This window comes from Streptomyces sp. NPDC033165 (assembly GCF_055577965.1).
Window position 1 is genome coordinate 338,382 of record NZ_JBVIPK010000003.1, and the last position, 56,928, is coordinate 395,309.

The following is a 56,928-nucleotide window of genomic DNA, read 5'->3' on the forward strand; positions in this document are numbered from 1 at the left end:
CGACGACCGGGGTCTTTTCCTTGCCCTCCAGCGGTACCGGCCCTGAGCCTCACCCCGCCGTGGACATCCGGAGAGCGACCGCCCCCTGTCCACATCCGGAGCGTGTGGTCGCGGTCGTCAAGGCTGGGCCAATGGCCCGAGCCAGCGCATGCATACTTCGATATGCTTACCGTATGCCCTCAACGACTCGCATCACCGTCACCCTGCCAAGCGACCAGGTGGCGGAGCTCCGCAAGCTCACGGACAACGTCTCCGGCTACGTGGCGGAAGCCGTAGCCCGCCAGATCCGGCACCAGCTCCTGGGCGACCACCTCCGCCGTCACGAGGAGGAGCACGGCTCCTTCAGTGATGAGGAGCTCGCCGAGGCCCGCGCCAGGATTTTCGGCTCGGCCGGCACCTCGAAAGGCGCGGACGCCGCGTGAGCGAACGCATCGAAACCGTCGTCCTGGACTCGGAAGGGCTCTCCGCCTGGATCGCGCAGGACCGCAAGCTCCTCGCGATGCTGCAGGTCTTCCACGACATGGGCGCCGACCTGGTCATCGGGGCCAACACCATCGTGGAAGTCGCCCACTCCCGCACCAACATGCCGCGCCTGAACTGGGCACTCTCCCGCGTCAAGGTGGAGCCGGTCACCGAACAAGCGGCGAAAGCAGCAGCGGAGCTGCTCAAAGGTGCCGGACTGCACGGACACAAGTACGCCATCGACGCCACAGTCGCCGAGGTCGCCCTTCGCCAGCCGAAACCCGTCGCCCTCCTGACCTCCGACAGCGACGACATGACCAGACTCTGCGGAGACCAGGTCCGCACCATCCCTCTCTGACGCGCCGGCCCACCCCCTAACGGGGGCCGCGGCACCGCTACTGAGGGCTCGGGCCGGGTCGAATCGGAGTGCCCGGTGAGTCACCGAGCCGTATGCCCGGTGCCGTCGGCTGGCGGCTGGCGGCTGCCGGCTGCCGGCTGCCGGCTGCCGGCTGGCAAGCGTGAACTGGGGTTGTTTCTCCTGGGGCGAGGAGGGCGGTTTCATGGCTCCGGGGTGTCCGTGCGACGGGCCGGTCCGTCCGCTGTCTGCCGTATCGTTCCGATTGCGGCGTGGTCCCCCGCACGTCGGGTCGTGCAGCCGGTCCGTCCGCCCGACCAACGTCTGAACAGGAGTCCCCTTGTCCTCGCCCGACTCCCCCGCGCGTGTACTCCTCGTCGAGGACGACGACCTGATGCGACGGGCGTTCGCCGTCGCCCTGGAGCGTTACGGCTACGACGTGCGGGCCGTCACCGACGGCCTCACCGGGCTCGAAGCCTTTCGTGAGCATGACTTCGACCTCCTGATCCTCGACGTGATGCTGCCCGGTCTCGACGGGATCGGGCTGTGCCGCAGGGTCCGGGAGACCAGTCTGGTGCCGGTCCTGATGATGTCCGCCCGCGGCGACGGGCTCGACGTGGTCGCCGGGCTGGAGGCCGGAGCGGACGACTACGTCGTCAAACCGGTGGAGACGTACGTCCTGGTGGCCCGCATGCGCTCGCTGCTGCGGCGCGCCACCTACGCGCCCGTGCCCGTGGAGGAGCCGGCCCAGGCCGGGAGCCCGGCGACCGAGGGGCACGTGCTGGAGTTCGGGGACCTGCGGATCGACACCGCCGGCATGGAGGTCTTCCTCTCCGGCGAGCCGGTGGCGCTCACCCCGACGGAGCTCAAGCTCCTGCTGGAGTTCGCCGCGCACCCCGGCATCGTGCTGGAGCGGCACACGCTCCTGCGGAACGTGTGGGAGTACGGCTGGGACGGGGACAGCCGCGTCGTTGACCTGTGCGTGCAGCGGCTGCGCCGGAAGGTGGGCCGCGACCGGATCGACACGGTCCGGGGCTTCGGATACAAGTTCCGGCGGTGACCGTGCGTCCCCTCCGCGGGCCGTGGGCGGGCCGCACCCCACTGCGCCGGAAGATCGCCGCCCTCGCCGCGGCCACGGCCCTGCTCGTAGTGGCGGCGGTCGGCGTCCTCGTGCACCTGTGGACCGCCCAGGACATCCGCAGCCGGGGCGAGGCACGGGCACTGAACACCCTGTACGCCGCCATGGACGTATACCGCCGCACCGGCGTCCTCACCGACGGCGCCGAGCTCGACCCCGCCAGCCTGCCCCCCGTACTGCGGGACTCGGCCGACGGCACACGTCGCCACGTGTACGACGGGCGGGTCGAGGGCAACGTCGGGCCGAGCGCCTGGGCGGCTCAGCGGACCGGCGGCTCGGGCAGCCCGGTCCTCGCCGTCCAGATCAACCTGGGCCCGGACCGGGCCAACCTGTCGCGCCTCGACGCGGCCATGGCGGCCGCCTCCGTGGTCGCGCTCGCGGGCGCCGTCCCCCTGGCCGTCTACGGCGCGGGGCTCCTGTCCCGGAGACTGAGCCGGGTCGCCGAGACCGCGGCACGGATCTCCGCCGGAGACCTGGACGCCCGCACGGGACCCACGAAGGGCCGTGACGAGGTCGCGGACATCGCCGCGACCGTCGACCGGATGGCCGACAGCCTCGCGCTGCGGCTGCGCACCGAGCGCCGGTTCACCGCGGACGTGGCCCACGAGCTGCGCACCCCCGTCGGAGGACTGCTCGCCGCCGTCGACCTCCTGGCCCCCGGCGAGACCGAGGACCTGCTGCGGGCCAGGGTTCGCGACCTGCGCGACCTCGTCGAGGACCTCCTGGAGATCTCCCGCCTGGACGCGGGCGCCGAGGAGGCGGTCCGCGTCCGGGTGCCGCTCGGCGCCGTGGTCGCCGAGGCCGTCTCCCGTACCGGCCTCGACGCGGAGATCACCGACGACGGCAGCGCGCGGACGGTGGAGACCGACCCGCGCCGCCTGGAGCGGATCGTCGCCAACCTCGTCGTCAACGCTCACCGCCACGGAGCAGACCCGGTCTAGGTCGCCGTCGACGGACCGACGGTCGTCGTCCGTGACCACGGCCCCGGCTTCCCGGACGACCTGCTGCTCCACGGCCCGCGCCGCTTCCACACCGGCGCCCGGGAACGCGGCTCGGGCCACGGACTGGGGCTCACCATCGCCCTCGGCCAGGCCCGGGTCCTCGGCGCCGAACTGCTGCTGGCCAACGCCCCGGACGGCGGGGCCGTCGCCACCCTGCGGCTACCCGCGTGACGGAACGGCCGTTGGTGGTCGATACGCGGTGGAGCGGCCACTGATACACGGCGGCCCACAGGCCGACATGTTGCTCCGTGACCCTTCGGAGGACACCACGTCCCGCACCGAGCGTCGTGCGGGAACCGCTTCTAGGAGGCACCGTGAACCCGTCCTTCCGCACCACCGCCCTGTCCCGCGGCGCCCTGGCCGCCGGCGCCCTCACCGCCGCCCTGTCCCTGCTGCTCGTCATCGGAGGACTCACCGCGAACACCGCGGCGGGCGAGACGGGACAGCCAGCCGAAGTGCTCGGCGTGATCGGGCTGTTCCTCGGCGGGACACTCCTGGCCGTCGGCGCGCTCGCCCGCAAGGTCGTCGCCCTGGGCGAACACCGGTAGAGACGCGCCCCTTCAGGGCCTCCCCGCCGCCCGCGCTCTCGACGCGCGGACACCGCGGGGAGGCCCCTTCGCATATCCGGCCCGCTACGCCTTTGCCGCACGCCTGAGCGGACACCGATACACGGCGGCCCAGGCTCCGATACGTTCCCCGGACACCCTTCACGTGCGCTTTCCGCACGAGAAGAGGAGCCCCATGACCGCCGACCTCCTGCCGCCGCACCCGATGACCGGCATCGCGGCCGCCACCACCGACCTGTCGAAGGTCTACGGCAGCGGCGACACCCGCGTGGTCGCCCTGGACCGGGTCAGCATCGCCTTCCGGGAGGGCGAGTTCACCGCGATCATGGGCCCGTCGGGCTGCGGAAAGTCCACCCTGATGCACTGCGCCGCCGGACTCGACTCGCCCACATCCGGGTCGGTACGCGTCGGCACCACCGAACTCGCCCGGCTCGGGGACCGGCAGCTCACTCAACTGCGCCGGGACCGCCTCGGGTTCGTCTTCCAGGCGTTCAACCTGCTGCCGACGCTGACCGCTCTGGAGAACATCATCCTGCCGATGGACATCGCCGGCCGCCGCCCCGACCGCGCGTGGCTGGACCGGGTCGTCTCCATGGTCGGTCTCGCCGACCGCCTGGGACACCGGCCCGCCCAGCTGTCCGGCGGCCAGCAGCAGCGCGTCGCCGTCGCCCGCGCCCTCGCCTCCCGGCCCGCGATCGTCTTCGGCGACGAGCCCACCGGCAACCTCGACTCACGCTCCGGGGCCGAAGTCCTCGGCTTCCTGCGGGACTCGGTGCGCGAGCTGGGCCAGACCGTGGTCATGGTCACCCACGATCCCGTGGCCGCCGGATACGCCGACCGCGTCGTGTTCCTCTCCGACGGACGCCTCGTCGAGGAGATGGCCCGGCCCACCCCGGACCGCGTCCTCGACCTGATGAAGAACCTGGGCTCCCGCTCCCACGACGGCTGAGCCGCGCCCCCGCCGCCTCCCTCTCCGTACCGACCCGACCGGGCCGCCCCGGCTTCCCTGTCCTCCCTCGGAAAGTCTTCACGACCCATGCTGAGAACAACCCTGCGCAACCTCCTGGCCCATAAGACCCGGCTGGCCATGACCGTCCTCGCCGTCTGCCTGGGCGTCGCGTTCGTCAGCGGCACCCTCGTCTTCGCGGACTCCATCGCCGCCGCCCACCGCGCCGCCGCGTCGAAGACCTTTGCCGGCGTCGACGTCACCGTGACCGAGAAGGCCCCCGAACCCGGTACGGACTCCGGACCGCGGGCCGGTGTGCTCGACGACGCGCTCGTCGCCCGGCTGGCCCGGGTGCCCGGCGTCGCCGCCGTACGACCGTCGGCCGACGGCTCGGCGATCCTGAACGCGGCGGACGGCAGCCCCCTGCGGGCCGACCGGGCCTGGTCGAACCTGGCCGGCGCATACGTACCGGACAAGGGCGGCGAGGACAGCCGCCATCCGCTGGCCGAGGGCCGCGCGCCCGCGCACAGCGGCGAGGTCGTCGTGGACGGCGGCACCGCCGGCGCGGGCGGCCTCCGGCTCGGCGACACGGTCACCCTGGCCACGGACGGCCCGGTCATGACCGCGCGCCTCGTCGGCATCGTGACCACGGACGACACCCGGGTCACCGCCGGCGGCACCCTCGTCCTCTTCGACAAGGCGACCGCTCAGAAGCTGTTCGCCACCCCCGGTCACTACACAGGCATCGACCTGAGCGCCACGCCCGGCACCACCGCGTACGAACTCGCCGACCAGGTCACAGCCGTGCTGCCCGCCGACCGTGCCGAGGCCACCACGGGCCAGGCACAGGCTGCCCAGCAAGCCGTCCTCGTCGACACCCTGACCCGCGGCTACGAGAAGGTCCCCATGGTCTTCGCCGGGATCTCGCTCTTCATCGGCTCGTTCCTCATCGTCAACACCTTCACCATGCTCGTGAAGCGGCGCACCCGCGAGACCGCGCTGCTCCGGGCGATCGGCGCTTCGCGGCGCCAGGTGTCGCGCTCCGTCCTCCTGGAGGCCCTGGTGGTCGGGCTGGCCGCCTCGGTGGCCGGCTTCCTGCTCGGGCTCGGCATCGCGGCGGTTCTGCCCCACGCCCTCGGCGGTGACAGCGCCCTGCCCAGCGGCCCCCTGGTGATCGGCCCGCGCTCGGTCGTGGCGGCGCTCGGCGTGGGCGTCGGCGTCACCGTGCTCGCCGCATGGCTGCCCTCCCGCGTCGCCGCCAGGACCTCGCCCATGGAGGCGCTGCGCACGGCCGAACAGCCACCTCCGGCACAGCGGTTCCGACTGCGCGGCGCGGTGGGCCTCGTCCTCCTCACACTCGGCGCCGGCTGGCTGATCTCCCTCAGCGGGGCGAAGGACGCCTCGGAGGAGAACCTGCGCGACGCCATGGCGGGCTGCGGGCTGTTCGCCGCCGGTCTGATCGTGCTCGCGCCGGTGATCGCCGCCCCGGTGATCCGGCTGACAGGGCGGCTGACCGGGCGCTTCGGCGTCACCGGCCGCCTCGCCCGGGAGAACGCCCTGCGCGATCCGCGCCGCACGGCGGCCACCGCCGCCACCCTGCTGATCAGCACCGGCCTCGTCACCGGCCTCGCCGTCACCGGACACTCCACCGGCCAGGCCCTCGACCGCCAGGCCGCGGCCGGGCTCGGCGCCGACTACGTCGTCAGCACCCGCTCCACCATGGCGGGCATCGACCCGGCCGCCGTACGGCGGCTGGCCGAGACCCCCGGTGTGCGCGCCGCGCACCCGGTCACCGACTCCACCCTGTTCACCGGCAGCGGCGTCCGGCAGATCTCCGGCGTCGACCCCGCCACCGTCCGCGACACCATGAAGCTCGACTTCGTCTCCGGCTCCGCCGACGATCTGGCACCGGGCCGGATCGCCGTCTCCGCCAGCCTCGCCCGGGAGAGCGGAGTGACCACCGGCGGCCTGTTGAACGTCGAGATGGGCCGCGCGGGGAAGCCCACCTCGTACCAGGTCGTGGGCATCTACAAGGACAACCCCGTCGCCCACGACGCACTCGGCAGCCGCGGCGAGGTCGCGGCCGACAGCTTCCTGCCCGACTCCGTCCAGCGCGTACTCCTGCGCACCGACGGCCCGGCGACGGCCGCACTGGAGAACCGGCTGCGCACCGCCGTCGGCAACAACCCCCTCCTCACCGTGCAGGACCGCGACCAGTTGGTCAGCGAGGCCGCCGACACCATGGGCGACCTGCTGAACGTGATGTACGGCATGCTCGGCATCGGGGTCGTCATCAGCGCGCTCGGCATCGTGAACACGCTGGCCATGTCGGTCGCCGAACGCACTCGCGAGATCGGCGCTCTGCGCGCGCTCGGCATGGACCGCGCCGGGATCCGCCGCATGATCCGCCTGGAGGCCCTGACGGTCGCCGGTTTCGGCGCCCTCCTGGGTCTGGCGGGCGGCCTGTTCGGCGCCTGGGGCGTCGGTTCCCTCGCCAACGGCGCCATCGACCAGTACACCTTGGCCCTGCCCTGGGGCACCCTGCTCCTGGTGTGCCTGCTCTCGCTCGCGGTCGGCGTCCTCGCGGCCGCCGTCCCGGCCCGCCGTGCAGCAGCCCTGAGCCCTTTGGAGGCCGCCGCTCACACCTGACGTCCGGCACGGGCTCGCGGCAGCCGGTGCCAGGGGCGGCCCGGGTCGCGCCGGCCCCGGCGTGCCCCAGCCGTGCCCTCCGGAGCGGTGAACTACGGTCACCAGCGGTGTCGAGCAGGCCGCCGCACACCCGCATCAGCGAGAGAAATACCAGCTCAGAGGCGGTTCAGCGGTCCGAGCGACGGTGATTGCCAAGCTCAGAGCGCGAGTTCGATTCTCGTCACCCGCTCCACAAGGAAGCCCCAAGCCGACGGTTCGGGGCTTCCTTGTTGCCAATGACACGAATCACGCCTGCGCTGCCACCCTGGGGATGAGCAGGTCGCATGCTTCCTCCCAGTGAAATCGGTCTGCCCCGCCTCCCACCCTCGGGCGGTGGGGTTCGTAGGAGCCGATCAAGATGCCCATGTGCGCAGTTTCCGCAGGCTCTCGGCGTACGCGGGGTGGGCGGCCTGGGCGGAGTTCACGTAGGGCAGGGCGGCGGTCGGGATACCGAGGCCGCAGGACTCGCAGAGGAGCCCGAGCGCGAGGGTGTCGGAGATGCTGGCCGCCCCACTTGTAGATCGTGCTGAACGTCGCCGGGACTAGCGCGGTCACGTCCGGGGCCGGAAGGGGCTGCAGAGCGCTACGAGAGCGCCACGCGGAACGAATTGGGTAGCCGGTCAGTGCCTCGACGACCTCCGCGTCGATGAAACTCACGCCCTGCGGGTCGCGACGACGCCCACACCCCGGCCTGCATCCGGTGCCGCACGGATCAGCCGACATCACCGGCAATGCCCGACCCGCACACGGCAACGTAGAGAAAGGCTTCATGACCTGCTGGCCGGGCGGCGAACGTCCTGCGCCACGCAACTCTCCGCAATGCGGAGCGCCCGGCACCCCTGGTCGAGCCGACCTTGCTGGCTGTAAGCGCGGGCCGTCTCGACCCAGAGAGCAGCCCGTCGCTCGGAGAGGGGGGAATGTGCCGTCGCATGAGGGGCGCGCGGCCTCCGGGGCAAGCCCGGTCACCGAAGGCCACCGCGGCGCCCACCCCGTGCGGACTGACTTTCGTCGGGCGGAAGTTGGCCCAGAGGTCTGACCAGTCGAGCGTGACGAAACGCGAGACTTCCCATTCCTTCGCGACCGCAGGCGACACCAGACCATGCGGCACGTACCGCCAGGCGCGCCCCCGCCCATATGCGTACACCACCGGGTCGAAGACAAGCACGGCGCAAGAACCGCAGCGGCTGGGCCACTCGGCGCGGATCTCGGCACGGATGCAGCGGCTCGACCACCTGCCACGGAGCGACCGTAGACGGATCCTCAGGTACAGGCCCGCAGAGACAGACGCACTCCGTGCTCCTGCAAGGCAAGGCGCCCCAGTGCAGGATCCACGTTTCCAAGCTCGAAGCACGCTTATGGTGCCCCACCATTGCCCCTCCGACGAAGGCCCAGGTCGGCGTCCAGGGCGCCCGTGTCCTCCTCCGTGCGCCGTCCCGCCGGTTCTCCCCCCAGCAACGTCCGGCGTCCGAGGCGCTAGTGCCGATCCGCAGTCAAGTCCGGCGCGGAAGGAGCGCGCCGCTCAGGTCCGGCAGCAGCGAAGCCGGACCTCTATCCGTGATGACATCAGCCACCAACGAAGTGCTCGGCAAAACCGACCTGAAGATCGAACATTCAATCGATATTCAATAATAATTTTACATCAAATCACCCGTTCCTTGTCCCCCCAGCCACGGGCTCATCGACTCGCTTGACCCACCGCGCTGAAAAGAGCGAATATCTGCCTTGCGAACCCCTAAGGAAGGACACAATGACCTCCCCACAAAGCAGTGCAAACGAAGAACCCGTCGCACCCCTGTACAGCATGGCCAGATTCGTGGAAACCGTCTGCTCGTGTCCGGGATTCTCAATGAGCCGACACGGAGACGAGTGGGAAATCCAAGCGGAAAGCTCAAAGGCGCCCTTCTTCGTGCCCGAGGCGATGACCGGCACTCAGTATTTAGAATTCACACGCAAGCTCTACAAAATGAATTGGCGCCCCGCGCCCCGTCTCTGGTCCGGCGCCCCCTCCTTGTCGTTCGAGGACGTCTCTCCGATGGATGCGTGCGAGCTGCTGCTCCGAATCCCGTGGTACCAACGCACCATGGACGAACGCAAGATCGAGGAATGGGCGGGCGCCATGCGCCGCAAAGAGTGGAGAACCACCCATCAGGGGCTGGCGATCGACCAGCAGGGGATGCTGTACGACGGACAGCACAGGCTGGCCGCTCAGGTGATTGTGGGGATCACGCTGCGCTACAGCGTGGCGCGTGGCATCGAGGGCGACACTTTCAATGTGGTCGACCGTGGGAAGATGCGCAGCAGTTCATACACGTTCGCAGCCGCCGGCGAGAAGGACGCCTTCAATCTGTCCGCCGCTCTGCGCCTGCTCTGGATGTGGGAAAACCATCCGCTCGAGAAGTGGAAGAACCGGTATCCGGTGTCGGATGACCAGCTCAAGGCGGTGCTGGACCGTCACCCGGGAATCCGACACTCGGTGAAGCGGGGAAAGCCGATCCCGCGCGCGTCGGCACGTGCGACCACTCTCGTTCACTATCTTGCGACTCAGGCGTGCGGATCTTCCGAGGTCCCGGACCAGTGGTACGCGCAGCTGGGCACCGGGGAGAATTTCCAGCGACGCGACCCGGGACTGGTACTGCGCAACTACTTCCTCGGCGGAGAAATGACCGAAAAGGGAAATCGGTCGCCGGTGAGGGGTATGCAATCGGCTATCCAGGTCATGCACCTTTTCGCGACGGCATGGAACAACACATGCACAGGCCAGCAGCGCGTTATTGCAAAAGCCTTTGGCAACTACGGTGTACCGACACTCAAGAGACCGGGCCCGAACCACCTCTTTCGCTTCCCTATGAAAGATTCGGGAGAAGCAGACATGCTGCCCTAGACGGACGCACGTAAGGTATTTCACGCAGAAGCCTCAGGCCGATGGCCCGGGGCTTCTGCTGTTGCCCGGGCTGTCTCCGGACCCCGTAGTGACGACACACGAGCACTGCGACTGGGCTTTCTGCCGGGTTGATAGCCGTGCCGGTCATCAACATTCTTCGGCGCTCGGCTCGACGCGAAGCAGTGGGAGCCTCCTTTTGTGTCCAGCCCGTGGTGGCGTCATGTGCCGCCGGTCGAGGGGTTTCCGTGTACGCGGCCAGCCCTTTGCGGGGCTTCTTCGTCGGGCGACCCGCGCGGGTGCCAAGGCCCCGGAAGCCCACGCTGCCGGTGCCCGCTCGGTCCTGCACGAGCGGGCGTTTCGCGCCGATTATGCAGCTCAGCGTCTCCTGGTCGGAGCAGACCTGAGTGATCCTGGGCCGGATACCGGCGTCCGACAGCATCCGGTTCGCGTCCCGGCGCCGGCTCGACGTGACCATGTGATCGGACTCCTCTGCACGAGCGGTGCGCCCGCCGCGGCGAAAGTGGTCCTTGGAATGGGCGGGCTGGGCTACGTTGACGACCAAGTCCAGGTCATCGATGTGGATGCGCCGGCGGCGACGTCGGTGGCCCCGTTCGCTCGCAGCCGTCCAGCCCTCGAAGCCCAGATCAGCACCCTGCTGAAGGCCCACCCTCTTCACTCAGTCCTGACCTCGATGCCGGGTGTCAGAGTCAGGACCGCCGCAGTCCTGCTGGTCACCGTCGGCGACGCCACCGGCTTCCCCAGCGCCGCCCACCTCGCCTCCTACGCCGGCCTCGCCCCCACGACCAGGTCGTCGGGGACCTCCATCCACGGCGAACACGCGCCCCAAGGCGGAAACCGGCAGCTCAAACGCGCCATGTTCCTCTCCGCCTCCGCTTGCATGAACGCCGACCCGGCCTCCCGCACCTACTACGACAAGCACCGCGCCCGCGTTATAACGCACACCCAGGCACTCCTGCGGCTCGCCCGCCAACGCACCAGCGTCCTGTTCGCCATGCTCCGCGACGGAACCTTCTACGAGCCCCTCACCCCCACCGCCACCCTCGCCGCATAACCACCCCAAGCACCCGCACACCACGTCCTTGACGAACGACATAGAGATGACTCCCGACGAACCTGGCCGCTTAACTGATGCCCTGCAACGACGACATGACCTAGCTCTGCGGCACGCAGGTACGCGTCATCCCCCCGGACCCGTCGGCCCCGGACAGGCTCCTCTGCGGTGCCAGCCTCGTGCCCCACCCATGCCCAGCAGAGCGGACAACAGCGGTCAGATACGGATCCCTGGCGATCGGGGCCATGCACCCACTCCAGGCAAAACCGCAGTTCAGAGGCCCTCTACCAGTCCAAGAACCGCTGATTCCCAAGCTCAGAGCGCGAGTTCGATTCTCGTCACCCGCTCCACGAAAGAGCCCCGGGCCAGCCGCCTGGGGTTTCCTTGTTGGCCCGGAGCGGAATGCGGATGTCGCCGACCGGCTTCCCCACACAGGCCGTCCGCCGTCCGCTACCTTCTCACCGCTGTGGCGCAGCAGTGACAAAGTCCAGGACGAGTGGGCTTGCGACGGTGCGAAACTCTTCGAACTATTGCTCCGCCCTTCTCATCTGCCGTGGGCTTGTCGTAGAAGCAGAAGAGAAGCTCGCACTCAGTTGCTGTCCGGCGTGCGCTCACCAAGCTGTCGGGTCCGGGCAGCAGGGAGCTCCACCGGCCGAGTAGGCCGTCGTGTCGCAGCAGTGACGTCACCAAGGGCTTGGGGGGGGGTGGCCGGCAGATGACGCGTTCGGTCGCGGCGATGTGCGCCGAATCCGCGGGTGGCGCCAGCGCTGCGCAGGTTGCCGGCGCGTGCTCGGCCAGCCAGTTCTCGATGCGTGTCCACGACTCGCTGATCGGTGTGTGAGGCGGTGCCGAGGCTTGCCGCCGGGCGCGGTCTTCGTCCAGGAAGCCCGATACGGCCGAAGGGTCTGAACCTGTGCCGGAGTCAGGCGGCGATGAGGTCCTGCTCACGGTCCGGCGTTCCGGCCTTGGGCTGCCTGTTCGGCAGTGCGAGCCGGAAGACCTTGTGCCACGCGGAGAACACCTGCTTGGGCAGCGGGCCGGTGACGTACTCCAACTCGTACTTCTCGAACAGCGCGCGCACCTTCACCGCGACCTCGGCGTACCGGTTGCTCGGCAGGTCCGGGAACAGGTGGTGCTCGATCTGGTGCGACAGGTTGCCGGTCATGAAGTGCATGGCCCTGCCGCCGCTGATGTTCGCCGAGCCCATCATCTGGCGCAGGTACCACTGGCCGCGCGTCTCGCCCCTGATCGACCGGCGCTCGAAGACCTGTACGCCCTCGGGGAAGTGCCCGCACATGATCACCGAGTGGGTCCAGAGGTTGCGGACCAGGTTCGCGGTGAACGTGGCGGCGAGTGTGGGGAGGAATGAGGGGCCCGACAGCAGCGGGTGGATCACGTAGTCCTTGAGCACCTGCTTGCGGATCTTGCGGCCCACGGCCTTGGCCCGCGCGCGGAACTCCGGGTTCTTGCGGCGTCGCTTGGTGAGGTTCTTGCCGAGCTCCAGGTCGTACGCCGCGATGCCGTACTCGAAGAAGCAGGCGTTGAGGAAGTTCCACAGCGGCTGGCCGAGGTGGAAGGGGTGCCACTTCTGGTCTTCGTCTACACGCATGATGCCGTAGCCGAGGTCGTTGTCCTTGCCGATCACGTTGGTGTACGTGTGGTGCAGCTCGTTGTGCGAGTGCTTCCACTGATCGGACGGTGAGACGTGATCCCACTCCCAGGTGGTGGAGTGGATCTTCGGGTCTCGCATCCAGTCCCACTGGCCGTGCAGGACGTTGTGGCCGATCTCCATGTTGTCCATGATCTTCGCCACGGACAGCCCGGCGGTGCCGATCAGCCACGCGGGCGGGAAGATCGAGAACAGCAGCACACCCCTGCTGACCAGCTCCAGCTTGCGCTGCGCCGAGATGACCTTACGGATGTAGGCGGCGTCCTTCTCGCCGCGGTCGGCGATCACCTCGTCACGGATCGCGTCCAGCTCGCGGCCCAGTTCCTCGATCTGCTCCGCGGTCAGGTGGGCGGTGGGGTCGATGGCGGTCAAGGTGCTCCTACCGTTCGATGTCGCAGGGGCCCGCCGCGGCGGACACACAGGTCTGGATGAGGACGCCCGGCTCGGCCTCGGTGATCTCGCCGGTACGCAGATCGCGGACAGCGCCGGCCTTGAGCGGCGTGACGCAGCCGAAGCAGATGCCCATGCGGCACCCGGAGGGCATGAGCACGCCGGCCTCCTCGCCGATGTCGAGCAACGGCGTGGCGCCGTCCGCGTCGACGGCCTTGCCGGTGGCGCTGAACGTGACCTCGCCGCCGTCTCCGGCGACGACGATGCCGGGGCGGAACCGTTCGGTGTGCAGGCGTTCCAGGACGCCGTGTGCGGTCCAGTGCTCTTCGGCGGCGTCGAGCATGCCCGCGGGCCCGCAGGCCCAGGTATCGCGCTCGGCCCAGTCAGGCACGAGTTCGTCGAGTCGGGCGATGTCGAGCTTGCCGTCTGTGTCGGTGTGGACCTCGGTGAGCCGAAGCTTCTTGTCCGCGACCAGTCCGTGCAGTTCCTTGCGGAAGATCACGTCCTGAGGCCGTGGCGCGCAGTGGACCATGACGACATCGTCGAACTCGGTGGAGCGCAGCATGCCCATCATGGGCGTGATGCCGCTGCCGGCCGTCAGGTAGAGCACCTTGGCGGGCTGGGCCCGCGGCAGGACGAAGTCACCGGTCGGCTGGTCGAGCTGGATCAGCGTGCCCGGTTTCGCCCTGCGGACCAGGTGGTTGCTGACCTTGCCGTCCGGGATCGCCTTCACGGTGATCGTGACACGGCCGTCCCGCCGGTTGGCCGGCGAGGTGATGGAGTAGGCACGCCACAGGCGCACTCCGTCGACGTCGACCCCGATCCTCACGTACTGGCCCGCTGTGTGGCCGCGCCAGCCCCGCCCCGGCCTGATCACGACAGTCGCGGCGTCATCCGTCTCGGAGTGCACGGCCTCGATGCGCCCACACAGGTCAGCGCCCGCACGCAGCGGGCTGACCAGGTCGAGGTAGTCCGACGGCAGCAGCGGCGTCGTGACCATCTCCAGCAGTTTCCACGCCCTACTGCGGAGGGCTCCACTCGTCATGACCCCAGCTTGCTGCGCCCCCAGGCGTAAAGTCCTGACCACAGGACGTAAATCTGGTCGACTGAATTGTTCGCAGGGAACAAAGAATGAGCTATGCAATCCGGAGGGCCAGCGAACTGACCCTGGATGAGACGACGGTCACCGCCCTTCGGGCCGCACTGAAGACCACCGCCGACGAAGTCGTCCAGGCGATCATCGACGAGGTTCCTCCCTACGCCCATGCCTTGTCGGGCCGCATGGGCGCCACCATCCGCAGAGCCGTCCGCACCGCCCTGGGGCACTACCTGGACCTTGCGAGCGGGAACGCCACGGGCGGCGACGCCGGGGACGCCGCCTACGAGCTGGGCCGCGGCGAGGTGCGCGACGGCCGTTCGATGGACGCTTTGCTCAGCGCCTACCGCGTCGGCGCCCGGGTCGCCTGGCGATGTCTGGCAGCGGGTGCCGTACCCGCGGGTCTGCCCGCCGCCGAGGTCGCGAAGTTCGCCGAGCTGACCTTCGCCTACATCGACGAGCTCTCCGCCGCGAGCGCCGCGGGCCACGCCGACGAACTGGCCGCCCGGGGCAGAGCCCACGAGCGCCACCTGGAACACCTGGCCCGCGACCTCCTCGCCGGCGCGAGCCCGGACGTGCTGCTGGCCTCCGGCCAACGGGCCAGGTGGCAGCCTCCGGTTTCGCTGACCGCCGTCCTGCTGCCCGCCGCCCAGGCCCGGCCTGCCTACCGGACACTCGACCCGAGCACCCTCGTCCTCGACGATCTGCCGGATGCCACCGGTGTGCTCCTCGTCCCCGATGCCGACCGGCCACGTCTCCTGCGGCAGCTGACCGACCGCGCCGCCGTGGTCGGCCCGGCCCGGCCGTGGACTCACGCGTCCGCCTCGTACGCACGAGCCGTACGCGCGCGCTCCCTTTCCCCTGACATTCGCGACACCGAGGACCACCTGCCCGAGCTGGTACTCAGCGCCGACGTGGACGCGTTCGCAGACCTGCGCGCCCGCGCCCTCGCACCGTTGCAGGCCTTGCCCGCCGCCACCGCACGACGGCTGGAGGAGACGTTGCGGGCGTGGCTGCTGCACCAGGGCAGGCGGGACGAGGTCGCGGCGGCATTGTTCGTCCATCCTCAGACGGTTCGATACCGGATGTCGCAGTTGCGGGAGCTGTTTCCCGATCTCGCATCACCACACCGGGTCCTTGAACTGACGCTGGCGGTCGGTCTCCGGGTCAGCTGACGCGTCACCCGCCTGCCGCCGCGTCCGCGAGCGTCCAGAAGTCGTGCTCGTTCCCGATGGCGGGGCGGCAAGGCCAGGGGCCCGAGAGACGGGGGGGGCGGGCCGCTCGCCCCAGGGACCACCGCCGTCCTGCGACAGCCTGTACCTCCCTCCCGTCCGGCCGGACGCCCGGCCGGCCGGCCGGGCCAGCCTGGCACACCGCGCGAGGGATGATGGGACGGAGTACGAAACGTGAGGTCAGGAGCTCCCATGACAAAGCTGGTTCACCGACCTCGTGAGGACGCGGAGTTCGATTTCATCCTCGGGAGAAGCAAGGTTCCGGTCCTCGCATACTTCACCGGGGCATGGCCCAAGGCAATCGAGCCCTGTCGGGTGATGGATTTCGTCGTGGGCGACATCGCCGTCGCCTACACGGGCCGCCTCACGGTCGTCCGCACCGACATCACGCGCTGCCCGGCGGCAACCAAGCGATACGGGATCACCGGAGCCCCGTCCTGCCTCCTGCTGAAGGAGGGAGCGGCGGTGGCGCACGGCACGGGGGCTATGACCATCGACGAGGTACGGGAGTTCCTGGACGGTCACCTCTGAGCGGCCGCTGCGGCGCCCGGACCGCCGCTTCTCGTCGCGTTCGAAGCGGACGCGGGCGGTTGGGAGCCCATCTCCCGCCTCACCACCGCAGGGCGGTTCGAGGTCGTGCGCGAGACCGTGCTCAGGGGCCCCTGCGGCAGGTGTGACGGAACCTCGCATCAGACAGCGACTCGACCTTGCGGCAGACAACAAGTTCGACTTGGCCAGAAGCGGGCCTTGGGTGCGTCTTCGCGTACGTCTTCAGCCTGCGGCGATGCGCGATCATGGCGCGATCTTGAGGTTCACCCGAGGAGCGGCGCAGCGGGGCTGCCAGGGTGCGTAAGCCCTCGCCGCCGGGGCGGAACCGTTCACCTTGCCGAGTGGGCGAGGTGGAGCAGGCCGGTACGCATCCGCTGTTCACCGAGTTCCGGCAGGAGCGCGGCTACGTGGTCGGCTGCCAGCGCGGCGAGCAGGGCGTGGGCAGCCTGGTCGGGGTCGGGGTCGGGATCGGGTGCGGTGGCGAGCAGGATCGCCACATGGCGGTGCCAGAACCGGTAGGACCCGATCCGGTACCGGGCGCCGGGGGTCGCGGTCTCGGACATCCGGACCAGCGCCAGATGCTCCAGCAGGTAGTCGAAGTAGGCGTTGAGGAACGCGGCCAGGCGCTCGTCGGCGGGAGCCCCGGGGCCCAACGGGGGCGGCCCGTGCAGGATCGCTTCCTGGAGAACACGCTCGCGGGCGTCCAGTAGCGCGACGGCCAGCCCCGACTTGTCGCCGAAGCGGCGGAACAAGGTGCCTTTGCCGACACCGGCGGCCGCCGCCACCTGATCCATGGAAACCGCCTCCACGCCCTTCTCGGCGAACAGTCTGGCGGCCGCCTCCAGCACCGCGACCCGGTTACGGGCCGCGTCCGCGCGCTCCTTGGGCGGCGGCGTCCGCAGCAGTTCCAGGGGCATTGCCGAAACGGACCGCAGTCCGTTACTGTCGTGAGCCATAACAGGACTGTAGTCCGATTTTCTTGGAGGCAGCAGCGTGACCGCACTCATCACCCGCGACGAGCTGGCAGCAGCGATCAAGGCCGAATCCGTGACCGTCGTCGACGCGCTCGGTGGGGCGTACTACGCCCAGCAACACCTGCCCGGCGCGGTGGCGCTGCCCCCGGCCGACGTCGACGCCCAGGCACCCGCCCTGCTCCCCGACCGCGACGCCGCGATTGTCACGTACTGCTCCAACCCGGCGTGCCCCAACAGCGGGCAGGTCGCCGACCGGCTTACCGCCCTCGGCTACACCAACGTCCGTAAATACCGCGAGGGCATCCAGGACTGGGTCGAGGCCGGCCTCCCGACCGAATCCGCCTGACCTCGGACCGCCCCGTCCTCGGGACCGCCCTGACCTCGGGACCGGGGGTCGTGGCGACCGCGATGGCCGGCCGCCGGTCGGGCAGATACGCCTGCACCGCGGCGTAACCGAAGAACGAGGGGTTCTGCACGATCCAGCCCGTTCTGGACGATCAGACCCAGTCCGTGGTGAACGGCCTCCGCATTGGCCTGGCAGACGGTGGCGGGGCAGGTCCCCGTGGGACCGGCCTCCGCCGACGCCCCGGGCTGGGTCACCCGCTTCGAATGGAACGCCGACGGCCTGCTCTCCCGCCGTACCGCGCCTGACGGCGCCGCCGAGTCGTGGCCCCGGGGCGGCGAGGGCCAACTGCCGTACCCACACCGCCCCCCCCCTGAGCCGCACCACCCGTTACTGGTACGGCCATCACGACGCCACAGCGAGGCACAGCCCGCGCTCCCCAGCGTGCCCGGGCTAGTCGAGGGTGGTGTGGGGCAGCGAGGTCGAATACACGCGGGTGTCCGCGTCCGTGTCGATCAGGCTGATCAGGATGGGGTTCGGCCCGGCCGGTGCGCCGGTGAGGGCGCGGACGCGGTAGCGGTGGGTGGACACCGCGTCCTTCGCCAGCGGGGTGCCACCCGTGTAGAGCGTGTACGGGAAGACGTCGTTGGCGATGCGCAGCGTGGCCGCGCGCCAGGACCCGGCCGCGGCGTCCCAGCGCTCCAGGGTGTACGCCGGGTCAGCAGTCGCTCCCGGCATGCCCTCCAGCTGGAAGGCGAGCACCAGGTGCCGGTAGGCCCGGGTGTTGCCGTTGCGGAGGGTGACGGTGAACTCCCTTGGGTTCCCACCGGGTTCCAGCGCGATCCTGCCCCCTGGCGCGGCCGCATGCATCGCCAGGTACGTGGGCACGGGCGGCCGGGTCGGCGACTTCGACGGCGGCGTCGGGGTACGCGGCGCGGGGCGGGTGGTGGTAGTGGCTGTGGGCGTGGGAGTCGGGCTCCCTGAGGGCGGCCGGGTCGCTGACGTGGCGGACGCGGAGGCGGAGGCCGTGCTGGTGGCCGTGGCCGTAGCGGTGGCGGCGGCGGTGGCCGTCGGTGATGCGGCCGAGGTCGTGGAGGCCGCCGCCTTGCCCTGCGTACCGGTTTCGGGACCGCAGGCCGTACCGGACGCCGCCAGTATGGCGACACCCACCGTGCCGACGATGAGCGCACGGGTACGGCGCATGAGGTGCCCCCTGGTGACGGTTGACTCTGTTGCTGAGGAACGTAGCCGAGCGAGGACACGGGAAAGCCGAGGGTGCATAACACTTTGCCTCCGGCGAACCGTGAGCTGACCTGCGAACACTTCCCAGCACTGTTGCCCAGCCCCCCCTGGAGGCCACCGCCCTCGGCGTGCGCTCCCCAGGGGTTGAGCGGGCTGGACGTGGCCGACGCGCTCGGGCCCGTCACCGAGGCGGGGGCGGCGATCAGGCGCGCTGGGCAGCCTTCTTGAAGACCTAGCGCCCCGGGGGTTGAAGGTATTCGTCGACCGTGCCAGGCTCCTGATAGTCCACAGGGCGGGGAGCCCTGGGTATTCACCTATTGGGGGCAGCTGATGATCCATATCACTCTCGGTGAGAGGCGTTACGTCAACCCGCAGGAGGACCAGCTCGGCCGCAACATCGTCGGCTTCGACCCCCTCATGGACGACGAGGCCCTCTTCCATGCCAACCGCGGCTGCTGGGTTCTCGGTGAGCGCGCCGAGAAGGAGCGCTACGCCCTGCTCTCCCACGAGGGCAAGGTCCGCATGGCCATCGAGATCGACAAGCTCGTCCCGGTGGTCGGAGGGCGCAAGGCGATGGAGGGCAGGTACCTCACGCCGGGCGACGAGGTCTACGACACCTATGTCGGCAAGCCCACTCCCGTCGAGACGGCCCGCAACCCGATCACGTACTTCGACTCCCCGCACGGCGCCCGCACCTGCTACTGCGGCTGCGGCGAGCCGGTGGCCAGCGGCTGGTTCGTGATCGGCCACGACCAGAAGGCCCTGCACGCCCGAATCTCGAAGATCGGCACGGTGCGCGAGTTCATCGACTGGTTCGACAGCACCTACGCCGAACCCAAGGGCGAGTGACAGCGGCCTCACGCAGACGAGGCGCGGCTCCGTAGCCCAGAAGCCCCGCCACCGCTGGGCTGGTGGCGGGGCTTCGGCTCTGCCTGCGTGCGCAAGTGTGTGATGCGGGCTGGAACCCTTGAGTGACCTTCCCCGGAGCGGGGATCGTGGGGGGATCACCGAGATCAAGTCTGAGCACGGCATGATCGCCGACGTCGTCCTGCACGGCGCCTCCACCGGCAAGGCAAGCGACCCGGCGGTCGCCAGCCTGTTCATCACTTTCGGGCACGACCCGCGCACGGGCCGACGGCCGGCCGGCGTTCCGAGCGGCCTCGGTCCCCACCCATCCTCATACCCAGAGTTCCCCGGCGAGCGCGGCTCCGACGAACGCCGCCCCCAGTCCCGCCACCAGACTGGCGACAGCGTTGGCGGTGGCGAAGAACCTCGCCCCGTCCTCGGCCAGCCGCAGCGTCTCGAACGAGAACGTCGAGTACGTCGTCAGCGCCCCGCACAGCCCCGTGCCCAGCAGCAACTGCACCTGCGACGAAGCCGCACCCGCCAGCGCGGCCCCGGTGAGCACGCCCAATATCAGGCAGCCCACCACGTTCACGGTGAAAGTACCCCAAGGGAAGACGGTGTCGTGCCGCTGCTGAACCGCCCGGTCGGTCAAGTACCGCAACGGGGCGCCGATCATGCCGCCCACGACCACCAGCAGCCAGTTCACGCGTCCGGTCCCCTGCCCACGTAACGGATGACCTCGCAGTCGTCGAGGACCACCAGCCCCTCCCGGACCAGCTCGTCCAGTTGCGGCAGGAACGCCCGCACCCGCTCCTCGGTGTCCACCATGACAATCGCCACCGGCAGGTCCTCGCTCAGGGACAACAGCCGCGAGGTGTGGATCAGCGAGGAGGCTCCGAAGCCCTCGATCCCGCGGAACACCGAAGCACCGGCCAGGCCGGCCTGGTGCGCCCGGTGCACGATCTCCGTGTAGAGCGGTCTATGCCGCCAGGTGTCGTTCTCGCCGATGAAGACCGTCACTCGCAGAGCCCTGCCCGTCAGCCTCGTCACCGCTGCCTCCATGCCAACACACGGCGCGTCGCCGTCGCCGCGAGCCATACCGCCGCCAACGCCGCGCACAGAGTCGCGGCCAGATACGCCAAGCCGGTCCCGGGATGTCCGCCGTCCACGAGCTGTTGGACATCCACGGCGTACGTCGAGAACGTCGTGAACCCGCCCAGCACCCCGGTGCCGAAGAACGGCCGCACCAGCCGGTGCGCCGCCCGCACATCGGTGATGACCACCATGAACACGCCGATCACCGCACAGCCGACCACGTTGACCCACAGCGTCGCCCACGGAAACGCCCCCGCCGCGGTCGGCCACACGAGCGCGGCCCCGTAGCGGGCCGCCGCCCCGATGCCGCCGCCCACCGCCACGGCCGCCACGACCGGCGCCTGCTCCCACCAGGAAGTACGCCTTCGGACCGCGGTGCGCAGGTCCACGTCGGGGTCGATGGGCTCGTCCCTCGCCTTGGAATGCGGGGTGCTCATGGGTACACGTCTCCTACTCGCCAGGCCCACGCCCACGCGGGCACACACGATCGCAAGTAGGGACTGTCGGCGGCATCCACGCCGCGGTTCGGGTACGGCGAGCCCCACCGCCGCGCTGCGATTCACGAATCACAGCCGATGACCAGGCTAACGCGGCATCTGCCACGAGGCGCGCCCCCAGCCGGCAAGTCTCCGGCCAGCAGGGTCCTGCTGGCTCGGAGCCAGCAGGACCCCACCAGGCGGGCTACGGACCGGGGGCGAGACGACGATGACCAGCACACTTGCCGGTCAGAGGTTGTTGCAGGGCTGACTACCGAGTGCCCGAGACGGTGGCGAGATTTCGATTTCCGTCATCCGCCCACCCCTAGCAGAGCCTCAGGTCTCCGGCACCTGGGCTTTGCTAGGGGTGGGCGGATACTCCTAGGTCATGTAGTTGTAGATCGGCCAGAACTGCGGCGTCGGGGGCGGGCCCTGCACGCCTGCGGCCTGGAGGGCGGGGGCGAGGCGCTCTGCGATGAAACGCTTTGCGTCGTCCTCCGACTCCCAGACCTCGATGACGCGCCAACCACCGTTCGGGCTCGGCCCGGCGGCGTGGAAGATGCCGCCCGCGGGCTTCTCCTGTATACCCAGCTGCTCCCGAACCTTGTCGTAGATCTCCTGCGATCCGTGTGGATTCTCCACCATCATGGCAATCGTCATCACTGCCTCCTCTTGGTCGGTCTTCCATACCCCAAGGAGTCATACGGCGCGCGACGGAAGGGACTTGCCGATCTCCAGTCGCAGTTCTTCCAGGAAGGCTTCGGGCTGCTCGAAGGCGGATCGCCCGCGGCGCGCTCGATCGCATACAGCGGCCATCCGTAACGGCCAATCGCGGTTTCTCGGCGACCTTCAGCCGCACCTGGAGGTCGTGCCGCCCGCAGATCAGGCTCGTGGGCGCGGTGATCCGTGCCGGACCGCCTCAGGGATCGGAACCATCGCCAACTCCGGCATGAGGCTCCGGAGAACGGGCCCCTGGTCGGGCGCGCGGGCTCGGTCGAGAGCGTGCGCCTCCAGCAACTCCATTCTATCTCCGAGCTCTTCGCGCAGCCTGCCCAGGTCCCTCAGTGCAGACCCCGCTGAGCTGGTCCTGCGCACCTGGCGCGGGCAGAACGAGGTAGCGGGCCATGGGGCGAGGGCGAACCTGTGCTCTCCGTGGTCGCAGGCGAACCGGGCGGCGATGGCGCCGCCGAGCAGATGACAACCCGTGGCTGACCGGGCTGCTCGTACTGCCTGCTCTTGTCGCTCTCCGGCTACCCGACCGACCTCGCGGTCACAGGCAACACGCTCAGGAGCGATTCCGGCCCTCATCATGGCTGGGGATACCGGCGCAGTGGCCCCGCTCCCGGGACGGCTGGTCACCGCTCTCCCCCATGACTGCCGCACCGCCTCGTACCGGTCGCGAAAAGGGATGCCGTCCGACCGGCCTGTCGCAAGTACGGTTCAGTCCAGGCCGATACGGATCAGGCGGGCATCTGTCATGCAAAGGTCGGGGTACACGAAGGCGGAACGAATCAACCGATACGAAGGAAAGCGTCCGGCCTCTACAACCTTTTGCGGCGGTGAATAGTCTTTGCGACGCAAAGACTATTTCCTTCAGGGGGTATTTTCCGTGAAGTTGTCCCGGATCGCCGCAGCTGTGACCACCGCTGCCCTGGCTCCGGCCGTCCTCCTCGCGTCGCCGGCGTTCGCCGACACGAACCAGGCCGCCGCGTCCACCACCAACCCGCCGGCTCCGACCGCCCCCGACCGCGAGGCCGCGGACGATTCCGACAAGGACCAGGCGGAGCAGGACCGCAAGACCATCCTCGCGATCATCGCCGACCCGATGGCCAGCGAGTACATGAAGAAGGCCGGCCACAAGGCCATCGCCGACGGCCCCGCGGCCATGCGCACGTTCATCGAGACCGACCAGCACAGCATCCGTCTCGACGACTACCGGATCGCCATCGGGAAGCTCCTGCACTCCGCGGGCCCCCACCTGGAGGAAGGAATCAAGGCCTTCCTGAAGACCGACGGGCGGACCTTGGCAGACCTCCGCCACTTCTACGAGGTCACCCAGCACGAGCTTCGCGACACCGACAACAGGATCGAGATCGCCCGCCTGGTCAACAACGCCGGTCCCGCGCTGAAGGAAGCCGCCAAGAAGGCCCTTCTGGGCACTCCGGCGGACCGCATCGCCTTCCTGGAGAAGGGCCGCCACCTCGCGCAGGCCGAGGACGACCGGGTCGAGCTCGCCCGGATCGACGAGGGCTGGGACGGCCCCATCCTCAGCGAAGCGATCAGCAAGCTCCTGAACGGCTCCCCGACCCCGGCCGAGCTTCGCCATTTCCTGGAGGTGACGCAGCACGAGCTGCGGGACCAGGACAACCGCGTAGAGATAGCCCAGATCATCGACGGGGGCGGCCCCGAGCTCGTCAAGGCCGGCCGTGCCGCTCTGGCGGGCACCCCCGCCGACCGTGCCGCGTTCCTGCTCACCGGTCAGCACGAAGCCCGGAAGAAGGACGAAAAGGCCCAGCAGGAGAAGGACGAGCACGACGACAAGAAGGACGACAAGAACGACGGTCAGAAGGACCAGGACGGTTCCGGTGCCGACACCGGGAGCGACAACAAGAAGGACACGGGAACGGGCGCCGGCAACACAGCCGTGACCCCGCAGAGCGGCAGCGGCACTCAGCTGGCCTCCACCGGCGCGGGCGTCACGCCCCTGATCGCGGGAGGCGCGGGCACCGCGCTCGTTGCCGGGGCGGGCTTGCTGCTCGCCGCCCGGATGCGCCGCCAGGCCTCCGGCAACTGACCGCCCGCAACCCCAACGCACAAGGGCCGGCCGTGTCACGGACACGGTCGGCTCGGATCGACGATGACGTATCGAGGATGGCGCGGGGAGTCTCCCTGCCCGCTGCCGCCGCCGAGCCGCGGCCGCCGACCCTCAGAGTCATCACGGGCCGGTCCGTCGAACCAACGCACGCTTCGGCCACCCAACTTGCCAACGCTGGTGTAAGGCACCGTGGTCGGCGGACCGCTCCCCTGAAGGGGCTGGGGACGCGGCTCATGGACGCGGAACACGCGGGGCTGGCCGTCGCGGACCAGGCCGGTGACGACCGGGCGCGCGACGAACTGATCGCCGCCTACCTGCCGTTGAAACGCTCACCACGCTCGACGGCCTGCACCTGACCGAATGGATCACCGAGCCGACGGCAGTCGGCCTTCCCGGCATCGGCGTCTTCGCGGCCGGACTCCCAGGCGACTTCGACGCGGATGACACCGCCGGATCCGCCACCGACTGGAAGTCCGCTCCCATCGAAGGCGCAGTTGACCGGATCACTCTTTCCGAATCAGCGGTGTCAGCCGTGTACTTGTGCATCACGTCGAGGTAGTGACGGTCTCGGTGAGGCACATGATTGTCCCGGCCCGGGAGGCTGAAGACCGCGTAGACGTCGGCGGGCCGAGTGAGGATGCTGGACTGCTGGCCGAAGGTGAGTTTGTCGTTGACGTGATGCTCACAGCCTGCGGTGTCCAGGGCGGTGAGCAGCTCCTCGCGGAGCACAGTGGCCTCGAACGACTCTGATTCGGGCAGGACGAGAGCGGGAAGGTTCGCTGTCGAACCGGGCCAGAGGTGGATCCAGATTCCGCTGACCGACCGCTTGGTGACGTCCAGCTTGAGCCCGCCCCAGGAGTACGGGTAGCCGTCGATGTCGGGCCCCTTCATGATATGGGCAGGGTGCGGCCGCCCCGGGCCGAGGATGTCCTCGGCCTTGGCCAGGGGCATTCCGCAGTGAAGCGGACCGATTCGGCCGGTTCGAGCGAAGTCGACAAGCATGTTCATCAAGGTCACGGCAGTGACTGTGTCACCCTCCCGGACCTGTGCGCACTCCGATATCAGCGCCGTGCGGAGCCCGTCCCGCCCCCCGGACGTCGACGAGCGGCAGAAGCCGGGCCGCCATCGGCACGTCCGCTTATAAGAGATCCGAGAACCCGTCCCGGCTGAACCGCATGGCCTGTTCACGTGCCTGGATCACCAGGCGGATACGTACGGCGTCCTCGGCCGCGCCGCGGTGGAGGTCCCGATAGGCCTGGGCGGCCGGGCCCCGCCAGCCCGCCTCGATCCGGTCGACGACCACGTCCATGCGCTTGACCTGTTTGTCCAAGTAGTCCTGCATACCGCCGAGGTCATCGGCGAGGTCCGTCAGCCGGTCCGTCTTCACTCGAAGGCGTGGCTGTTCGCCTGCGCCGCTCATCGCATCCCCCGGTCCGCGTCTCTCGACGTCGCTTCGTCGCAGCCTGCTTCGGCTGTCTTGCATCCTGACTTCCGGCCGGACGGTGACGGCGGCTGCCCGGAACGCGATGAGCACGCTCGCCGCCGAACCGGGCATCGGCCGACGCGGGCTCGTCGGCCGAGACAGCAACCCCGGCGACTGGCCACGGGGACGGGCACGGCCGAACTCCGGGACAGTCAGGGTTCGGGGAGGTCCGGACTGAACGACTCACAGCATCACATACGTCCAGTTCAGACAGTGCACGAGGAGACCGGGAGCCGCAGATTCCCTTTCCTGGAGCGGGAGTTCCCCAACTGATCACCCGCACCACGGCCAAGGCGGCCCAGGTCAGCGACCCGGGTTTCGCGCGCCCCGTCCCGCCGTCGCGGGACACCTCAGGGCGACGCCCTCTGTGGCTGGTCGCACAGATGTGGGTCTGGCGTGGTCGTGGCCGGTTCTGCGATGCTTCCGTCCGACAAGCGACGGCGGAACGAGGAAGCCGGTGAGATTCCGGCACGGTACCGCCACTGTGTAGGGGGAGCGAATCCGCCATGGCCACCGCCCCATCCGGGGTGGGAAGGCCGGAGGAGCATTGATCCCGAGTCAGGAGACTCACGCCGTCGCACCTCGATGTACGGGGCGGATTTCCCCAGGAGAGGCGGTGGCACCCGTGTGCCTGCGTACCCAAGGCGGCAGCTCTGTGCTGCCCGTGGCCCTGCGGGGCCGACCTGCCCGGCTTCACGCGCGGACCCGTTTCCTCAGGTTCTGACGACTCCTTCCTCAGCGGGTCCCTTCCCGTACGCCGTACCACGCGCCCCGGAGTGCCGGTGCGCGCTGCCCACACGTGCCACCAGGAGTCACCTTGTCCGTACGATCCGCCATGCCCGGCCGCCGTCAGGCCGCCGCGGCCGCCTTCCTCGCTGTCGCCCTCACGCTCACCGCGTGCGGCGGCGACACCGGCCCGCCCGCCGACGCCGAGGCCCGGTCCGGTGGTGAGGGCTGTATCAAGGACTTCGACCCGGGCAAGGACTACTTCCCGGTCAAGTCGACGGTGAAGCACGCGGAGAACTTCACGCTCCGGTACGAGAAGAGCTACCAGGTCCTCACCGTCAACGAGCCCTATCCCAAGGGCAAGCCGGAGTCGTACGTGCTGGTGAAGTGCGGTGCGCCGACACCGGAGCTGACCGGTGAGCTGGCATCCGCACAGCAGGTCACCGTTCCGGTCAAGAGCCTGTACTCCGCCTCCACCACCCACCTGCCGCTGCTCACCGAGACCGGCACCCTGGACGCCCTGACGGGCGTCGCGAGCGCCGCGAACATCTCCTCGGCCCAGGTGATCGAGCGGGTGAAGGCGGGCAAGGTCACCGAGTACGCCAAGGACCGCACCCTCAACGCCGAGACGGTCATCGGCGCGAAGCCCGACGTGCTGATGACCCAGGGCACCGACGACCCGCAGTATCCCAAGCTGCGTCAGGCCGGTATCGCCGTGGTCGCCAACGCCGAGTGGCTGGAGTCCAGTCCGCTCGGCCGCGCCGAGTGGGTCAAGGCGATGGCCGCGCTCACCGGAGCGGAGAAACGCGCCGGCGAGGTGTTCGACACCATCGAGGGCGACTACCGGAAGGTCGCCGAGAAGGGCGCGATGGCGGTCGCGGCGGGCAAGCCCGTCGAGGTGCTGCCGGGCACGATGCACCAGGGCACCTGGTACATGCCCGCCGGCGGGAGTTACGCCGCCCGGCTGATCAAGGACGCGGGCGGCACCTACCCCTGGGCCGGTGAGGCGGGAACCGGCAACGTGCAGCTGAACTTCGAGGCGGTGTACGCCAAGGGCGGCGAGGCGCCGGTCTGGATCGCCGACCAGAAGTGGAAGTCCACCGCCGACGCGGTCAAGGCCGACAGCCGTTACGGGCAGCTGAAGGCCCTCTCCGACGGTGCGGTCTGGACGAACACGAAGGCGCTGGGCCCGAGCGGTGGCAACGACTACTTCGAACGCGGTGTGCTGCGCCCGGACCTGGTCCTCGCCGACCTCTTCGCGCTGATCCACCCGGACCGGGCGAAGGACCACACCTTCACCTTCTACACGCGGGTGCCCAAGGCATGACCACATGCACGGCAACCGCTCCGGAAGCCCCGCCGGCGGTACGGCCAGGGCGGCGGCGCCTCGCCGTCGTCCTGGCCCTCGGGGCGGGTACCGCCGCGCTGTTCGTCCTCACCATCGCGACCGGCTCCCATCCGGTGCCGGTGGCGGAGGTGGTGCGGGTCCTGTTCGGCGGCACCGCCGAGGACCCGCGGTGGACGGTGATCGTCGAGCAGGTCCGGCTGCCGCGCGCGCTGACCGCCACCGCCGTCGGCGCCGCCCTCGCGGTGGCGGGCGTGCAGATGCAGACCCTGTTCCGCAACGCGCTGGCCGACCCGTTCTCCCTCGGGGTGAGTTCGGGCGCCAGCATGGGTGTCGCCGCCGTGGTCGTCGGCACCGGCGGGGTCGCCGGGAGCTTCACCGGGAACCTGGCCGGGCTGGGGCGCGTCGGTGTCGTACTGGCCGCCTCGCTCGGCGCTGCCGCCGTGCTGGCCCTCGTCCTGCTCCTCTCCCGTTGGGTGCGGTCGGCCGTCACCCTGCTCGTCATCGGCGTCATGATCGGCTCGGCGGCCACCGCGGTGGTCGGCGTGATGCTCGTCTACGCCCGGCCCGAACGCGCCCAGCAGTTCGTCATGTGGGGCCTGGGCAGCTTCAGCGCCACGACCTGGCCCGACCTCCAGGTCATGCTGCCCGTCGTCGGCGCGGGACTGCTGAGCGCACTGCTCACCGCCAAGCGGCTGAACGCCCTGCTGCTCGGCGAGGACTACGCCCGCACCATGGGGCTGAACGTACGGCGGAGCCGCGATCTGGCGCTGCTCGGCACCTCCCTGCTGGCGGGCGCGGCGACCGCGTTCTGCGGACCCGTCGCCTTCCTGGGCCTGGCCGTCCCGCATCTGACGCGGGTGGCGCTGGGGACCTCGGACCACCGGGCGCTCATCCCGGCGTCGATGCTCGCCGGAGCCTTCCTCGCCCTGGCGTGCGCCCTGCTGAGCCAGCCGCCCGGTACGGACTCCGTGCTGCCGCTCAACGCCATCACCTCACTGTTCGGCGCACCCGTCGTCATCGCGTTCCTGATCCGCAGCCGCCGCGGCGTACAAGGAGTGGCCTCGTGACCGACACCCTGACCGAACCCGTCACGGAAACGGCCGACGGACCGGACCGCCCCGGCGGCCTGGCCACCCAGGGGCTCGCCGTCGGCTACCGCACCCGGTCACCGCGTCGGCGGGGAGCGGGCCGGGCCGTACTGTCGGGGCTCGACCTTCAGGCGCGGGCCGGCGAACTGACCGTACTGCTCGGGCCCAACGGCGCGGGCAAGTCCACGCTGCTGCGGACCCTGTGCGGACTCCTGCCGCCGCTCGGCGGCCGGATACGCATCGGCGGGGCGGACCTGGCGCACCAGCCGCCGGCCTCTCTCGCGCGACGGCTGGCCGTCGTCCTGACCGACCGGGTGGACCCCGGGCTGCTGTCGTCACGCGAACTGGCCGGGCTCGGCCGCCACCCGCACACCGGGTTCACCGGCCGCCTCACGGCCGCGGACCACGCGGCCGTCGAGTGGGCGCTGAAGGCGGTGGGCGCGGAGCACCTGGCGGGCCGGGCGGCCGCCGAACTCTCCGACGGCGAACGCCAGCGCGTCCTGACCGCGCGGGCGCTGGCCCAGGAGCCCGAGGTCGTCCTCCTCGACGAGCCGACCGCCTTCCTCGACGTGCCCTCACGCGTGGCGCTCACCGTGCTGCTGCGCGACCTCGCCCGGGACAAGGGCCTCACCGTCGTGGTCAGTACGCACGACCTGGAGCTGGCGCTGCGCGTGGCCGACGCCGTATGGCTCGTCGACCGCGACTCCCGCGTCCACGCGGGAGCGCCCGAGGACCTGATCCGCAGCGGAGCCGTCGCCGCCGCCTTCGACGCCGACCACCTCGCCTTCGACCCGGTCTCCGGCAGCTTCGGACTGCGCCGCACCGCGCGGGCCGCCGTAGCGGTGGATGCGGCACCCGATGTGCTCCCGCTCCTCGAACGGGCTCTGGCCCGGGAAGGACTGGCCGTCGCGGAACCGGGCGCTCCGGACGTGCTCGCGCGGGTGAGCTGCGACGGAGGGGAACGGCTCACCCTCACCGGACCGGACGGGCAGGTCGTCCGCACCCGCGGCTTCCACGAGCTGACGCGGACGGTACGGACATGGTGACCGCGGTCATCACCCCCAGCGTCCTGGCGCGGATCTCCGGCATCGGACCGTACTTCGCCGTGGCCGCTGGGGCCCGCCCTCCGGGCGACCGTTTCCGGCCGATGACCGAGCTGTACGGCGACTCGGACAGGCTGGCGGAGTGCCTGCGGGTCGTCGCCGGCCGGCTGGGCACCGACCAGCCCAGGGTGGCCGCCTCCACCCTGCACCTGGGCACCGCCTCCCGGCTCTGGTCGATCGCCCTGGCATGCGCCGCGTTCACCGGCCGCGTCCCCGATCTGGGGCCGGACCGGCTGTGGTGGCGCCTGCCCGCGTCCGGTCCTCTCGACCTGTGGCTGCCCGACCCGCGGGAGGTGGACCAGGAGCCGTTCCCGGCCCTGCGCCACACCGTCGCCGTACAGAACCTGACCGCCTGGGCCGACGCCGTACGGCGCGTGTCCGGCGTCTCACCGCACACCCTGCGCGGCAACGCCGCCTCCGCTCTGATCGGAGCCCAGCGCGTCCTGATCGCCAGGGAGCCGCACGCCCCTCACCCCGTCGCACCCCTCGTCCGCGCGCTGCTGGACCGGCCTCCGCTGGCGGGCGCCGGCACCTGCCGCCCCACCCCCGCCGGGCCGCTCGCCTTCCGCCGCCGCAGCTGCTGCCTGTACTACCGCGTGCCGGGAGCGGGCATCTGCGGCGACTGCGTCCTCAACCCCAAGGAGACGACCTCATGACCACCACCGAGCCGACCGTCATCGAGACCCCCGGCGGCGGCACCCAGCACGTCTGGCCCCTCCCGGTAGACGAGGCCACCCTCCTCGACCTCGTCACCACCGTCTTCACCGACCACTGGCAGCACATCCATTTCGGGCCCATCATCGAAGGCGCCGCCTGGGAGGTCGGCGCCCCCTGCGCCCCCACAGCCATCACCATGAACGACGGTTACGCCACCGTCGACTTCGGCGCCTGGCACTTCCACCTGTGCATCGGCGAGCACACCGGCTCCGGGCCCGAACTCGGCCGCGTCCGGCGCTGCTCCCGCGCCGAGCTCTACCGCAGCCTCGGCTCCGACGGAGCCCCCGTCAGCTGGGGAGTCCGCCTGTTCAACGGCCGCGACGAGCAGATGATGACCGTGCTGCTGCCGAACCCCTTCCTCACCGACCGCCAGGAGATCCTCGACACCCCCGACTTCACCCGGCTCACCACCTGGGACACCCTCCGCGACCGCTTCCTCGGCCTCTCGCCCGACCCCCTCGACCGCACCGGCAGGGGCTTCCGGCACAGCGGATGAGGCAGCGGCGGCCATCACGTCCACGGGCAGGACAGGGCAGGCAGGCAGACAGGGCAGGGCAGGCAGGCAGGCACTCACTACCGGACTGCGGGTGGGGGCGTTTTTGCAGGTCAGGGACGGCCCGCAGGCTCAAGTAGCGGCTGGTTCCCCTGCATGCAGCGTGTCGCCGGGCGGCCTCCACACCCGTTGAGGCACGGCAGCGGTCACACCGGCAGGCGCACCGGCAGCCGGACCGTGAGCCGCCAGTGCTCCGGGCCTTCCGGACCGGCCTCCATTTCGCCGTGCAGCAGCCGCACGCGCTCAAGGAGGCCGGGCAGGCCGTGCCCGGACGTCGGGAAGGCGCCCCGGCTCATGCCGCTCCCGGCTCCGGTCCGGTTGACCACGTCGAGCTCCAGCGAGTCCCGTGCGGTCGCCACCTTGACCCGGATCGGACCGCCCGCTCCGTGCCGCAGCGCGTTCGTCAGGCCCTCCTGGAGGATGCGGTACGCCGCCCGGGACAGCGTCCCCTGCACCTGCGCGCAGTCGCCCGACATCTCAGGCTCCACCTCCGCGCCCGCGTGCCGCATCCGGTCGAACAGCTCGGGCAGGTCGGTCAGGGCCCGGGCCGGGGCCGTTCCCGCCTTCTCCTCGCGCAGCATGCCCAGCACGTAGTCCAGATCCTCAAGGGCGGCCCGGGTCGACTGCTCGATGCTGCGCAGGGCGGCCCGGGCGGCCACCGGGTCGGCAGCGAGCACCTCGCCCGCCACGGCCGCCTGGATCGTGGCGGACGTCAGCGTGTGACCGATCGAGTCGTGCAACTCATGGGCCAGCCGGTTGCGTTCGGCCAGCGCCCGCTCGCGCTCGGCCGCCAGCGCGAGCCGCTCGGCCGACGACGGGCCCAGCAGCCTGGGCGCCAGCCACCGCAGAGCGTGCGTCACCGCCAGGCACAGGGCCGCCGCCAGCAGCAGACAGAAGAGCGACGCCGCCCAGCTCTGCCAGCCGCCCTCCGCCCGCAGCGTCCAGCCGTTCACGCTCAACCCGGCCTCGGCGCCTGCCCAACCGCCGGGAAGGAGCAGGCCCGCGATGAACAGCAGGACGCTCAGCTGCGCCCCCGCCCACCCCAGCGCCACCTGCGACAGCAGCCAGAGCGGGGTCCGCAGGCGGTCGGCGCCCGACGCCGTGGAAGAGCCGTCACCAGGCGAGCCCTTACGCCGACGCTCGACCACGGGATCCGGCAGCGGCACCCCCAGCATCCGCCGGGCGCAGGCGATCAGCACCCGCCGCGTGGTACGGGCCAGCCCGATCACCGCGACCAGTACGGACCAGACCAGCACGGTCAGAGCGAACCGCACTCCCGCTGAAGCCGATGACCACGCCATCGCCGGCAGTGCCGCGAAAGGCAGCAGGGGAAGGCTCGCCAACGCGCCGCAATAGGCGAACAGGGCACCCGCGTACGTGGAGCCGCGCAGCAGCGACCGGATTCCTCTGATCATGGTCAGGCAAGTATGGCCGGACGGCCCGACGGTGCGCTGCCCGGCCGTGATCGACACGGCGAGCTCCCGAAAGCCAGGCCGTCACGACCCGGGCATGAAGATCTCATGTCCTGGCCGGCAGGGCCGGAACCGGACGTCACGGGGAAACCGTGGGCCCGCTTCCCGTGCTTCCGGTGCTTCCCGGGCTTCCGGTGCTTCCCGTGCTTCCCGGGGTGAGGTCGCAGGTGGTGGAGCTCGACGCCCCGTCCTGGCCCTTCAGCTCCACGACGATCCGGCCGTCGGCGGCCTGGCTGTAGGCGGTCGTGCAGGTCAACTGGCGTACGGCGGTGGCGTCCAGGGGTTTCAGGGGGAAGGGGAGGTGGATGGTGATCCTGCCGTCCGACGAGGGCCCCACCCCTACCTTCGCGCCGGGGCGGAGGGCCGGCAGGGAAGTCGTCAGGCCCGCGGCCCGGTCCTGCTTCGCCGGTCCGGCGAGGAGAGTCCGGAGGACCTTCTCCGTCGGTGCCGGTCCGGGGTCGCCCTCGGAACCCGGGGCGTCGGTGCCCCCCTCGGAGTACTCGCCGCCGAAGCCCCTCGCGGGCTCCGTCGTCCGGATCACGGGGTTCACCCCTCCGTGGGGGGCGCGGAAGAAGAGCAGCATCTCGGTCTCGCGGATGAAGAACGCCTCGACCGTCGCGGGGCCGCCCGCCTCGACGACGCCGGTCCCCTGGATGCCGCACCCGCCCAGCAGCAGCGGCACCGCTATCGCGACGGCAACGGCGGCCGCGCGTCGGGGATGCCTGCGTCGAAACGGCCGTGCGCCGATCATCCGGACCTCTCCTCGCCTCGGAGCGCGGTCTCCGCGTGCAGCGGGATCTCGACGGTGAAGACGGCGCCGCCGCCGGGGGCGTTCCCCGCGCGGATGGTTCCCCCGTGCAGCCGTACGTTCTCCTGGGTGATCGCCAGCCCCAGGCCGCTGCCCGCCGAGCGGGTACGGGCCGCGTCGGCCTTGTAGAAGCGGTCGAAGATGTACGGGAATGATTCGGGGCGGATACCGGGGCCCCGGTCCGCCACCTCGGCGATCAGCACGGGCGTTCCCGAGGGGCGTTCCCCGGTGCGCAGGCGCACGGTGACCGGCGCGCCGCCGTGCCGCAGGGCGTTGCCGACCAGGTTGGCGATCACGATGTCGAAGCGGCGCGGGTCGAGCCGGGCCCGGATGCCGACGGGGAGTTCGGCACGGACCCGGTCGTCGTCGTCCCAGTGCCGGTTCTGGAGGGTCTTGCGGATGGCCTCGGCGACGTCGACCTCGTCGGCGTTCAGCTCGGCCGCGCGGGCGTCGAAGCGGGAGATCTCCATCAGGTCCTCGACGAGCACGGCGAGCTTTCCGGTCTCCGCGCTGACCAGCCGGACCGCCCGGGCGGTGTCGGCGTCGAGGTGGTCCGCTCCCTCGTCGAGCACCTCGGTGACGGCGAGCATTCCCGCGAGAGGCGTGCGCAGTTCGTGCGAGACGTCGGAGGCGAAGCGTCGGGCTCGCGCTTCCGCCTCGCGCAACTCGTGTACAGAGTCCTCCAGTTGTCCCGCCGACTTATTGAAGGTGCGTGCCATGTCCGCCAGTTCGTCGCTCCCGCGCACCGGAATCCGCGTGTCGAGCTTGCCGCTGCCCATGCTTCGGGCCGCCTGGCTCAGCTCCCGTACCGGGCGCAGCACACTGCGCGCGGCGATCAGGCCGGGTATCAGCGCGACGGCGAGGCCGGGCAGAGCTCCGTCCCGGGCCGCTACGAGGAGGGCGTCGACGTTGAGCTGCTCGTCGGTCAACCGCATGACGGCGTACAGGACGAGTCCGCTGGGCAGCACGCTGTACGGGCCGGTCTTGAAGACGGTGGGCATGGCGATGGTCAGGTAGGGAACGCCGTCCTTCACGACCCGCTGGAAGCTGCCGTACGGGTTGTCCAGCGCGGCCCGGCGCAGTTCGGGGGTGATCACGGTGGAGACGGGGTTCTCGCCCGAGGACGCGCGGACCGAGCCGTACTCGGCGAACACCACCCACGGGCGCGGCTTGCCCCTGCGGGCGAGGTCCTGCAAGACCTCCTCGACGCCCTCCTCCTGTACGGGCAGCGCGAATCCCGTCTGCTGGACGTGCTCGCGGAACGTCGAGACCGCCGTGTCCTGGGCGGTCTGCAACAGCGCGTTGCGGGCCTCGCGGTAGGTCAGCGTGGCCGTCGTCCCGGCGCTCACCGCGGCGACCAGGAGGAAAGCGGCCAGCAGTCGGGTACGCAGGCCGAACGCCCGCACCCGCAGCCGCCGTTCGCCGCGTTCCCGGCCGTCGCCCGGTCCAGCGGTGTCGTTCACAGCGGGCCGAAGCGGTAGCCGAAGCCCCGCAGCGTCTGGACGTAGCGCGGGGTGCCGGCCTCGTCCTCGATCTTGCCCCGCAGGCGGGCGACGCACGCGTCGACCAGGCGGGCGTCGGCGTGGTAGTTGTGCTCCCAGACGTTCTCCAGCAGTTGCTGCCTGCTGAACACCTGCTCCGGGGCGGCGGACAGATGCATCAGGAGCCTGAGCTCCGACGGGGCGAGGGTGAGCGGGCGGCCCGCTTTGGTCACCGTCAGTCCGACCCGGTCGATGGTGAGTTCGCCGTACACCTCGATGGCCTGGCGGCCCGGTTGGCCGTCGTCCATGCGGCGCAGTACGGCACGGATGCGGGCCTCGATCACCTCGGTACGGGCGGGCTTGACGATGTAGTCGTCGGCACCGGCCTCCAGCCCGATGACCACGTCGAAGTCGTCACCGCGCGCGGTGAGCATGATGATCGGCAGCTGGCTGTACTCGCGGAGCCGCCGGCAGACCTGTACGCCGTTCATACCGGGCAGCATCAGGTCCAGCAGCAGCAGATCGGGGCTGAACTCGGCCAGCGCGGCGAGACCGGCTTCGCCGGTCGCGACCGCCCGCACGTCGTGGCCGCGGCGGCGCAGGCCGAGTTCGACCCCCTCGCGCACGGAAGGGTCGTCCTCGATGAGGAGCACGCGGGGCATCGGCAGTTCTCCCTCGGCGGTGGTCAGGCCCGGGCCCGGCTGCGTCGTCGGCGTACGCGCCGGAGCAGCGCGTCCAGTTCGGCGAGTCGCAGCGGACGGGCGAGCAGGGCGAAGGTGAGGGCGACGGCGGCCGCACCGGCGGCCGCGGCGGCCAGGGCTCCGGCCCGCACCGCGCCCAGGGCCGCGAAGTGGCCCAGCACGGTGGCGGGGACGGCGGCGAGCAGCAGCCGCGCGTGGGCGCCGACGGCGGCGGAACGCAGAAGCCGCGGGCGTGGAACGGCCGACGGCCCGGGCGGGGCCGCGGCGGTGAGCCTGCGGCTCAGGACCCGGGCGGTCACCGCCCAGCCCGCGCACAGCGCCAGGGAGTACGCCGCCGCCATCCCCGTAACCGCCCAGCGAGCGGGCAGCAGGTGGGCGGCGGCCACGGACAGTCCCGCGTTGAGCACCACGATCACGAGGTTGAGCAGGAACGGCGTACGAGTGTCGGAGAGCGCGTAGAAGGCGCGGGACAGCACGTACTGGCCCGAGAGGGCGATGAGCCCCGGCGCGAAGGCCATCAGGATTCCCGCCATCGCGGCCGTGTCGTCGGCGCTGGTCCTGCCGTACCCGTAGACGAGAGCCATCACCGGGTGGGCGAGGGCGAGCAGCGCGCAGGCGGCGGGTACGACGGCGGAGGCGCAGACCCGCAGCGCGTGGGAGACGTCGCGCCGTACGGCGGCGGTGTCCCCGTCGGCGGCGGCCGCGCTCATCCGGGGCATCAGGGCGGTCACCACGGAGACGGTGACGATGCCGTGCGGGACGACCCACAGGACGTACGCGTTGTTGTATACGCCGAAGCCGGGGGCGCCCTCGCTCCCCGCGGCCGTGGCCAGCCGGGTGGTGACCCAGTACGCGGCCTGGTTGGCCAGGACCAGCAGCACCAGCCAGCCGGCCGACCGCAGGGGGCGGGTCAGACCGCTGCCACGCCAGTCGAAGCGGGGCCGCCAGCGGAAGCGGGCCGCGCGCAGTGCCGGGACGAGGGCGAGTGCCTGGACGGCGATACCGGCCGTCGTGCCCCAGCCGAGCACGGCGGTCTCGGTCGCGGTGAGCGTGTCCCCGCCCCCCATGGCCAGGGCCAGGTACAGCCCGAACACGGTCATGACGACGATGTTGTTCAGGACCGGCGCCCACATCATCGCGCCGAACCGGCCGCGTGCGTTCAGGACCTGTCCGAGCAGCGTGAACAGTCCGAGGAAGAAGATCTGGGGCAGGCAGTAGCGGGCCAGCGCGGTCGTCATGGCGGCCTGCTGGCCGGTGTAGCCGGTGTACGCGTCGATGATCGCGGGGGCCGCCCATACCGCGGTCGCGGTGAGGGCCAGCAGGGCGAGGACGCAGACGGTGATGAGCCGGTCGGTGTACGCGGCGCCCCCGTCGGCGTGCTGCTTGGCGGCCTTGACCAGCTCGGGCACGAAGACGGCGTTCAGCGCGCCGCCCAGGAGCAGCATGTAGACGATGGTGGGCAGGGCGTTGCCGACCGCGTAGGCGTCGGCGGTCGGCCCGATGGTCCCCAGCGCCGCCGCGACCACGGCGGAACGGGCGAAACCGGTGGCCCGGGCGACGACGGAACCGGCGGCCATGACGGCGCTGCCGCGTGCGGCGGAGGACTCCGTCCTCGTCGCCGCGGTCGTCGCTTCTGCTACCGCTTCTGCCGGTTTCGCATGGTTGGCGCTGTTCGTGGTGATGGTGCCGTTCGTGCTGATGGTGCCGTTCGTGCTGTCGGTGCTGGTCGGCATCGTCTGCTTCATCGGCGCTTCAGGTACGCCTGGAAGGCGTGGTGAAGCGCGTTGTTGGCGCTGCCGCCCAATGGTCTCTCCCATTCCCCCAACGTCTCGACGACCTGCCCCCCGGTGCCGAGCTTCCACCGTGACAATCCGAACGCACGCTCCGCCGGATCAAGAGTGGAGGGTACCCCGCGCATGTCGTAGACGTCGGCCCCGAGGGCGTGGGCGTCCAGCAGCATCCGCCACTGAAGGGCGTTGGAGGGCCGGACCTCCCGACGGTGGTCGGCCGACGCACCGGTCTGGTACCAGACCCGGCGGCCCACGGTGATCATCGTGTGGGCGGCCAGGATCTCTCCTCGGTGACGGGCCAGGTACAGCTTCATCCGGCCCGGCTCCTCGGCGTTGAGCGCCGCGTACTGACGCTCGTAGTAGGCGAGCGAGCGGCCGAGGCGGAAGCCGTCGCGCCGCTCGGTGATGTCGAGCAGCCGGCAGAACTCGGGGAGTTCCGCCGCACTGCCCACCACCACCTCCACGCCCTCCTTCCGGGCCCGGCGCACATTGCGCCGCCACTCCTGGTTGAGCCCGGACCACAGGTCCTCCGCCGTCCGCCCGGCGAGCGGCACCTGGAAGACGTGCCGGGGCTGGGCGTCCCCGCCCCCCTCCTCCCCGGCCCCGCCACCGCCGCAGCGCTGCCAGCCCCGGGCCCGCAGCCGCTCGGTGACGGCGGTGCCGAGCGGGTCGACCTCGCTGGCGAGGACGTCGTCCAGCCGTCGGCCCGGGCCGGTGAGCGGCTTGAGCCGGGCGGCGTCCCAGCGCCGGTAGGCGGGCGACGGTCCGATGCGTACGGCGAAGGCGCCCGCGCGGCGCAGATGCTCCAGGAGCGGATCGAGCCAGCCGTCGATGCCGGGGTCGCCCCAGTCGGCGACGGGCCCTTCCGGAAGGTACGCGAAGTGCTTGCGGGTGCCGGGGAACTGCCGCAGCAGCACCAGGGCCACGCCCGTCAGCTCGCCCCCGTCCGGGTCCGGCCCCCACCCGAGCAGCTGGGCGCGCCAGCCCTCCTTGACCTCGGCCCAGGAGGGGCACTGCAAGAAACCGGCACCGAGAGCCGCGCCGCGCGGGGACGCGAGGAAGGCGCGGTAGGCCTCCGCGGTGATGGTTCGCAGGGCCACGTCCCCGCCCCGGTTCCGTGCTCGGCGGACGGGGCTGGACGACGACGGCACGAGCAGCGCTGACACGGTGTGAGCCTCTCCTTCTCCCGGGCTGTTCCGGGGCAACTCCCCGGACTGCTCCCGGGCGACTCCCCTGGCCTGTCGCGGGGATGCAGAGGATGCTCACAGCCGTCCATGACCGCTCCACGCGGCGAATGTGACCGGACGATGACCGTTCCTCACCAGTCGCCGTCACATCGCTCCATGGCAGCTGACCTCGGGTTCTCCGGCTCTACAGTCACGACATCGCCGACCCGCACGGCTCTCGCGCTCTCGCGCTCCCGTGCTCCCGTGCTCCCGTGCTCCCGTGCTCCCACCCTCTCGTTTCCCGTGCTCCCGGAGGTCCTCTTGTTCCGTACACGCGCACTGACCCATGCCCGCGCCCGGGCCGCCGTCGTGGCCGCTCTGCTGGTACCGCTCGCCGCCTGCTCGGCGAGCGCCTCCCCCGGCACCACGGCGGACTCCAAGGGGACGCCGAAGCCCGACGACCGGCCTGTCACGGTCACCGTCACGCCCACGGGACAGAAGGTCGCGGCGGGCGAGCCCGTACGGGTCACGGCCGTGGGCGGCAGGCTCACCTCGGTGACGGTCACCGACGCCGAAGGCCACCGGCTCGCGGGCGAGGTCGCCGCCGACGGCCGGTCGTGGGTCTCCGACCGCAAGGCCGTACCGGGCGCGGCGTACACGGTGAGGGCGGCGACCCGGAGCGCCGGCGGAATCGCCAGGAGCACCAGGTCCGGCTTCACCACCGCCCCGGCGGACAAGGTCAACAAGGTCGACTGGCGACCGGGCACCGGCACCACCGTCGGCGTCGCCCAGCCGGTCTCCCTGGTCTTCGACCATCCGGTCAGGAACCGGGCCGAGGTCGAGAAGCAGCTCAGGATCACCACCTCGAACAACACCGAGGGCTCCTGGGGCTGGATACGCGACTGGTCGGGCCGGGACCGGGTGGACTGGCGGCCGAAGGAGTACTGGAAGCCCGGAACCGAGGTCACGCTCGAAGCCGACCTGAACGGCACCGAATCGGGCCCGGACGGCGGCTGGTTCGTCCGCGACTACGCGACCACGTTCACCGTCGGTGACCAGCAGATCGTGAAGGTCGACCTCGACCGCCATCAGCTCACACTCATACGCGACGGCCGGACTGTTCGGAACATACCGGTCTCCGGAGGTACGCCCGGCGGCGACAAGCGGTCCTGGCGCGGAACCGCCGTGCTCATGGCCAAGGAGGGCACGATCAACATGAACTCCGAGACGGTGGGCCTGGGCAACGTCTACGACAAGATGGTCGACCACTCGATGCGGCTGACCTGGTCGGGCATGTACGCGCACGCCGCCCCCTGGAACGCCCGCTGGTTCGGCAACTCCAACCAGAGCTCCGGGTGCATCGGGATGAGCGACGCCGACGCGGCCTGGTTCTACGGCCAGGTGCGGCCGGGCGACCCGTTCGAGATCACCGGCAAGGACACCAAGGGCGCGGTCGAGCCCGGGAACGGCTTCGGCGCGTGGAACCTCTCCTGGGCGGAGTGGCGGGAGAAGAGCGCCCTGCGGTAGCAGTCGCTGCGGGGGAGGGGCGGAGTGGGTCCGGAACGGCCCGGAACGGTACGTCCCACTCCGGAGTCGGATCGGGTCGGGCCACCGCCGTCAGGTGACGAGTCCCTCCGAAGTCCGAGGCATCAAGGATGACACCAGGCAGGCACGGGAGGCGCGTCGCACCCGGCATCAGGTGGGCGAGACCGACGATCGCCGCGGACACCCGCGTAGCGCAGCTCACAGCCCGTCGAGGCCGCCGGTTCGCGGTCGGTGCGCGTCCGCGCGATACGTTCTCGTATTGACCGATGAGCAACCCACACGGGGGACCGAGTTGACCAAGCTCCTTCGCGGGACGCTGTGCGTCACCGCAGCGTTGACCGCCTGCACGGCCCTTCTCGCCGGGTGCGGGCTGGGCGGCGGAGATCGGGGCTACAACCTCGTCAAGCCGCCCTTCTCGGGCAGTCCGGCCTGCACCGCGCTCACCGACAGGCTCCCCAAGGAACTGGGCGGACACCGTCTGGAGAAGCCGGGCGTCGACGGCGCAGCCGCCTGGGGAGACGGCGACATCATCCTGTACTGCGGGATGCCCGAGCCTGCTGCCGCCGGTGACTGCCGCACCGTGGGCGGGGTCGACTGGGTCGGCCAGAAGCCCGCCGACGACGGTACGGCCGAGATGTTCGCCACCTGGGGCCGCGATACGACCGTCCAGGTCCGGTTCGCCGGTAAGGACGCCGGCACCGCTGCCGTTCTCCAGTCGCTCGCGCCGGTCGTGCAGCAGATCAAGGAGGCTGAGGCGGGCACGGCGGGCGAGGCGAGCACGGGCTGCGGCACCGCCAGTTGAGTACCCGCGCGCGGAGACTGCCGCCACCGGCCGCTTAGGCTGGTCCCCAGGTCAACCAGCGGTTGACCTGGGGACCAGGGGACCGGCACACCGGGGGGTACGGGGCGATGGATCAGGCGACTGAGGTGTTCAAGCCGCTACAGGCGGACGATCCGCCCTCGGTGGCCGGTTACCGTCTCGCCGCCCGGCTCGGCGCGGGCGGTATGGGCCGGGTCTACCTGTCGTACACGCGGGGCGGCCGGCCCGTGGCCATCAAAGTGGTGCGGCCGGAGCTGGCCGACGACCCGGACTTCCGGCAGCGGTTCCGCCGGGAGGTGGAGGCGGCCCGGCGGGTCCGGGGCGCGTACACAGCGGAGTTGATCGACGCCGAGGCGGACGGCACACCGCCCTGGCTGGCGACGCTGTACGTTCCCGGGCCCGCCCTGGACGCGGCCGTCGCGCGGCGCGGACCGCTGCCGGTACCCGCGGTGCTGTGGCTGATGGCCGGGGTGGCCGAGGCGTTGCAGGCGATCCACGGTGCCGGGATCGTGCACCGGGACCTGAAACCGTCCAACGTACTGCTGGCCGCCGACGGACCGCGCGTGATCGACTTCGGCATCTCACTGACCTCCGGCGTGACCGCGCTGACGGCCACCGGTGCCACCGTCGGCACGCCCTCCTACATGGCTCCCGAGCAGGCGTCCTCGGGTGAGATCACAGCGGCGACCGATGTCTTCTCACTGGGCCAGACGGCGGCGTTCGCGGCGTTGGGCAGACCGCTGTACCGAGGCGGCTCCTCGGTCGGCGTGCTCTACCAGATCGTGCACTCCCGTCCCGACCTGTCACCTCTCCCCGACGAGATCCGCCCTTTGATCGCCCGGTGCCTGGCCGCCGACCCGGAGGAGCGGGCCACCCCGGCGGAGGTCGTCGAGCAGTGCCGGAAGCTGCTGGGCGCGGACGCCGAGGCGGGGGCGGGGCCTGCCGTGTGGCGGGAGGTCAGGGGTACGGAGGTGACAATTCCGCCTCCGGTCGCCGACCCCACCCCGGTGCATACGCTGCTGTTGGCCGATCGGCCGCCGCAGCCCGGCGGGCCGGACGGGCGGCAGGCGGGGAAACGGGTGCGGGCGCGCAGGTGGCGTACGGCGCTGATCAGCGCGGCCGCCGTGACGGCCGCGGCCCTGCTGACCGGGCTGACCTGGACCGTCCTCGACGCGACGAACGGGTTCCGCGACCGGGGTGCGACCGCCTCGGACGGGCCGTCAGCACCCGGGGGCCCGTCGGGGTCGAAGTCGGGAGCGGAGTCGGAGTCGGAGTCGGAGTCGAGGGGTGGTGACCCCACGCCGGACGCTTCGAACGCCTCCCCGGCCGGACCCACGGCATGGCAAGCCGTCCCCTACCCCCTCCAGATGCTGACCGAGAAGAACTCTCTCGCCCTCAAGAAGCCGGTCAACCGCGAGGACCGCGAGGGGGACCTCCGCTTCGTCTGTCAGCAGACCGGTTGCGCGCTGGAGAGCGACACCAGCGTGGTCGCCCTGCGGTACGGCAAACCGGGGGCCTCCCTCGAAGAGTGCCGTATGTCCCTCCGCGGCGCCGACAGCCGACGCCTCCCCCTGGCCGTCGTGGCTTCGGGCAGCGAGATCTGCGTCCGGCACCCCTCGGGGGACATCGCGCTGTTCGTGATCCAGGTGAAGTCGACCGCGCTGCCCGGGAGCGGGCACAGCTTCGTCACCGGTGACATGACGGTCTGGCGTGCGGAGAGTCCGTAAGCCGTAGGGCGTACGGGCCCGCGCCGAGACCTTGGCCACATCCGGCCGGTCCGGGGATGCCTGTGCTGCGGGGGCGTGTTGGGGGCGGGTGGAGACCCCGGCTACGAACAGGACACCGACATGACAGACGCCGTGACCACCGACGTGACCACTGCCGCCGCTGCCGGCGGGAATGCCGCCCGCGCCGCCGCCGCCCTCTCCCGCCCCTTCTCCGTCCGTGGCCTCACCGCGCGCAACCGCATCGCCATGGCGCCCATGACCCGGCAGTTCGCCCCGGACGGCGTCCCTGGGCAGGACGTGGCCGACTACTACGCCCGGCGGGCCGCCGGCGGCGTCGGACTGATCATCACCGAGGGCACCTACGTCGGCCACGACTCCGCCGGGTCCAGCGACCGGGTCCCGCGCTTCCACGGCGAGGAGCCGCTCGCGGGCTGGGCGAACGTCGTGGACTCCGTGCACCGCGCGGGCGGGGCGATCGTCCCGCAGCTGTGGCACGTGGGCGTCACCCGCGACGAGGGCGCCGGGCCGGTGCCGGACGCCGAGCCGGTCGGGCCCTCCGGGGTGGCCCTGAACGGCGAGCCCAAGGGGCGCGCCATGACGCAGCGGGATCTCGACGACGTCGTCGCCGCCTTCGCCGACGCGGCGGCAGCCGCCGAGCGCATCGGCTTCGACGGCATCGAACTGCACGGCGCCCACGGGTATTTGATCGACCAGTTCCTGTGGTCCGGCACCAACCGGCGTACCGACGCCTACGGCGGCGGCCTCGTCGCCCGGACCCGCTTCGCGGCCGAGGTCGTGGCCGCCTGCCGCGCGGCCGTGTCCGACGCCTTCCCCGTCATCTTCCGGATGTCCCAGTGGAAGGCGGACGCCTACGAGGCGAAGCTCGCCCACAGCCCCGAGGAACTGGACTCCCTGCTCACGCCGTTGGCCGAGGCCGGTGTCGACGTCTTCCACGCGTCCACCCGCCGCTACTGGCTGCCCGAGTTCGAGGGCTCCGACCTGAACCTGGCCGGCTGGGTGAAGAAGATCAGCGGCCTGCCGGCCCTCACCGTCGGTTCGGTAGGCCTGGACGGGGACTTCTTCAGCGCCTTCCAGGGCAACGGATCCTCCGTCACCGGCATCGACCAGCTGCTGGAGCGGATGGAGCGCGACGAGTTCGACATGGTCGCCGTGGGGCGTGCGCTGATCGCCGACCCGGAGTGGGCGGCGAAGACCCTGCGCGGGCGCACCGGGGACATCACCCCGTTCTCCGCGGAGATGCTGGAGTCCCTGCGCTGAGAGCGCGGCCGGGCGTCCGCTCCGCCGCCGCCGGGAGGTCCGCGCGGATCGCTGTGATCAGGGCGCGGCTCGCCTCGTGGGCGGCGGCGCTGCCCTCCGCGGGGGTGGTGCCCGCGCGCTGGTGCAGGACCACTCCGAGGATCAGGCGGCTGGTGCCGGAGACCTTCTGGGTGGTGGCCCAGACGAGGTTGCCGCCCGCCGGGGTGGACGAGCCGGTCTTCAGGCCGATCACCCCGTCGTGCCCGAGCAGTCTGTTGGTGTTGCGCAAGGTCGTACCGGTGCCCGGGGAGGTGACGGACTCGGTGGCCACGATCTCGCGGAACACCGGGTCCTTCATCGCGGCCCGGGCAAGGGTCAGTTGGTCGGCCGCCGTGCTCCTCGTGCTGGCCTCCATACCGCTCACGCCGGTGTACGTGGTGCGGTCCATGCCGAGTCCGGCCGCGGTCGCGTTCATCTTCGCCACGAAGGCCTTCTCGTTGCCCGCGTCCCAACGAGCCAGGAAACGGGCGATGTTGTTGCCCGACGGCACCATCATCAGCTCCAGCAGCCTGCGTTGGGTGTATTTCCGCCCGGCGAGCACGGGGGCGGTCGTCTCCACCGAGGAGTACGACTCGTCCGCCGCCCGCTCGTCGGCGGCAATGGCCGCGCCGGGGGCGCCCGCCCGCATCGGATGGCCCTTCAGGATCACGTAGGCCGTCATGACCTTGGTGACGCTGGCGATCGGAACGGGCCGCTGCTCGCCCCGGGTGCCCAGGCTGCCGATCCCCTCGACCGCCACACTCGACTGGCCCTCGCGCGGCCACGGCAGGTGCAGGGACTTCGCGATCTGCGCGCCCCCGGACGCCTCGGACGCCCCGGGCGCCCCGCCGGGGGAGCGCCCGCGCTCCGCCCCGTCGCCGAACGCGTACCAGCCGCCCGTACCGACCGCGAGCACCACGGCTGCGATGCGAAGGACGGTGGTGGTGAAGGGGGTGGTGAAGGGGGTGGTCGGGGTGGTCGGAAGGGTGGGGGCGGTCGGGTCTTCGGGCATGGGCACCTCCAGGGCGCGGACGGGTTTCCCGTACCTGCGTCACCTTCGAGGAGTCGTTCTTCCGGACCCGTACAGTGCCGTTTCCGTCACCGCGTGAGTGCGTTTCGGTTCGGTTTCAGCCGCCGTACCGGCCCTCGTCAGGGTGCCCCAGCGCCCAGGTCCAGGGTCGCGACCGCTCCCCCGCCCGGGGCGTTCGCGAAGGTCAGCCGGGCGCCGATCACCCCGGCCTGGCCCTGCGCGATCGTCAGGCCGAGTCCGTGGCCCCGGCCGCGTTCGCTCGCGCCGGTGCGGAAGCGCTGCGGGCCCCGGTCCAGCAGGTCGGGCGGGAAGCCGGGGCCGTGGTCCCGTACGACGATCCGGGTCCCGCCCACCGTCACCTCGACGGGGGCCGCGCCGTGCCGGTGGGCGTTGGCGACGAGGTTGACCACGATCCGCTCCACCCGGCGCGGGTCGGTCTCCACGACCTCGGCGTCCCGCACGGTGACCCGGGTGTCCGTGCCCGTACGCCGCACCACGTCGGCGACCAGTTCGCCCAGCGGCACCGGGTCGGGGCGGGCCCGCTCGCCGCCCGCGTCCAGGCGGGAGATCTCCAGCAGGTCCTCCACCAGGGCGTTCAGGACCCGGACCCGGTCCCGTACGAGCGCGGTCGCCTCGTCGGTCTCCGGGAGCAGCCCGGCGGCGGTGACGAGGCCCATCAGCGGGGTGCGCAGTTCGTGCGCGACGTCGGCGGTGAAGCGCTGCTCGTTCTCCAGCTTGCGCTGGAGGGCGGTGGCCATGTCGTCGACGGCCGCCGACATCTCGGTGATCTCGTCGCGGGCCCGCCCGGCCCGGCCGATACGGGCGTCCAGGTCCCCGTCCGCGATCCGGCGGGCGGTACGGGCCCCGTGGCGCAGCCGCCGGTTGATCGGTTCGGTGGCGAGGGCGGCGAGCGGGACGACGACCAGGAGGGCGGCCAGGACGGATTTCGCGATGCTGCGGTCCAGGAGCTGGAGGCTGCGGACCTCGGTGCTCATGTCGTCCCGGACGACGAGGAACGCGTCGCCGCCGACGGCCACGGTCCCCCACATCCAGTACCAGTTGGGGGGATCGGCGTCGTACCAGGTGGCGTATCTCCCGCTGGTGTCCGGCTGGTCGGCCAGATTCCGCGCCAGGGGTCCGGGCAGCTCGTGCCCGGCCCGTACGTCGATGTCGGCCGGAGCCTTCCCCGTACGGGAGAACTCCCGCTCGGCGGCGATCAGCCGGGTGAGGGTCCGGTCCTTCCCCACGCTCAGTCCGCGCTCGCGGGTCGCGTCGTGCACCAGGAAGCCGATCACGGCCGCGACCGCGCAGCAGGCGGCGGCGGCCAGTGCCGCGATCTTCCAGCGGAGGGCGCGGGGGTTGAGGAAGTCCAGGTCGGGGGAGTCCATGGGGGTGTCAGCCGGTCAGTCCCGGACCAGCTTGTAGCCGAAGCCGCGTACCGTCTCGATCCGGCCGCTGCCGATCTTCTTGCGCAGCCGCAGCACGCACAGGTCCACGACCCGGGTGTCGCCCTCCCAGCCGTAGTCCCAGACGTCCCGCAGCAGCCGTCGGCGGTCGAGCACGGAGCCTGGCGCGGCGACGAACTCCAGGAGCAGGCGCAGTTCCGTGGGCGTCATGGGCACGATCGCCCCGCCCCGGCGCACCTCCATGCCGAGCGTGTCCACGCTGAGGTCCCCGAAGACCAGGACGTGGCCGGGTGCCCTGTCGGGCTTCCCGGGTGCGGGCTCCTCCGCGTCCGGCCGGAACGTGGCGCGCCGCAGCAGGGCGCGGATACGGGCCACCATGACGGCGGTGTCGACGGGTTTGACCACGTAGTCGTCGGCTCCCGCCTCCAGCCCGGCGACCACGTCGAGGGCGTCGCCGCGCGCGGACATCATCAGGACCGGGACCGCGCTTTCCTCGCGGATACGGTGGCAGAGGCCGATGCCGTCCAGTTCGGGCAGCATCACGTCGAGGATCAGCAGGTCGTGGCCGCCCCCACGGAACGCCTCCAGGCCGCTGAGCCCGTCGGCGGCCACCGCGACCCGGTAGCCGTAGCGCTCCAGCGCCAGTTGGACGGCACGCCGGATGGCGGCGTCGTCCTCGACCACGAGCACGCTGACGGGGTCCGGTCCTCTGGCTTCCGACACGCTGCCTACCTGGGCTTTCGAGGTCGTGGGTCGCTCGGTCGCTCGCATCGTAGTCGGGCGTGCCCGGTCACCGGCCCAGCGTCGCCGCGACGGGCAGGTGGTCGCTGCCGGTGGCGGGCAGGGTCCAGGCGGAGCGCGGGGTCATGCCCCGCACCAGGACGTCATCGATCCGCACCACCGGGAACGCGGCGGGCCAGGTGAAGCCGAAGCCGTCGCCCGCCTCGCGCTGCGCGGAGCGCAGCCGGGAGGTGACCGGGGCCAGCGCGGCATCCCGGAACGTCCCGTTGAAGTCGCCCAGCACCACGAGCCGGGGTGCGCGTTCCTCGCGCAGCGCGGCGGCCAGGGCGCGGGCGGCCTCGTTGCGGCGGCCCGTCGTGAACCCGGCCGCCGACACCCGTACCGACGCGAGGTGGACGGCGTACACGGCGACGGGCCCCTCCGGGGTGCGTGCCGTGGCCCGTACCGCGCGGGTCCACGGCATGATCGGCACCGCCTTCACCTCCTCCAGCGGGTGCTTGCTCCAGAGGCCGACCCCGCCGAGCACCGCGTGGTGCGGGTAGGCGGCGGCCAGCTCGCGGGTGTACGTGGGCACGGACGCGGCGGACAGCTCCTCCAGGGCCAGTACGTCCGCGTCCGCTGCGGCGAGCACGCGCGCGGTTCCGACGGGGTCGGTGTTCCCCTCGTCCACGTTGTGGCTGACCACCGTCAGGTCCCCGGTGCCGGACCGGGTGTCGGACCGGGCGTCCGCCCGCTTCTCGGCCCGCTTGTCGGTGAGGGTCCCGCCGAAGAGCGTCACCCACACCACGGCGGGCGCGAGGACCGCCACGGCGGCGAGCCGGGACCGGCACACGGCGGCGAGCACGAGGAGGACCGGGACGCTCAGGCCCGTCCAGGGCAGCAACGTCTGGAAGAGGCTGCCCGCGTTGCCGACGGAGTTCGGAATCCACGCGTGCAGCGCCATCAGCGCGGCCCAGAAGACCGCCGCGGCGGCGACCCATCGGGCGAGACGGCCCCCGGCGGGTGGGGGCGGGGGCGCAGCGGTGGTGTCCGTGGCGGGTTCGGCGGCGGTCTCCGGTGGGCTCAGCACGGCACAGGTCTCCCAACGTCGCGTACACCGGCGATCCGGTACGTCGACAGCCTCCGGGAATCCCGCTTCCGGCTGGTCAGGGCCGTGCTTCGGGCACCGCACGGGTGTGTATCAGGTGCGTTTCGGTGTCCGGTGCGGATCGGTGCCCATGCGCGGATCGGTATCCGGGCGCGGATCGGTACGCGGGCGCGGATCGGTGCGCGGGCGCGGGCTCCCAGGCCGGGCCAGGCCCAGGAGCCCGTACGAGAGGGGGTGCGGGGGAGCCGACGGGCTCAGCGGGTCTCGGTGAGCGGGCCGTACGCGTCGGGGCGGCGGGTGGTGAGGAACGGGAACAGCTCCAGCCAGTCGCGGCGGGCGTCGAGGTCGAGGTCGGCGACCAGGACGGCGGGTTCGTCCCGGGGAGCCTGGGCGAGGACGCGGCCGTACGGGTCCACGACGAAGGAACTGCCGTAGAAGGTGAGGCCGTTCTCGGCACCGATGCGGTTGGGCACGATCATGAACGTGGCGTTGGCGATCGCGTTGCCGGTGATCACCTTCTGCCAGAGCGGCTGGGAGTCGAAGCCGGGGAAGCCGGGCTCGGAGCCGATGGCGGTCGGGTAGACGAGGACGTCGGCCCCGGCCAGGGAGTAGGCGCGCGCGAGCTCCGGGAACCACTGGTCCCAGCAGGTCGGCAGCCCGAAGGCGGCCTCGTCGACCTCGACCAGCGGGAAGGCGTCGTCGCCCGCCGGACCGGCGCGGAACCAGTCGTCCTCGTAGTAGCCCTCGGTGACCGGGATGTGGGTCTTGCGGGTGCGCTGGGCGAGGGTGCCGTCGGGGGCGACGAGGATCGCCGTGTTGTAGCCGAGGCCGTCGTCCTCGCCGCCCGGCGCCGGGGCCTTCTCGTACAGCGAGGCGTGCACGTACACGCCGTGCTCGCGGGCGGCCTCGGCGGCGAACGTGAAGGTGGGGCCGGTCAGCAGCTCTTCCGGCTCGGCGGGCTCGGGGTGGTCCGCCCTGCGGACGACGGCGAAGTACGGCGAGAGCGTCAGCTCCTGGAGGCACACCACACGGGCGCCCTCGGCCGCGGCGAGCCGGATGCCCTCCAGGAGCGCGGCGCGGTGCTCGGCCGGGTCCCGGTGCCACCGCTGCTGGACCGCCGCGACGCGCAGGGGGGCGCGCTCGGCGGGGCGGGTGCGGGTCGGGGAGGCGGGCGGGTTGTAAGCGGTGATCAGACGCATGGCGGGTTCCAGGGGGACGGGGGCGGAGGCGGAGGCGGCCACGAACTTCGGACGCCATGCCGGAACGTTCCGGCGCGGACCGAATCTAGCCGTGCCGGAACGTTCCGGCAACCCTCCGTCCCGTGCGTCCTCGGACCCCGGTGGAGTGTCGCGGGCAACCCCCTAGACTTCACCCCCGTGACCTCCCGGACCGTGACCCTGCTCGATGTGGCCCGCGCCGCCGGGGTCTCCAAGAGCACCGTGTCCGACGCCCTCCAGGGCTCGGGGCGGGTCGCGGAGGCCACCCGGGACCGGGTCCGCGCGGTGGCGCGGGAGCTCGGCTACCGCCCCAACAGCGCCGCCCGGCGGCTGCGCCGCGCCAGTACCGGTGCCGTCGGGCTGTATCTGCCCCAGACGGCGACCCGGCTGGACTACTACATGAACCTCGCCTTCGGCGCCGTGGCGCGCGCCCAGGAGGAGGGGCTCGACGTGGTGCTGCTGGCGCCCGCGGGCGCGGCGAGCGGGCCGGTCGCCTCGCGCGTCGACGGGCTCCTGGTGATCGACCCCGAGGTCGGCGACAGCGCGGTGCCGGGGCTGCTCGACGCGGGCGTCCCGGTGGTCACCGGCGAGCGCTACCTCGGCCCGGCCGCCGGCCCCAGCGGCGCCGTGGTCTGCGACAACGCCGCCTCGCTGACCGCCCTCCTCGACCACGTGACCGGGCGCGGCGCCCGCCGCCCCGCCGTACTGGCCCCGGCGGGCGCCTCCGCCTGGGCGACCGCGCTGCGCGCCACCGCCGCCTCCTGGGGCCGGGCCCACGGGGTGGAGGTCGCGCTGCGCACCGTGCCGTTCGCGGCGACCCCCGGCGAGGCCGAGGAGACCACCCGGGCGCTGCTGAGCGCCGACCCCGCCGTCGACGCCGTGATCTGCGCCCCCGACGGCTCCGCCCCCGGCGTCCTGCGCGCCGCGGCCGCCCTCGGCCGGGCGGTCGGCGGAAGGCACGGAACCGACGGCACCGACGGCACCGACGGAGACAGCGGAGACAGCGGAGACAGCAACGGCAGCAGAAACGGCGAAGGCGGCGGGCTCGGCGGCGCCCCCCTTCTCGTCGCCTCCTGCGTCGACGGCACCGCCACCCGCAGCTCCGAGCCGCCCGTCACCGCCGTCGACCTCCGTCCCGCCGCCTACGGCCGCGCCTGCGCCGAGCTGCTCTGCGACATCCTCGCGGACCGCGCGGCCCCCGACACCGTCCGCGACCACGCCTGGTCCCTGGAGACCCGCGCCTCCACCACGCCCGCCTGAGCGGTCCGCCCCAGGCTCCCCGAGCGCCCCACCCCCTCCGGTTCCGTCCGCCCGGGCGGGTTTCGGGAGGGTTCGCGGACGGGCGGAACGCTCCCCAGGGAGGGGGCGGAACCCGCCCCTGGACGGGGGTGTCCCGATGGTCTGATCCCTAGCGTTCATGGGGTCAAGTTCCATCCGGAACGGTCCGGCCGCCCCGGCGGTCGCGCCGCTCCTCGCGTGAAAGGTGTGAGCCACATGGCGAACCCGAACGTCGGCATCCTCGAAGAGATCGACGACCAGAACCTCGACGCCGTCAGCGCCGCCGGCCAGGGCTGGGGAACCCTCGTGTCCTCCCTGTCCTGCTACGGCGCCAGCTACGTCCTGGGGAACAACGGGAACTTCTGCACCGCGACCGCGGAGTGCCAGAACAACTGCAAGTGACCTTCTGACGCCGGGACTTCACCTCCCGGCGTCACCCCCACTTCCCTTCGCCCAGCCTCCTGCCCCCGCCCGCCTCCCGCCCGCCCAGGATCCGGTGTTCATGAACAGTCACGACGTCTCCCCCGGCCCCGGCGCGTCCGAAGCGCTTCGGACGTATCTGCCGGAGCTGACCGACCCCGTGCTGATCGCTCACGTCGAGGAACGGCTGCGGGCAGCAGCAGGGGCAAGGACAGCCGCCGAGCCGCGGCCCCGCCCCGAAGCGCCCGCCCCGTACGACCCCTCCCTCGACCCCGACGGGCTCTTCCACGACTACTTCCGGCACTTCGTCGGACCCTGGACGGACCTCGTCCGCGATGCCGCCGCGCAGTCCCCCCTGGTGGCCGACCCGGTGGCCGTCGTCGACGACTTCCTCGTGCACCAGACCGGGCTCGTCTCCCGGCTGATGATCCGCACCCTGGTCGAGGAGCTCCACCAGCGGCGTTCGGCGGGCCTGCTCGACGGGGACAGCCCCGAGGAGCGGTACGCGGCCTTCCGGCGGTGGACCAACAGCGCGTCCGGGCACGGCGAGCTGCTCGGCCGCTACCCGCACCTCTTCCACCTGGTGCACAGCCAGGTCGGCTCCGCCGCCCGCTACGTCGTCGAGCTGCTGCGCGAACTCGACTCCGCCGCACCCCGGTTGGGCACCCTGATGCCCGGCGGCGCGGGGGACGCCCGCCTCCAGCGCCTCGTCCTCGGCGAGGGCGACACCCACAACGGCGGGCGGTCCGTCGCACAGGTCCTGTTCACCGACGGCCGCCGCGTCCTCTACAAGCCGCACCCCATCGGCGCGGAGGCGGGCTACAACTCCTTCGTCTCCTGGATGAACGGGCGGCTCGGCACCGATCTGCCGACCGTCGCCGTGCTGCCGACCGAGCACGGCGGGTTCGTCGAGTTCATCCCCACCGAGGAGTACGCGGGCGAGGAGAAGGACTACTTCGCCCGGATCGGCGCCCTCGCGGGCATCCTCTTCCTGCTGCGGGCCACCGACATCCACTTCGAGAACATGGTCTCCTGCGCCGCCGGGCCGGTCGTCATCGACACCGAGACCCTGCTGTCGCCCCGGCTGAACCTCCCCGAGGCGTACGACGACGGGGCCGCCTCCAAGATCGCGGCGCTCACGCTCCGGGAGTCGATCATCGGTTCCGGGCTGCTGCCGCTCGTCGTGCGCGCCGGGGACGACGACCACGGCATGGACATCGGCGCGATCGGCTACGACACCGGCCAGCGTTCCCCGTACAAGTCGCTGAGCCTCCAGAACCCGGGCCGCGACGACATGTTCGTCGGAATGGTCACCACGACGACCACCGCCGCCAACGCCAACCTCGCCGTGCAGCGCGCGACCCAGCTGCCCGTCAACGACCAACGGGACATCATCAAGCGCGAGTTCAGCCGGGTCCTGCGGTACGCGGCACAGCAGCCGGACGCGGTCGTCCACGCGATCGAGGAGTTCCTCGGCGACGTGCAGTTCCGGCACGTCAACCAGGCGACCATCTTCTACACCCAGTTGCTGCGCATGGCGACGCACCCGCACGCGATGGCCGACCCGGTCGTCCGCGCGGCCGTCCTGAACCGGACCGTCCTGCGCACCGGCGACTCCCCCGAGATCGCCGACGCCGAGGTCCGGCAGATGGCCCGGGGCGACGTCCCCTACTTCTCGTACACCGCCCGGTCCCGCGCGCTCGGCTCCACGGACGGGACGGTCCGGGCCGACGCCCTGGCCGAACCGCCGCTGGCCACCGTGCGCGAGCGGATCCACGGGCTCGACGAGGCGGTCATCGAGCGCGAACTGCGCCTGATCGACTTCTCGTTCGTCAACAAGCTGCCGACCGAGCAGGAGGAGACCGGGTTCGTGCCCGTGCGCCCGGCGGGCAGCACCCCCGTCGCCGTGGACCGGGACCGGTTCGTCCGCGAGGCCGTACGGATCGGGGAGCGGCTGCTCGCGACCCGGGTGGCGAGCACCGAACCCCGGCACCCGGCGACCTGGATAGCCCCGCAGGTCACCACCGACTCGCAGAGCCAGTGGAGCCCGGGCACCCTCGGCTACGACCTGTACGGCGGCAGCCCCGGGCCCGCCCTCGTCCTCGCCGCCCTGGCCCGCGAGACGGGACGGGCGGACTTCGCGGCGGCGGCGCGCGGCGTGCTGGACCCGGTCGAGGAGCAGCTGCGCGGCGGCGCCCTCGCCGAGCAGGGGGTGTCGGTGGGCGGGATGACCGGGATGGCCGGTACCGCGTACGCCCTCGTCGTGGCCCGTGACCTGCTGGACGAGCCGGAGGCCGGGCGCCTCGGCGAGCTGGCCCGGGAGCTGGCCCGGTGCTCGGGGGCGGAGATCGGCACCGACTTCCTCAGCGGCATGGCGGGCGCGCTCTCCGTCGGCCTCGCGCTGCACGAGCGCGCCACGGACCCCGCCGAGCGGGCGGTCGTCGCGGAGGCGGTCCGCACCATCGCCGCCCGCGAGACCGAGGCGCTCGGCGGCCCCGGTCTCCAGGACCCCCGGGTCACCCCGTACACCGGTTACGCACACGGGGCCATGGGCATCGCGCCCGTACTGCTGCGCTACGGCGCCGAGTTCGACGACCCGGACGTGCACGGGCTCGGGCTGCGCATCCTCGGCGCGGTCCTGGAATCCCAGGCGGAGGGCGACCGCGACTGGCCGCGCGTGTGGGGCGAGCCGGAGCGCTCGTACGGCTGGTGCCACGGCGCCCCCGGGATTCTGCTGGGCGCGCTGATGAGCAACCAGCACGCGCCCGGAGCCGTCTCCCGCCCGGTGCTGGACCGGCTGGCGGAGCTGACCCTCGCCCGTGGCTTCGGCAACAACCCGACGTACTGCCACGGCGACCTGGCCGGGGCGGAGATCGTCCGGCTCGGGGAGGACCTGGTCCCGGGGCTGTTCGGCGAGGGCGTCGGGGGCGGCGGTGCCGAGGACCTGTACCCGCGCCTCTTCGACGAGGTCGTCGAGCGGTACGGGCAGCGCTCGGACACCAAGTACGCGTACACCAACAGTCTCATGGTCGGGGAGGCCGGACTCGCCTGGTCCGTCCTCCACCACCTGGACCCGGGGAGCCACCCCTCCCTGCTGCGCTTCGCCTAGGGCCCGTCCCCCCGGCAGCGCTCCACGAACCGGGCCCGCGTCCTGCCGGGCCCTGGCACCACCCATCCACGCAGGAAGACAGAAGAGAGGAACCGTCATGGGCGACATCGCCATGAACGACACCACCGGATACGTCAGCGCCGACGAGCTCGTCGAGCTCGCGGACGCGCCGGACTCGCTGGCCGCGGGCATCACGCCCACCATCGTCCCGGCCACCGCCGTCACCACGGTGATCGTCGGCGCCAGCGCCGCGATGCAGGGCGGCTGCCCGACGAGCGGCTGCACCAAGCGCTGCTGAACCCGCTGAGCCGGTGAGGCGCGGGCGCCCCGGAACCGTTACTTCCGGGGCGCCCGCCCCCACCCTCCCACCCCTGTACACCGCACACCCCCTGAAACGGCGGAAGCCGGCAGACGACGGCAAGAGAGTCCACGAGTGCACCTGAGCGACGCGTTCCTCGACGAGCTGGTCCAGCGCATCACCGAGGAGAGGGCAGACGTATTCGGCGCCTTCTACACGCCGTACCTCCGCGACGGCGCCCAGCGCATCGCCGGGCTCGCCGCCTCCCCCCAGGGCCCGGACGGCATCGACGGCGTGGCGGATCTCGCCGGGGTCGCCGAGTCCGCGCTCCGCTCCCTCATGAGCCACTGCGTCGAGACCGGCGTACGCACCCTCATCGCCTCCTTCCGCGCCCAGGACACCGGCTACCAGGCGTTCCACGCCCACCTCGCCGAGGCCACGGGCCGCGAGGCGGTCCTCGCCCGGTTCCCCGAGCTGGACCGGCTGCTGCGCCTGGTCACCGCCCGTACCGCCCGTACGGTGGCCGACGTGCTGCACGCCGCGGCCGCGGACCGGGCCGAGCTGGAGACGCTCCTCGGCGGGCCCGGGCGCATCGTGTCGCTCACCCCGGGCCTCGGCGACGCCCACCGGGGCGGGCGGACGGTCTGCCTGGTGGTCCGGGACGACGGCTCGCGCGCCGTGTACAAGCCGCAGCAGGACAACTGCCAGCAGCTCCTGACCACCCTGCGCACGCTCCTCGACGCGGACGGCTCCTTCTTCGGGCCGCTGCACCCGCGCACCCTCGTCCGGCCGGCCCACGTCTGGCAGGAGTTCGTCGCGCACGCCGACCTCGACGGGACGGCGGAGCACAGCGCCCGCTACTTCCGGCGCTTCGGCCGGTCCGCCGCGCTCCTGGCCATGCTCGGGGCCACCGACCTGCACCACGAGAACATCATCGCCACCCCCGCGGGGCCGGTCGTCATCGACACCGAGACCCTGGTGTCGCTGCCCAACTCCGCACCGGGACAGCCGGCTTCGGCGGCCGCCGCGCTCAACCTGGACATCGAGCACTCCGTCCTCAACACCCTTCTCCTCCCGGCCCGTTACGCCGGGGCCAAGCTGGACGTCGACATCTCGGGGATCGGCTGCGTACGGCCCGAGGCGTCCGAGCACCTCCAGTCGTACGCGGTCGTGGACGCCGGGAGCGACGACATCCGCTTCGACCGCAGCCAGGTCGTCGTCGAGCACGGCGCCAACATGGCCACCGTGGCGGGCGAGCCCCTGGACCCGCGCCGCTGGGCCGACGACCTCGTCGCCGGGTACCGCGAGGCCCGCACCCTGCTCACCGCCCACCGCGCCGCCCTGGAGGAGGCCGTACGGGGCTCCGCGGGCTGGGCGGTGCGCCAGGTCGTCCGGCCGACCTATGTGTACGCGCGGTTCCTGGAGGCCTCCACGCACCCCGTGCACCTGGGCAGCAGGCAGGACCGGGCCGAGCTGCTCGGAAAGCTGCCGCGCCACTACCGGGGCACGGCGGCGGAGTCGGCGGACGCGCTGCACCGGGAGGAGGTGGCGGCGCTGCTCGACCTCGACGTGCCGTTCTTCACCGTGGACTGCGACAGCACTCTGCTGCGGGGCGACTTCGACGAGGAGATCCGCAGCGCCGCCCGGGTCACCCCACGGGAGTCCGCGGTAGCCGCCGTAGGGTCCTTCTTCGCCCGCCCCGCCGACCGCGACCCCGCCTACATCCGCTACGCACTGGCCGGTTCCGCCGACGACGTGTGGGAGACCCGGGAGCCCGGGACCACGGCCGGCGGCGACCCGGCGCTCCCCGGGCTCGCCGACCCGGGCGACTGGCACGCCCTGCTCCGTGACCTCGTGGTCGGCGGGGCCGACGCCCCGACCTGGCTGACGCCCCGCCTCCGGGGCGACGGGCTGCGCCTCGGAGGCGTCGACGCCACGCTGTACGACGGCGGCGGTCTCCTGCTGCACCTCGCCCAGAGCGCGGCCCGCACCGGCGTCTCCCCGGTCGGCGTGGACCTGGAGCGGGTGTGCGCCGGGGCCGTGCACACCCGGCCCACCGTGCTCGACGGGTCGCCGCTGTCGATGTCGCCGTTCACCGGGGTGCTCTCCGACCTGGTGACCGACTGGGAGATCCGGCGGCTGGCGGACCCGGACGCCCGCTTCCGGGACGACGTCCGCTTCCGCCCGGCGGACGGCACGTTCGACGTCGACGCGCTCTCCGCCGCCGACTTCGACCACCTCAACGGCTACGGCGGCTACCTCGTCCACCTCGCCGCCCACACCCGGGCCGGGGCCAGTGAGCTGACCGGCGCCGGGGCCGAGCGGCTGCTGCGCCGCCTGGTCGCGGTCGACGGCGACCCGGCCACGTACGCCGAAGGCACCGAACTCGGGCTGGCTCACGGCCGGTTCGGCCGGATCACCGCCCTGTCCGCGATGGTCGCGGCGGGCCTCGACGGGGACAGCGGCGCCCGCGCCCATCTGGAGCGGTTCGCCGAGGCGTACGGCCGCCACCGCTGGCAGGACGCCGCCCTGCGCGACCGGGGGGCGGGCAGCACCGGCTGGTGCAAGGGGTACGCGGGCATCGCGTACGCGCACGCCGCGCTGCTCACCGCCCTCGGCGAACCGGCGGGCCGCGTCGCGGAGGCGGTCGCCCCGGAGATCGCCCGCGTGCTGGAACCTGGC

The 56,928-nt window shown here is 71.6% G+C and carries 48 protein-coding genes, 5 pseudogenes and 1 riboswitch (1 of these 54 cut by a window edge); of the genes and pseudogenes, 31 read left to right on the forward strand and 22 right to left on the reverse strand.

Annotation, left to right across the window (positions count from 1 at the left end; translation table 11 throughout):
• The first annotated feature begins 173 nt into the window (after positions 1–173).
• The 8 genes and pseudogenes from ACZ5WC_RS09335 to ACZ5WC_RS09370 all read left to right on the forward strand — a co-directional run bounded on the left by ACZ5WC_RS09335 (position 174) and on the right by ACZ5WC_RS09370 (position 7,117).
• Complete coding sequence (locus ACZ5WC_RS09335) at positions 174–422, forward strand: type II toxin-antitoxin system CcdA family antitoxin (protein ID WP_468540230.1); 249 nt, start codon at positions 174–176, stop codon at positions 420–422.
• Positions 419–820, forward strand: a complete 402-nt coding sequence (locus ACZ5WC_RS09340) for a DNA-binding protein (protein ID WP_468540231.1) — start codon at positions 419–421, stop codon at positions 818–820. Before ACZ5WC_RS09335 ends, ACZ5WC_RS09340 begins: the two co-directional genes overlap by 4 nt.
• Before the next feature lie 391 nt (positions 821–1,211).
• Positions 1,212–1,877 (forward strand): two-component system response regulator CseB, encoded by a 666-nt coding sequence (gene cseB / locus ACZ5WC_RS09345; protein ID WP_468540539.1) that lies wholly within the window; start codon positions 1,212–1,214, stop codon positions 1,875–1,877.
• A complete protein-coding gene (locus ACZ5WC_RS09350) occupies positions 1,874–2,896 on the forward strand; it encodes a histidine kinase dimerization/phospho-acceptor domain-containing protein (RefSeq protein ID WP_468540232.1) in 1,023 nt (340 codons plus the stop codon). The genes cseB (ACZ5WC_RS09345) and ACZ5WC_RS09350 overlap by 4 nt, the downstream gene beginning before the upstream one ends.
• 27 nt (positions 2,897–2,923) lie before the next feature.
• Positions 2,924–3,127: pseudogene (locus tag ACZ5WC_RS09355) on the forward strand (ATP-binding protein); the annotation flags it as partial.
• A 143-nt stretch (positions 3,128–3,270) separates the two neighbouring features.
• The gene (locus ACZ5WC_RS09360; RefSeq protein WP_468540233.1) at positions 3,271–3,504 is read left to right on the forward strand and encodes a hypothetical protein; all 234 of its coding nucleotides are present in this window, start codon (positions 3,271–3,273) and stop codon (positions 3,502–3,504) included.
• A 193-nt stretch (positions 3,505–3,697) separates the two neighbouring features.
• Positions 3,698–4,471 carry an ABC transporter ATP-binding protein gene (locus ACZ5WC_RS09365; RefSeq protein ID WP_468540234.1) on the forward strand — a complete coding sequence of 258 codons (774 nt, stop codon included), beginning with the start codon at positions 3,698–3,700 and terminating at the stop codon, positions 4,469–4,471.
• Positions 4,472–4,558: 87 nt separating this feature from the next.
• Positions 4,559–7,117, forward strand: a complete 2,559-nt coding sequence (locus ACZ5WC_RS09370; protein WP_468540235.1) for an ABC transporter permease — start codon at positions 4,559–4,561, stop codon at positions 7,115–7,117.
• A gap of 285 nt (positions 7,118–7,402) precedes the next feature.
• Here the strand turns inward: ACZ5WC_RS09370 and ACZ5WC_RS09375 are convergent.
• Both ACZ5WC_RS09375 and ACZ5WC_RS09380 read right to left on the reverse strand, forming a co-directional pair.
• Positions 7,403–7,976, reverse strand: a pseudogene (locus tag ACZ5WC_RS09375) (HFCD family protein).
• Positions 7,930–8,222: pseudogene (locus ACZ5WC_RS09380) on the reverse strand (hypothetical protein); the annotation flags it as partial. The pseudogenes ACZ5WC_RS09380 and ACZ5WC_RS09375, both read right to left, overlap by 47 nt.
• A gap of 681 nt (positions 8,223–8,903) precedes the next feature.
• Here ACZ5WC_RS09380 and ACZ5WC_RS09385 point away from each other — a divergent pair.
• Both ACZ5WC_RS09385 and ACZ5WC_RS09390 read left to right on the forward strand, forming a co-directional pair.
• Positions 8,904–10,037, forward strand: coding sequence for a hypothetical protein (locus ACZ5WC_RS09385; protein ID WP_468540236.1), 1,134 nt, complete (start codon positions 8,904–8,906; stop codon positions 10,035–10,037).
• A 622-nt stretch (positions 10,038–10,659) separates the two neighbouring features.
• A pseudogene (locus ACZ5WC_RS09390) lies at positions 10,660–11,109 on the forward strand (transposase); the annotation flags it as partial.
• Positions 11,110–12,031: 922 nt separating this feature from the next.
• Here the strand turns inward: ACZ5WC_RS09390 and ACZ5WC_RS09395 are convergent.
• Both ACZ5WC_RS09395 and ACZ5WC_RS09400 read right to left on the reverse strand, forming a co-directional pair.
• Positions 12,032–13,150, reverse strand: a complete 1,119-nt coding sequence (locus tag ACZ5WC_RS09395) for a fatty acid desaturase family protein (protein ID WP_468540237.1) — start codon at positions 13,148–13,150, stop codon at positions 12,032–12,034.
• Positions 13,151–13,157: 7 nt separating this feature from the next.
• The gene (locus tag ACZ5WC_RS09400) at positions 13,158–14,213 is read right to left on the reverse strand and encodes a ferredoxin reductase (protein ID WP_468540238.1); all 1,056 of its coding nucleotides are present in this window, start codon (positions 14,211–14,213) and stop codon (positions 13,158–13,160) included.
• An 86-nt stretch (positions 14,214–14,299) separates the two neighbouring features.
• Between ACZ5WC_RS09400 and ACZ5WC_RS09405 the strand changes: the two genes are divergently transcribed.
• Entirely contained in the window at positions 14,300–15,439 is a 1,140-nt protein-coding gene (locus ACZ5WC_RS09405; RefSeq protein ID WP_468540239.1) for a PucR family transcriptional regulator, read from the forward strand.
• 249 nt (positions 15,440–15,688) lie between these two features.
• Positions 15,689–16,027 carry a thioredoxin family protein gene (locus ACZ5WC_RS09410; RefSeq protein WP_468540240.1) on the forward strand — a complete coding sequence of 113 codons (339 nt, stop codon included), beginning with the start codon at positions 15,689–15,691 and terminating at the stop codon, positions 16,025–16,027.
• Positions 16,028–16,374: 347 nt separating this feature from the next.
• Here the strand turns inward: ACZ5WC_RS09410 and ACZ5WC_RS09415 are convergent, their stop codons facing one another.
• Complete coding sequence (locus ACZ5WC_RS09415; protein WP_468540241.1) at positions 16,375–17,001, reverse strand: TetR/AcrR family transcriptional regulator; 627 nt, start codon at positions 16,999–17,001, stop codon at positions 16,375–16,377.
• Positions 17,002–17,038: 37 nt separating this feature from the next.
• Here ACZ5WC_RS09415 and ACZ5WC_RS09420 point away from each other — a divergent pair, with 37 nt between their 5' ends.
• Positions 17,039–17,365 (forward strand): rhodanese-like domain-containing protein, encoded by a 327-nt coding sequence (locus ACZ5WC_RS09420; RefSeq protein WP_468540242.1) that lies wholly within the window; start codon positions 17,039–17,041, stop codon positions 17,363–17,365.
• 450 nt (positions 17,366–17,815) lie between these two features.
• On the opposite strand, the gene ACZ5WC_RS09425 is transcribed toward ACZ5WC_RS09420, so the two are convergent.
• Entirely contained in the window at positions 17,816–18,565 is a 750-nt protein-coding gene (locus ACZ5WC_RS09425; RefSeq protein ID WP_468540243.1) for a hypothetical protein, read from the reverse strand.
• A gap of 369 nt (positions 18,566–18,934) precedes the next feature.
• Here ACZ5WC_RS09425 and ACZ5WC_RS09430 point away from each other — a divergent pair, with 369 nt between their 5' ends.
• The gene (locus ACZ5WC_RS09430) at positions 18,935–19,453 is read left to right on the forward strand and encodes a hypothetical protein (RefSeq protein WP_468540244.1); all 519 of its coding nucleotides are present in this window, start codon (positions 18,935–18,937) and stop codon (positions 19,451–19,453) included.
• A 328-nt stretch (positions 19,454–19,781) separates the two neighbouring features.
• On the opposite strand, the gene crcB (ACZ5WC_RS09435) is transcribed toward ACZ5WC_RS09430, so the two are convergent.
• From crcB (ACZ5WC_RS09435) to ACZ5WC_RS09450, 4 genes are all read right to left on the reverse strand, one after another.
• A complete protein-coding gene (gene crcB / locus ACZ5WC_RS09435) occupies positions 19,782–20,156 on the reverse strand; it encodes a fluoride efflux transporter CrcB (RefSeq protein WP_468540245.1) in 375 nt (124 codons plus the stop codon).
• On the reverse strand, positions 20,153–20,500 hold the full coding sequence (locus ACZ5WC_RS09440; RefSeq protein WP_468540246.1) for a DUF190 domain-containing protein: 348 nt from the start codon (positions 20,498–20,500) through the stop codon (positions 20,153–20,155). Before ACZ5WC_RS09440 ends, crcB (ACZ5WC_RS09435) begins: the two co-directional genes overlap by 4 nt.
• Positions 20,497–20,982 (reverse strand): fluoride efflux transporter CrcB, encoded by a 486-nt coding sequence (gene crcB, locus ACZ5WC_RS09445; protein WP_468540247.1) that lies wholly within the window; start codon positions 20,980–20,982, stop codon positions 20,497–20,499. Before crcB (ACZ5WC_RS09445) ends, ACZ5WC_RS09440 begins: the two co-directional genes overlap by 4 nt.
• A 420-nt stretch (positions 20,983–21,402) precedes the next feature.
• Positions 21,403–21,681 (reverse strand): hypothetical protein, encoded by a 279-nt coding sequence (locus ACZ5WC_RS09450; protein ID WP_468540248.1) that lies wholly within the window; start codon positions 21,679–21,681, stop codon positions 21,403–21,405.
• Between the two features lie 976 nt (positions 21,682–22,657).
• Between ACZ5WC_RS09450 and ACZ5WC_RS09455 the strand changes: the two genes are divergently transcribed.
• The 3 genes from ACZ5WC_RS09455 to ACZ5WC_RS09465 all read left to right on the forward strand — a co-directional run bounded on the left by ACZ5WC_RS09455 (position 22,658) and on the right by ACZ5WC_RS09465 (position 24,586).
• Positions 22,658–23,815: an ALF repeat-containing protein gene (locus tag ACZ5WC_RS09455; protein WP_468540249.1), complete on the forward strand. Its 1,158-nt coding sequence runs from the start codon at positions 22,658–22,660 to the stop codon at positions 23,813–23,815.
• 254 nt (positions 23,816–24,069) lie between these two features.
• Complete coding sequence (locus tag ACZ5WC_RS09460) at positions 24,070–24,192, forward strand: hypothetical protein (protein ID WP_468540250.1); 123 nt, start codon at positions 24,070–24,072, stop codon at positions 24,190–24,192.
• Positions 24,193–24,394: 202 nt separating this feature from the next.
• Entirely contained in the window at positions 24,395–24,586 is a 192-nt protein-coding gene (locus ACZ5WC_RS09465) for a hypothetical protein (RefSeq protein ID WP_468540251.1), read from the forward strand.
• A 397-nt stretch (positions 24,587–24,983) separates the two neighbouring features.
• Here ACZ5WC_RS09465 and ACZ5WC_RS09470 read toward each other — a convergent pair.
• Positions 24,984–25,256 (reverse strand): annotated as a pseudogene (locus ACZ5WC_RS09470) (WXG100 family type VII secretion target); the annotation flags it as partial.
• Positions 25,257–25,719: 463 nt separating this feature from the next.
• Positions 25,720–25,908: riboswitch (cobalamin riboswitch) on the forward strand.
• A 228-nt stretch (positions 25,909–26,136) separates the two neighbouring features.
• Between ACZ5WC_RS09470 and ACZ5WC_RS09475 the strand changes: the two are divergent.
• Genes ACZ5WC_RS09475 through ACZ5WC_RS09495 form a run of 5 tightly spaced genes read left to right on the forward strand, consistent with a single transcriptional unit; the run spans position 26,137 to position 30,797 of the window.
• On the forward strand, positions 26,137–27,372 hold the full coding sequence (locus tag ACZ5WC_RS09475; protein ID WP_468540252.1) for an ABC transporter substrate-binding protein: 1,236 nt from the start codon (positions 26,137–26,139) through the stop codon (positions 27,370–27,372).
• Positions 27,369–28,460 (forward strand): FecCD family ABC transporter permease, encoded by a 1,092-nt coding sequence (locus ACZ5WC_RS09480; protein WP_468540253.1) that lies wholly within the window; start codon positions 27,369–27,371, stop codon positions 28,458–28,460. Before ACZ5WC_RS09475 ends, ACZ5WC_RS09480 begins: the two co-directional genes overlap by 4 nt.
• Positions 28,457–29,527, forward strand: a complete 1,071-nt coding sequence (locus ACZ5WC_RS09485; protein WP_468540254.1) for an ABC transporter ATP-binding protein — start codon at positions 28,457–28,459, stop codon at positions 29,525–29,527. The genes ACZ5WC_RS09480 and ACZ5WC_RS09485 overlap by 4 nt, the downstream gene beginning before the upstream one ends.
• Positions 29,521–30,240 carry a (2Fe-2S)-binding protein gene (locus ACZ5WC_RS09490; RefSeq protein WP_468540255.1) on the forward strand — a complete coding sequence of 240 codons (720 nt, stop codon included), beginning with the start codon at positions 29,521–29,523 and terminating at the stop codon, positions 30,238–30,240. The genes ACZ5WC_RS09485 and ACZ5WC_RS09490 overlap by 7 nt, the downstream gene beginning before the upstream one ends.
• Positions 30,237–30,797 carry a DUF7676 family protein gene (locus tag ACZ5WC_RS09495; protein WP_468540256.1) on the forward strand — a complete coding sequence of 187 codons (561 nt, stop codon included), beginning with the start codon at positions 30,237–30,239 and terminating at the stop codon, positions 30,795–30,797. Before ACZ5WC_RS09490 ends, ACZ5WC_RS09495 begins: the two co-directional genes overlap by 4 nt.
• A gap of 203 nt (positions 30,798–31,000) precedes the next feature.
• Here ACZ5WC_RS09495 and ACZ5WC_RS09500 read toward each other — a convergent pair whose 3' ends face one another.
• The 6 genes from ACZ5WC_RS09500 to ACZ5WC_RS09525 form a co-directional block, all read right to left on the reverse strand.
• Positions 31,001–32,326: a sensor histidine kinase gene (locus ACZ5WC_RS09500; protein ID WP_468540257.1), complete on the reverse strand. Its 1,326-nt coding sequence runs from the start codon at positions 32,324–32,326 to the stop codon at positions 31,001–31,003.
• 79 nt (positions 32,327–32,405) lie between these two features.
• Positions 32,406–33,077 carry a hypothetical protein gene (locus ACZ5WC_RS09505; protein ID WP_468540258.1) on the reverse strand — a complete coding sequence of 224 codons (672 nt, stop codon included), beginning with the start codon at positions 33,075–33,077 and terminating at the stop codon, positions 32,406–32,408.
• Positions 33,074–34,597, reverse strand: a complete 1,524-nt coding sequence (locus tag ACZ5WC_RS09510) for an ATP-binding protein (RefSeq protein ID WP_468540259.1) — start codon at positions 34,595–34,597, stop codon at positions 33,074–33,076. Before ACZ5WC_RS09510 ends, ACZ5WC_RS09505 begins: the two co-directional genes overlap by 4 nt.
• Positions 34,594–35,277, reverse strand: a complete 684-nt coding sequence (locus tag ACZ5WC_RS09515) for a response regulator (RefSeq protein ID WP_468540260.1) — start codon at positions 35,275–35,277, stop codon at positions 34,594–34,596. The genes ACZ5WC_RS09510 and ACZ5WC_RS09515 overlap by 4 nt, the downstream gene beginning before the upstream one ends.
• A gap of 23 nt (positions 35,278–35,300) precedes the next feature.
• Entirely contained in the window at positions 35,301–36,893 is a 1,593-nt protein-coding gene (murJ, locus tag ACZ5WC_RS09520) for a murein biosynthesis integral membrane protein MurJ (protein WP_468540540.1), read from the reverse strand.
• A gap of 164 nt (positions 36,894–37,057) precedes the next feature.
• On the reverse strand, positions 37,058–38,272 hold the full coding sequence (locus ACZ5WC_RS09525) for a lipid II:glycine glycyltransferase FemX (RefSeq protein WP_468540261.1): 1,215 nt from the start codon (positions 38,270–38,272) through the stop codon (positions 37,058–37,060).
• A 321-nt stretch (positions 38,273–38,593) separates the two neighbouring features.
• Here ACZ5WC_RS09525 and ACZ5WC_RS09530 point away from each other — a divergent pair, with 321 nt between their 5' ends.
• The 4 genes from ACZ5WC_RS09530 to ACZ5WC_RS09545 all read left to right on the forward strand — a co-directional run bounded on the left by ACZ5WC_RS09530 (position 38,594) and on the right by ACZ5WC_RS09545 (position 43,642).
• The gene (locus ACZ5WC_RS09530; RefSeq protein ID WP_468540262.1) at positions 38,594–39,799 is read left to right on the forward strand and encodes a L,D-transpeptidase; all 1,206 of its coding nucleotides are present in this window, start codon (positions 38,594–38,596) and stop codon (positions 39,797–39,799) included.
• 310 nt (positions 39,800–40,109) lie between these two features.
• The gene (locus ACZ5WC_RS09535; RefSeq protein ID WP_468540263.1) at positions 40,110–40,619 is read left to right on the forward strand and encodes a DUF3515 family protein; all 510 of its coding nucleotides are present in this window, start codon (positions 40,110–40,112) and stop codon (positions 40,617–40,619) included.
• A gap of 107 nt (positions 40,620–40,726) precedes the next feature.
• Entirely contained in the window at positions 40,727–42,364 is a 1,638-nt protein-coding gene (locus ACZ5WC_RS09540) for a serine/threonine-protein kinase (RefSeq protein WP_468540264.1), read from the forward strand.
• A 120-nt stretch (positions 42,365–42,484) separates the two neighbouring features.
• Positions 42,485–43,642 carry an NADH:flavin oxidoreductase gene (locus tag ACZ5WC_RS09545; protein ID WP_468540265.1) on the forward strand — a complete coding sequence of 386 codons (1,158 nt, stop codon included), beginning with the start codon at positions 42,485–42,487 and terminating at the stop codon, positions 43,640–43,642.
• Here ACZ5WC_RS09545 and ACZ5WC_RS09550 read toward each other — a convergent pair.
• From ACZ5WC_RS09550 to ACZ5WC_RS09570, 5 genes are all read right to left on the reverse strand, one after another.
• A complete protein-coding gene (locus ACZ5WC_RS09550) occupies positions 43,602–44,579 on the reverse strand; it encodes a D-alanyl-D-alanine carboxypeptidase family protein (RefSeq protein WP_468540541.1) in 978 nt (325 codons plus the stop codon). The two genes, ACZ5WC_RS09545 and ACZ5WC_RS09550, sit on opposite strands and share 41 nt — an antisense overlap.
• Before the next feature lie 230 nt (positions 44,580–44,809).
• Complete coding sequence (locus ACZ5WC_RS09555; RefSeq protein WP_468540542.1) at positions 44,810–46,063, reverse strand: ATP-binding protein; 1,254 nt, start codon at positions 46,061–46,063, stop codon at positions 44,810–44,812.
• A gap of 30 nt (positions 46,064–46,093) precedes the next feature.
• Complete coding sequence (cseB, locus tag ACZ5WC_RS09560; RefSeq protein WP_468540266.1) at positions 46,094–46,867, reverse strand: two-component system response regulator CseB; 774 nt, start codon at positions 46,865–46,867, stop codon at positions 46,094–46,096.
• 19 nt (positions 46,868–46,886) lie between these two features.
• A complete protein-coding gene (locus tag ACZ5WC_RS09565) occupies positions 46,887–47,906 on the reverse strand; it encodes an endonuclease/exonuclease/phosphatase family protein (protein WP_468540267.1) in 1,020 nt (339 codons plus the stop codon).
• A 272-nt stretch (positions 47,907–48,178) separates the two neighbouring features.
• Positions 48,179–49,123 (reverse strand): carbon-nitrogen hydrolase, encoded by a 945-nt coding sequence (locus ACZ5WC_RS09570; RefSeq protein ID WP_468540268.1) that lies wholly within the window; start codon positions 49,121–49,123, stop codon positions 48,179–48,181.
• A 177-nt stretch (positions 49,124–49,300) separates the two neighbouring features.
• Between ACZ5WC_RS09570 and ACZ5WC_RS09575 the strand changes: the two genes are divergently transcribed.
• From ACZ5WC_RS09575 to lanM, 5 genes are all read left to right on the forward strand, one after another.
• Positions 49,301–50,401, forward strand: coding sequence for a LacI family DNA-binding transcriptional regulator (locus ACZ5WC_RS09575; protein WP_468540269.1), 1,101 nt, complete (start codon positions 49,301–49,303; stop codon positions 50,399–50,401).
• Between the two features lie 234 nt (positions 50,402–50,635).
• A complete protein-coding gene (locus ACZ5WC_RS09580) occupies positions 50,636–50,821 on the forward strand; it encodes a plantaricin C family lantibiotic (RefSeq protein WP_468540270.1) in 186 nt (61 codons plus the stop codon).
• 100 nt (positions 50,822–50,921) lie between these two features.
• The gene (locus ACZ5WC_RS09585) at positions 50,922–53,948 is read left to right on the forward strand and encodes a type 2 lanthipeptide synthetase LanM family protein (protein WP_468540271.1); all 3,027 of its coding nucleotides are present in this window, start codon (positions 50,922–50,924) and stop codon (positions 53,946–53,948) included.
• A gap of 97 nt (positions 53,949–54,045) precedes the next feature.
• Positions 54,046–54,246, forward strand: a complete 201-nt coding sequence (locus ACZ5WC_RS09590; protein WP_096632906.1) for a class II lanthipeptide, LchA2/BrtA2 family — start codon at positions 54,046–54,048, stop codon at positions 54,244–54,246.
• Positions 54,247–54,381: 135 nt separating this feature from the next.
• Positions 54,382–56,928 carry the 5' portion of a type 2 lanthipeptide synthetase LanM gene (lanM, locus tag ACZ5WC_RS09595; protein ID WP_468540272.1) on the forward strand. 303 nt of this gene lie beyond the right edge of the window, so the window shows 2,547 of its 2,850 coding nt (coding positions 1–2,547); its start codon is at positions 54,382–54,384; its stop codon lies beyond the right edge, outside the window.

Excerpts from the sequence above, each read along its gene's own strand:
- ACZ5WC_RS09405 (WP_468540239.1), top strand. The coding sequence starts at position 14,300 with ATGAGCTATGCAATCCGGAGGGCCAGCGAACTGACCCTGGATGAGACG.
- ACZ5WC_RS09410 (WP_468540240.1), top strand. The coding sequence starts at position 15,689 with ATGACAAAGCTGGTTCACCGACCTCGTGAGGACGCGGAGTTCGATTTC.
- ACZ5WC_RS09590 (WP_096632906.1), top strand. The coding sequence starts at position 54,046 with ATGGGCGACATCGCCATGAACGACACCACCGGATACGTCAGCGCCGAC.
- ACZ5WC_RS09540 (WP_468540264.1), top strand. The coding sequence starts at position 40,727 with ATGGATCAGGCGACTGAGGTGTTCAAGCCGCTACAGGCGGACGATCCG.
- ACZ5WC_RS09515 (WP_468540260.1), bottom strand. The coding sequence starts at position 35,277 with ATGCCCCGCGTGCTCCTCATCGAGGACGACCCTTCCGTGCGCGAGGGG.
- ACZ5WC_RS09490 (WP_468540255.1), top strand. The coding sequence starts at position 29,521 with ATGGTGACCGCGGTCATCACCCCCAGCGTCCTGGCGCGGATCTCCGGC.
- ACZ5WC_RS09425 (WP_468540243.1), bottom strand. The coding sequence starts at position 18,565 with ATGCGCCGTACCCGTGCGCTCATCGTCGGCACGGTGGGTGTCGCCATA.
- ACZ5WC_RS09505 (WP_468540258.1), bottom strand. The coding sequence starts at position 33,077 with ATGATCGGCGCACGGCCGTTTCGACGCAGGCATCCCCGACGCGCGGCC.
- ACZ5WC_RS09385 (WP_468540236.1), top strand. The coding sequence starts at position 8,904 with ATGACCTCCCCACAAAGCAGTGCAAACGAAGAACCCGTCGCACCCCTG.
- crcB (WP_468540247.1), bottom strand. The coding sequence starts at position 20,982 with ATGAGCACCCCGCATTCCAAGGCGAGGGACGAGCCCATCGACCCCGAC.
- ACZ5WC_RS09400 (WP_468540238.1), bottom strand. The coding sequence starts at position 14,213 with ATGACGAGTGGAGCCCTCCGCAGTAGGGCGTGGAAACTGCTGGAGATG.
- cseB (WP_468540266.1), bottom strand. The coding sequence starts at position 46,867 with ATGCGAGCGACCGAGCGACCCACGACCTCGAAAGCCCAGGTAGGCAGC.
- ACZ5WC_RS09480 (WP_468540253.1), top strand. The coding sequence starts at position 27,369 with ATGACCACATGCACGGCAACCGCTCCGGAAGCCCCGCCGGCGGTACGG.
- ACZ5WC_RS09585 (WP_468540271.1), top strand. The coding sequence starts at position 50,922 with ATGAACAGTCACGACGTCTCCCCCGGCCCCGGCGCGTCCGAAGCGCTT.
- murJ (WP_468540540.1), bottom strand. The coding sequence starts at position 36,893 with ATGGCCGCCGGTTCCGTCGTCGCCCGGGCCACCGGTTTCGCCCGTTCC.
- ACZ5WC_RS09545 (WP_468540265.1), top strand. The coding sequence starts at position 42,485 with ATGACAGACGCCGTGACCACCGACGTGACCACTGCCGCCGCTGCCGGC.
- ACZ5WC_RS09450 (WP_468540248.1), bottom strand. The coding sequence starts at position 21,681 with ATGACGATTGCCATGATGGTGGAGAATCCACACGGATCGCAGGAGATC.
- ACZ5WC_RS09430 (WP_468540244.1), top strand. The coding sequence starts at position 18,935 with ATGATCCATATCACTCTCGGTGAGAGGCGTTACGTCAACCCGCAGGAG.
- ACZ5WC_RS09570 (WP_468540268.1), bottom strand. The coding sequence starts at position 49,123 with ATGCGTCTGATCACCGCTTACAACCCGCCCGCCTCCCCGACCCGCACC.
- ACZ5WC_RS09460 (WP_468540250.1), top strand. The coding sequence starts at position 24,070 with ATGGACGCGGAACACGCGGGGCTGGCCGTCGCGGACCAGGCCGGTGAC.
- ACZ5WC_RS09415 (WP_468540241.1), bottom strand. The coding sequence starts at position 17,001 with ATGGCTCACGACAGTAACGGACTGCGGTCCGTTTCGGCAATGCCCCTG.
- ACZ5WC_RS09495 (WP_468540256.1), top strand. The coding sequence starts at position 30,237 with ATGACCACCACCGAGCCGACCGTCATCGAGACCCCCGGCGGCGGCACC.
- cseB (WP_468540539.1), top strand. The coding sequence starts at position 1,212 with ATGCGACGGGCGTTCGCCGTCGCCCTGGAGCGTTACGGCTACGACGTG.
- ACZ5WC_RS09580 (WP_468540270.1), top strand. The coding sequence starts at position 50,636 with ATGGCGAACCCGAACGTCGGCATCCTCGAAGAGATCGACGACCAGAAC.
- ACZ5WC_RS09370 (WP_468540235.1), top strand. The coding sequence starts at position 4,559 with ATGCTGAGAACAACCCTGCGCAACCTCCTGGCCCATAAGACCCGGCTG.
- ACZ5WC_RS09335 (WP_468540230.1), top strand. The coding sequence starts at position 174 with ATGCCCTCAACGACTCGCATCACCGTCACCCTGCCAAGCGACCAGGTG.
- ACZ5WC_RS09365 (WP_468540234.1), top strand. The coding sequence starts at position 3,698 with ATGACCGCCGACCTCCTGCCGCCGCACCCGATGACCGGCATCGCGGCC.